The 45996-nt window shown below is 73.4% G+C and carries 41 protein-coding genes; 18 read left to right on the forward strand and 23 right to left on the reverse strand.

From position 1 onward, the window contains the following. Nucleotides 1-575 precede the first annotated feature (575 nt). Together AB0I60_RS12575 and AB0I60_RS12580 are read right to left on the reverse strand one after the other, a co-directional pair. Entirely contained in the window at nt 576-2144 is a 1569-nt protein-coding gene (locus tag AB0I60_RS12575; protein WP_360728590.1) for a multicopper oxidase family protein, read from the reverse strand. Nucleotides 2145-2152: 8 nt separating this feature from the next. Beyond that, complete coding sequence (locus tag AB0I60_RS12580) at nt 2153-2524, reverse strand: hypothetical protein (RefSeq protein WP_360728591.1); 372 nt, start codon at nt 2522-2524, stop codon at nt 2153-2155. A gap of 113 nt (nt 2525-2637) precedes the next feature. Between AB0I60_RS12580 and AB0I60_RS12585 the strand changes: the two genes are divergently transcribed. The 4 genes from AB0I60_RS12585 to AB0I60_RS12600 all read left to right on the forward strand — a co-directional run bounded on the left by AB0I60_RS12585 (nt 2638) and on the right by AB0I60_RS12600 (nt 5179). Next, entirely contained in the window at nt 2638-3534 is an 897-nt protein-coding gene (locus AB0I60_RS12585; protein WP_360728592.1) for a LysR family transcriptional regulator, read from the forward strand. Nucleotides 3535-3825: 291 nt separating this feature from the next. Then, a complete protein-coding gene (locus AB0I60_RS12590; protein WP_360728593.1) occupies nt 3826-4398 on the forward strand; it encodes a DUF6069 family protein in 573 nt (190 codons plus the stop codon). A gap of 79 nt (nt 4399-4477) precedes the next feature. After that, nucleotides 4478-4837: a hypothetical protein gene (locus AB0I60_RS12595; protein WP_360728595.1), complete on the forward strand. Its 360-nt coding sequence runs from the start codon at nt 4478-4480 to the stop codon at nt 4835-4837. A gap of 177 nt (nt 4838-5014) precedes the next feature. Next, nucleotides 5015-5179 (forward strand): hypothetical protein, encoded by a 165-nt coding sequence (locus tag AB0I60_RS12600; RefSeq protein ID WP_360728597.1) that lies wholly within the window; start codon nt 5015-5017, stop codon nt 5177-5179. Between the two features lie 15 nt (nt 5180-5194). Here AB0I60_RS12600 and AB0I60_RS12605 read toward each other — a convergent pair whose 3' ends face one another. The 4 genes from AB0I60_RS12605 to AB0I60_RS12620 all read right to left on the reverse strand — a co-directional run bounded on the left by AB0I60_RS12605 (nt 5195) and on the right by AB0I60_RS12620 (nt 8338). Next, entirely contained in the window at nt 5195-5617 is a 423-nt protein-coding gene (locus tag AB0I60_RS12605; RefSeq protein WP_360728598.1) for a hypothetical protein, read from the reverse strand. Next, entirely contained in the window at nt 5614-6915 is a 1302-nt protein-coding gene (locus AB0I60_RS12610; RefSeq protein WP_360728601.1) for an ATP-binding protein, read from the reverse strand. The genes AB0I60_RS12605 and AB0I60_RS12610 overlap by 4 nt, the downstream gene beginning before the upstream one ends. Further along, nucleotides 6912-7586 carry a response regulator transcription factor gene (locus AB0I60_RS12615; RefSeq protein WP_360728603.1) on the reverse strand — a complete coding sequence of 225 codons (675 nt, stop codon included), beginning with the start codon at nt 7584-7586 and terminating at the stop codon, nt 6912-6914. The genes AB0I60_RS12610 and AB0I60_RS12615 overlap by 4 nt, the downstream gene beginning before the upstream one ends. A 125-nt stretch (nt 7587-7711) precedes the next feature. Further along, nucleotides 7712-8338 (reverse strand): VOC family protein, encoded by a 627-nt coding sequence (locus tag AB0I60_RS12620; protein WP_360728605.1) that lies wholly within the window; start codon nt 8336-8338, stop codon nt 7712-7714. A gap of 220 nt (nt 8339-8558) precedes the next feature. On the opposite strand from AB0I60_RS12620, the gene AB0I60_RS12625 reads away from it, so the two are divergent. Both AB0I60_RS12625 and AB0I60_RS12630 read left to right on the forward strand, forming a co-directional pair. Beyond that, nucleotides 8559-11960 (forward strand): hypothetical protein, encoded by a 3402-nt coding sequence (locus AB0I60_RS12625; RefSeq protein ID WP_360728607.1) that lies wholly within the window; start codon nt 8559-8561, stop codon nt 11958-11960. Nucleotides 11961-12092: 132 nt separating this feature from the next. Beyond that, a complete protein-coding gene (locus AB0I60_RS12630) occupies nt 12093-12557 on the forward strand; it encodes a hypothetical protein (protein WP_360728610.1) in 465 nt (154 codons plus the stop codon). A gap of 82 nt (nt 12558-12639) precedes the next feature. On the opposite strand, the gene AB0I60_RS12635 is transcribed toward AB0I60_RS12630, so the two are convergent. Genes AB0I60_RS12635 through AB0I60_RS12655 form a run of 5 tightly spaced genes read right to left on the reverse strand, consistent with a single transcriptional unit; the run spans nt 12640 to nt 20763 of the window. Next, nucleotides 12640-13623 (reverse strand): aldo/keto reductase, encoded by a 984-nt coding sequence (locus AB0I60_RS12635; RefSeq protein WP_360728612.1) that lies wholly within the window; start codon nt 13621-13623, stop codon nt 12640-12642. Then, the gene (locus AB0I60_RS12640) at nt 13623-15350 is read right to left on the reverse strand and encodes a CocE/NonD family hydrolase (protein ID WP_360728614.1); all 1728 of its coding nucleotides are present in this window, start codon (nt 15348-15350) and stop codon (nt 13623-13625) included. The genes AB0I60_RS12635 and AB0I60_RS12640 overlap by 1 nt, the downstream gene beginning before the upstream one ends. Further along, nucleotides 15343-17913 carry a N,N-dimethylformamidase beta subunit family domain-containing protein gene (locus tag AB0I60_RS12645; protein ID WP_360728617.1) on the reverse strand — a complete coding sequence of 857 codons (2571 nt, stop codon included), beginning with the start codon at nt 17911-17913 and terminating at the stop codon, nt 15343-15345. Before AB0I60_RS12645 ends, AB0I60_RS12640 begins: the two co-directional genes overlap by 8 nt. A gap of 40 nt (nt 17914-17953) precedes the next feature. Then, nucleotides 17954-18868 (reverse strand): helix-turn-helix transcriptional regulator, encoded by a 915-nt coding sequence (locus tag AB0I60_RS12650; RefSeq protein ID WP_360728619.1) that lies wholly within the window; start codon nt 18866-18868, stop codon nt 17954-17956. Between the two features lie 14 nt (nt 18869-18882). Continuing rightward, nucleotides 18883-20763: an ABC transporter ATP-binding protein gene (locus AB0I60_RS12655; protein ID WP_360728621.1), complete on the reverse strand. Its 1881-nt coding sequence runs from the start codon at nt 20761-20763 to the stop codon at nt 18883-18885. Nucleotides 20764-21009: 246 nt separating this feature from the next. On the opposite strand from AB0I60_RS12655, the gene AB0I60_RS12660 reads away from it, so the two are divergent. Genes AB0I60_RS12660 through AB0I60_RS12675 form a run of 4 tightly spaced genes read left to right on the forward strand, consistent with a single transcriptional unit; the run spans nt 21010 to nt 25651 of the window. After that, on the forward strand, nt 21010-22602 hold the full coding sequence (locus tag AB0I60_RS12660) for an ABC transporter substrate-binding protein (RefSeq protein ID WP_360728624.1): 1593 nt from the start codon (nt 21010-21012) through the stop codon (nt 22600-22602). A gap of 4 nt (nt 22603-22606) precedes the next feature. After that, on the forward strand, nt 22607-23551 hold the full coding sequence (locus AB0I60_RS12665; RefSeq protein ID WP_360728627.1) for an ABC transporter permease: 945 nt from the start codon (nt 22607-22609) through the stop codon (nt 23549-23551). After that, a complete protein-coding gene (locus AB0I60_RS12670; RefSeq protein WP_360728629.1) occupies nt 23548-24408 on the forward strand; it encodes an ABC transporter permease in 861 nt (286 codons plus the stop codon). Before AB0I60_RS12665 ends, AB0I60_RS12670 begins: the two co-directional genes overlap by 4 nt. Nucleotides 24409-24424: 16 nt before the next feature. Continuing rightward, nucleotides 24425-25651 (forward strand): multidrug effflux MFS transporter, encoded by a 1227-nt coding sequence (locus AB0I60_RS12675; RefSeq protein WP_360728632.1) that lies wholly within the window; start codon nt 24425-24427, stop codon nt 25649-25651. Between the two features lie 61 nt (nt 25652-25712). Here AB0I60_RS12675 and AB0I60_RS12680 read toward each other — a convergent pair whose 3' ends face one another. Both AB0I60_RS12680 and alr read right to left on the reverse strand, forming a co-directional pair. Beyond that, complete coding sequence (locus AB0I60_RS12680) at nt 25713-26681, reverse strand: D-alanine--D-alanine ligase family protein (protein WP_360728633.1); 969 nt, start codon at nt 26679-26681, stop codon at nt 25713-25715. Continuing rightward, complete coding sequence (alr, locus tag AB0I60_RS12685) at nt 26674-27804, reverse strand: alanine racemase (protein WP_360729682.1); 1131 nt, start codon at nt 27802-27804, stop codon at nt 26674-26676. Before alr ends, AB0I60_RS12680 begins: the two co-directional genes overlap by 8 nt. 238 nt (nt 27805-28042) lie before the next feature. On the opposite strand from alr, the gene AB0I60_RS12690 reads away from it, so the two are divergent. Continuing rightward, entirely contained in the window at nt 28043-30184 is a 2142-nt protein-coding gene (locus tag AB0I60_RS12690) for a tetratricopeptide repeat protein (protein WP_360728636.1), read from the forward strand. 61 nt (nt 30185-30245) lie between these two features. On the opposite strand, the gene AB0I60_RS12695 is transcribed toward AB0I60_RS12690, so the two are convergent. Further along, nucleotides 30246-30791 carry a sigma-70 family RNA polymerase sigma factor gene (locus AB0I60_RS12695; RefSeq protein WP_360728639.1) on the reverse strand — a complete coding sequence of 182 codons (546 nt, stop codon included), beginning with the start codon at nt 30789-30791 and terminating at the stop codon, nt 30246-30248. Between the two features lie 770 nt (nt 30792-31561). Between AB0I60_RS12695 and AB0I60_RS12700 the strand changes: the two genes are divergently transcribed. Beyond that, nucleotides 31562-32221, forward strand: coding sequence for a hypothetical protein (locus AB0I60_RS12700; protein ID WP_360728642.1), 660 nt, complete (start codon nt 31562-31564; stop codon nt 32219-32221). Nucleotides 32222-32230: 9 nt separating this feature from the next. Here AB0I60_RS12700 and AB0I60_RS12705 read toward each other — a convergent pair whose 3' ends face one another. The 6 genes from AB0I60_RS12705 to msrA form a co-directional block, all read right to left on the reverse strand. After that, the gene (locus tag AB0I60_RS12705) at nt 32231-32986 is read right to left on the reverse strand and encodes an ABC transporter permease (RefSeq protein WP_360728645.1); all 756 of its coding nucleotides are present in this window, start codon (nt 32984-32986) and stop codon (nt 32231-32233) included. Between the two features lie 2 nt (nt 32987-32988). After that, nucleotides 32989-33798: an ABC transporter ATP-binding protein gene (locus AB0I60_RS12710; RefSeq protein ID WP_360728648.1), complete on the reverse strand. Its 810-nt coding sequence runs from the start codon at nt 33796-33798 to the stop codon at nt 32989-32991. Nucleotide 33799: 1 nt separating this feature from the next. Next, nucleotides 33800-34786 carry an ABC transporter substrate-binding protein gene (locus AB0I60_RS12715; RefSeq protein ID WP_360728650.1) on the reverse strand — a complete coding sequence of 329 codons (987 nt, stop codon included), beginning with the start codon at nt 34784-34786 and terminating at the stop codon, nt 33800-33802. An 18-nt stretch (nt 34787-34804) separates the two neighbouring features. Beyond that, the gene (locus AB0I60_RS12720; RefSeq protein ID WP_360728653.1) at nt 34805-36127 is read right to left on the reverse strand and encodes an LLM class flavin-dependent oxidoreductase; all 1323 of its coding nucleotides are present in this window, start codon (nt 36125-36127) and stop codon (nt 34805-34807) included. A gap of 226 nt (nt 36128-36353) precedes the next feature. After that, nucleotides 36354-36869 (reverse strand): MOSC domain-containing protein, encoded by a 516-nt coding sequence (locus AB0I60_RS12725; protein ID WP_360728656.1) that lies wholly within the window; start codon nt 36867-36869, stop codon nt 36354-36356. Next, nucleotides 36848-37351 carry a peptide-methionine (S)-S-oxide reductase MsrA gene (gene msrA / locus AB0I60_RS12730; protein ID WP_360728659.1) on the reverse strand — a complete coding sequence of 168 codons (504 nt, stop codon included), beginning with the start codon at nt 37349-37351 and terminating at the stop codon, nt 36848-36850. Before msrA ends, AB0I60_RS12725 begins: the two co-directional genes overlap by 22 nt. A 491-nt stretch (nt 37352-37842) precedes the next feature. On the opposite strand from msrA, the gene AB0I60_RS12735 reads away from it, so the two are divergent. Genes AB0I60_RS12735 through AB0I60_RS12745 form a run of 3 tightly spaced genes read left to right on the forward strand, consistent with a single transcriptional unit; the run spans nt 37843 to nt 41064 of the window. After that, nucleotides 37843-38694, forward strand: a complete 852-nt coding sequence (locus AB0I60_RS12735; RefSeq protein WP_360728662.1) for a 3-hydroxyacyl-CoA dehydrogenase — start codon at nt 37843-37845, stop codon at nt 38692-38694. A gap of 43 nt (nt 38695-38737) precedes the next feature. Next, the gene (locus tag AB0I60_RS12740; protein ID WP_360728665.1) at nt 38738-40507 is read left to right on the forward strand and encodes an oleate hydratase; all 1770 of its coding nucleotides are present in this window, start codon (nt 38738-38740) and stop codon (nt 40505-40507) included. Continuing rightward, nucleotides 40504-41064 (forward strand): hypothetical protein, encoded by a 561-nt coding sequence (locus AB0I60_RS12745; RefSeq protein ID WP_360728668.1) that lies wholly within the window; start codon nt 40504-40506, stop codon nt 41062-41064. Before AB0I60_RS12740 ends, AB0I60_RS12745 begins: the two co-directional genes overlap by 4 nt. Here the strand turns inward: AB0I60_RS12745 and AB0I60_RS12750 are convergent. Beyond that, complete coding sequence (locus AB0I60_RS12750; RefSeq protein ID WP_360728670.1) at nt 41004-41420, reverse strand: DUF3995 domain-containing protein; 417 nt, start codon at nt 41418-41420, stop codon at nt 41004-41006. The two genes, AB0I60_RS12745 and AB0I60_RS12750, sit on opposite strands and share 61 nt — an antisense overlap. A gap of 79 nt (nt 41421-41499) precedes the next feature. Beyond that, the gene (locus tag AB0I60_RS12755) at nt 41500-41976 is read right to left on the reverse strand and encodes a MarR family winged helix-turn-helix transcriptional regulator (RefSeq protein WP_360728672.1); all 477 of its coding nucleotides are present in this window, start codon (nt 41974-41976) and stop codon (nt 41500-41502) included. A gap of 92 nt (nt 41977-42068) precedes the next feature. On the opposite strand from AB0I60_RS12755, the gene AB0I60_RS12760 reads away from it, so the two are divergent. Next, a complete protein-coding gene (locus tag AB0I60_RS12760) occupies nt 42069-43100 on the forward strand; it encodes an LLM class flavin-dependent oxidoreductase (RefSeq protein ID WP_360728675.1) in 1032 nt (343 codons plus the stop codon). Between the two features lie 269 nt (nt 43101-43369). Here the strand turns inward: AB0I60_RS12760 and AB0I60_RS12765 are convergent, their stop codons facing one another. Further along, entirely contained in the window at nt 43370-43915 is a 546-nt protein-coding gene (locus AB0I60_RS12765) for a hypothetical protein (RefSeq protein ID WP_360728677.1), read from the reverse strand. Between the two features lie 168 nt (nt 43916-44083). Between AB0I60_RS12765 and AB0I60_RS12770 the strand changes: the two genes are divergently transcribed. After that, nucleotides 44084-44761, forward strand: a complete 678-nt coding sequence (locus AB0I60_RS12770; RefSeq protein ID WP_360728679.1) for a DUF1990 family protein — start codon at nt 44084-44086, stop codon at nt 44759-44761. 64 nt (nt 44762-44825) lie between these two features. After that, on the forward strand, nt 44826-45875 hold the full coding sequence (locus AB0I60_RS12775) for an NAD-dependent epimerase/dehydratase family protein (RefSeq protein ID WP_360728682.1): 1050 nt from the start codon (nt 44826-44828) through the stop codon (nt 45873-45875). Nucleotides 45876-45996: the final 121 nt, after the last annotated feature.

A 45996-nucleotide genomic window follows, 5' to 3' on the forward strand; every position in this document is an offset into this window, starting at 1 on the left:
CGGGTTGGCGTTGGCGTTGGCGTTCGTGCTCACTCCGGCCAGGCCGCCGGCGGCCCCCGGTTGCGAACGGTGCCGGACCGGATCCGGGTTCCCGGTCCGACCGGGAGGCCGCGCACCCGTCCGGACGCGGTGGCCGCGGACAGGGGTGTGCTCCTCGAAGGCCAACCGGGCCTGCCTCGGTGATCATCCCGGCCTCGTCGTCCGGGATGACCACCGTCGATCGCGCGCCTGGTCGCCGCCGACCCGGACACCGTGCGGGACGTGATCGACGACTTCACGCCCACGGCCTGGCAGCACCGGACCCTGGCCGGACGGGGAGCCGTCCCCGCCGCATCGGCCAAGACGACGAGGCGTTCACCGTGGCGACGGCCGAGATCCGCCCGGCTCGGGTCGGTCTGCCCTGCACCCGGTGGACCCTGCGCACACGCGCCGGTTGCCGGCGACCTACAGGGCAGCCAGACCGGACGGCGCAGACGACTTCGGAGCCACCTGCGCCGGCGCAACGCCACCAGCGCCGGGGCCGACCACGACCTCGAGCGGCCTGACCAACCCGGCGGACCGAAGTGGTCAGCGCATTAGACGGTCTCGAAGTTCGCCATCATGCCCATGTCCTCGTGCTCGGCGTTGTGGCAGTGGAACATGTACCGGCCCCGGTAGCCGTCGAAGCGGGCGATCACCTCCACCGCCTCGCCGGGGCGCAGGTCGACGGTGTCCTTGCGGCCCACGTCGTGCGGGCCGGGGGCGCGGCCTCCCCGGGAGAGCACCCGGAAGTCGACCAGGTGCAGGTGGATCGGGTGGTGCAGGTCGACCACGAACCGCCAGACCTCGACGTCGCCCAGCCGGGGGCGGGCGTCGATCCGGGACGGGGAGTACGGCTCGCCGTCGACGGTCCAGCCGTGCCGGCCGCCGACCCGGCCGGCCCGGAAGGAGAAGTCCCTGGTGACGGTCGCCTGCGCGCGGTCGAGCGGGTCCGGTTCGGACAGGCGGTCCGGGACGTGGCTGTCGTCGGCGGCGCGGCGGGCGACGCGGAAGCGCATCACCAGCGCCGTCGAGCCGGTGCCGAGGCGGTTGACCAGGGTGACCTCGGACCCGACCGGGTAGCGGCCGAAGTCGACCACCACGTCGTAGCGCTCGGCGGGCGCGATCGGCACGTGGTCGTGCACCACGGGCGCGTCCAGCAAGCCCTGGTCCGCGCCGATCTGGGTGAACCCGCCGCCACCGGGCGGCGGCGGGTCGAGCGCGAGGTCGTAGCGGCGGGCGTTGGAGCCGTTGAGCAGCCGCAGCCGGTGCCTGGTCGCGCTCACCTCGGCGACCGGCCACGGTGCGCCGTTGACCAGCACCACGTCGCCCAGCACGCCTTCGACGTAGGGCTCCTCGACGCCGGGCACCGACGTGAGCGTCCGGTCCAGGGACGGGTAGTGCAGCGAGCCGTCCTCGGCGAAGGCCCGGTCGGTGATCAGCAGCGGCAGCTCGCGCTCGCCGCGCGGCAGCGGCAGGGCGTCCTCCTCGTCGTCGCGGACGAGGTGGAAGCCCGCCAGGCCCCGGTAGACGGCCGGGCCGGTGAAGTCCATCCGGTGGTCGTGGTACCAGAGCGCGGCGGCCCGCTGGCGCAGCGGGTACGCGTAGTCGCGGGTGCCGCGCGAGATCACCGCCGCCGGGTCGTGCGCGGTGACGTCGTGCGCGTGCGCCGGGGACGCGCCGACCGGCAGCACCAGGTCGGTGGCGTAGCCGTCGGACTCCGGCGGGGTGCGCCCGCCGTGCAGGTGGACCACGGTCGGCACGGGAAGTTCGTTGCGGTGCGCGACGACCGCCGTCCGGCCGGAGCGGGACTCGATGGTCGGCCCCGGGAAGGTCCCCTGGTAGCCCCAGATCGGCGTGCGCACGCCGGGCAGGATCTCCACGACGGCCTGCCGCTGCACGATCTCGTACCGGTCGGCGTCGGCGTCGCGCGCGACGGGCGCGAGCACGGCGGGGATCGGCAGCGGCACCTGGAACGGGGCGGGCAGCGGGAGTCCGCTGACCAGCTGCTCGCCGGTCACGCCGGCTGCCCCGAGCAGCCGGGGCCCGGCGAGCCCGGCGGCGAGCAGCACGCCCGCCCCGCCGGCCAGGCCGAGGAACCGCCGCCGCGGCAGCGCGGTCGGCACCGGCCGGTTCACCGCCGGCCGCCCGTCCGCCAGACGGCCACCGTGGCGGTCGACGCCAGCACGGCCAACGCGACACCGAGCGGCACGTGCAGGTCCAGCGCCCCGGCCAGCCCGGCGAAGTACTGCCCGGTCTCGCCGACGAGCAGCAGCACGGTCACCCAGAACGGCCACCGCGCGCCGCCGCGCCGCCACAGCAGCGCGGTGGGCACCAGTTGCGCCACGGCCAGGTAGGACACGACGTCCGCGCCGAGGGCGTGCCACGCCAACAGGTCGTACTCGCCGGTCAGGTAGCCGCCCGCGAACACGGGCTGCGCGAACACCGCGACGGCGTGCACGGTGACGAACCCGCGCACCACCCCCTCGACCACGCGTCCCGGCACTCTCGGCTGCACCTCGGTCGTTCCCGCCATCTCACGCCTTCCCCCAGGTCATCGGTGATCGACAGTAGGAGCGGGCCACCTATGCTGTCCAAGACCGAAATCGCCATGAACTGATGACGCAGAGGCTATGGATGGACCTGCTCCAGCTCCGCTACTTCCAGGTCGTGGCCCGGCGGCAGCACCTCAGCCGGGCCGCCGCCGAGCTGCGCATCGCCCAGCCCTCGCTCAGCCGGGCGATCGCCCGGCTGGAGGCCGACCTGGGCGTGCCGCTGTTCGACCGCGCGGGCCGGGGGCTGCGCCTCAACCGGTTCGGCGCGGGGTTCCTGCGCCGGGTCGACCGGGTGCTCAAGGAGGTGGAGGACGCGCGGCGCGAACTGGCCGACGCGGCGGGCCTGGACCACGGGAGCGTCTCCGTCGCGGCGGAGACCCCGCTCACCCTCGTCGGCCTGCTCACCGGCTTCCGCGCCGAGCACCCGGGCGTCGACATCCGGCTGCACCAGTCCTCCGCGCCCGCCATGGCCGAGCAGCTGCGCACCGGGGAGGTGGACCTCTGCTTCGCGTCGCAGCCGTTGACCGGCCCGAACCTGCGCACGTCGGAGCTGCTGCGGGAGGAGGTGCTGCTGGGCGTGCCGCCCGGCCACCGGCTCGCCGGCCGGACCGGCGTGCGCCCGGAGGAGTTCGCGGACGAGCCGTTCGTCACCACGCGCCCCGGCTACTGGCCGCGCGAGATGGCCGACCGGCTGTTCGCGGCAGCCGGCCTGCGCCCGACCTACGTCTGCGAGACCGACGAGCCGGGGTCCACCGGCGAGCTGATCGCGGCGGGCCTGGGCATCGGCCTGGTGCCGGCGTTCTCCCGCCGCGCCACCGCGTACCCGCCGGACTGCTGGGTGGAGCTGGCCGCCCCCGGCTGCCACCGCAGCCTCACCCTGGTGTGGCGCGCGGACACGTACTCCTCGGAGGCGGCACGACGGCTCGCCGCGTTCGCCACCGACCACTTCCGCGACCTGTGACCCCTCGGCCGCGCCCTGCGTCGCAGGCGGGCGAGGCCGGGCACGCCACCCGGCGACCAGCGGCGGCCTCGTGACCCCGCCGCTGGTCGCCGCGCGGCACCGACGCCCCGGTCTGCCTGCGTCACCCGTTCGGTGACGGGTGGGCGCGTGGCCGGCGGGCGTGCCGGGGCGGTCCGCGTGACACTGTCCGGGAGCGCGGCGGGGGCGTCGCCGGAAGGGGTTGGTCGCGATGGCGGTCAGGCGGGCGGACCGGGGTCCGACCGGGGCGGCGCCCACTGCGGGAGGTGCGCGGTGACCGGGCCGGTGGAGGGTTCCGCGTCGGCACCGGGCGGTGCCGGGCGGCTGTGGGCGGGCGGGGTCGCCACGGCCGTCGTGGCCGGGCTGCTGGCGGTGGTCGGCGTGCTGGTCGCGCGCGGGCTGCTGGGCGTCGCCGTGCTCGCGCCCGAGGGCGAGGGCGTGTGGGGCAACGCGAACACCGCGACCTACGCCCTGGGTGCCGCGCTGGCGGCGCTGCTGGCCACCGGGCTGCTCCACTTGCTGCTCGTCAGCACGCCCCGGGCCCGCCAGTTCTTCACCTGGATCGTGCTGCTGCTGACCGCCATCGCCGTGATCCTGCCGCTGGGCATCGGCGGGCTGGGCGGCCCCGGGCTGGCCACCGCGCTGATCAACCTGGTGCTGGGCGTGTCGATCGCCCTCATGCTCAACGGCGTGGCCCGCGCCTTCCCGGACCGGGCCCGCGCCCACACCGGCCCGGCCCGCGCCTACCCCGGGCCCGCCTACCCCGATCCCGCCTACCCCGATCCCGCCTACCCGGAGTCCGCCTACCCGGACCAGGCCCCTCCCGACCGCGACCGGTGGCGGTGACGGCCCGGTCGGGCGGCACGCGACGGCACCGCACGTAAGCTGGGCGCACTTCCCGACGAGGAGCCGAGGAGCCGGACGGGTGCGAGCAGCAGGGCGGACGGGCCGGTTCGGGCTCGTGCTCGCGGCGCTGCTCATGCTGCTCGGCATCGCCTCGGGCACCGCGAGCGGGCAGGCGGGCGGGCACGCCGCGCCCCCGGCCGGCGGGTCGGCCTCCTCCGCGCCGTCGATGCACGACGACCGCCACGACTGGCTGCGCGTGTCGCTCGCGGTGCGGCACTCGCCGGCCGAGGCGCAGCCGGACACCTGGTGGGCCGTGTGCCCGTGGGCCCGGGGCGGACCGCCCGAACGCCGGTGGTCGCTGCCCGCCGGGCCGTGCAGCAGCGCGCGCACGGCCACCGCCCCCGTCCCCTGGTCGAGCCGGGCTCCCCCGGTCGCGTGATGTGGTGCCGGCGCGTCCCGGCAGCGTCCGACCCGGTCCCGCCCACCCCCTCGACGGGGTGGCGCGCGGCGGGTCGCGCTGCCGTCGGCGCGTCCCCCCATCGCGCCGCGCAGCACCGCCGACCCCACGGGTGCGGGCGGGCTCCGGCGCGTCCACGCCTGCCGAGGGACCGAGGAAATGTCTGTTGTCGTGCTCGTGCTGATGATCGCCGCGCTGCTCGCCGCGATCGGCCTCCAAGTGGTCATGCTGGTGAAGGACAAGCCGTTCTACGGCGTGCTCAGCCTCTGCCTCATGACCGGCCCGGGTGCTCTGCTGGGCCTGCTGTACGCGGCGCTGTCGTAGCGGTGCGGGCGGCGGTCAGAGCGGGCACGTGAGCGGCCCGCGACGGTGGCCGCCGCCCGTCAGCGTGACCGGTCCGGGTGACGCCGAGGTGCACACGATCTGCGTGACGGCCAGGTCCGGCAGCGCCGCCACGTCCGCCGGCACGGTGATGGTCGTGCCGTCGAGCGTGATCGGGACGTCGGTCCGGGGGACGCGGCTGGACAGGCCCTCGGCCTGCTCCTCCGCGTTCGGCCCGCCGGCCAGCAGGGCCAGCGCCTGCGCGCCGGTCGGCGGCCGGCCGGTGGCCCGCAGCACCGGCACCGCGGTGTCGTCCCGGACCAGGTAGAGGACGGCTCCGGTGGCCGGGGACCCGCCGATCGGTTCGGTGGGCTGCACCCCGCAGCCCACCACCGGCAGGGCCGCCACGAGCAGGGCCGCCACCCTCAGTAGCGCTCTCACCGGCCACCCCCGGACGGCAGCCGGAGCGTGAACACCGCTCCGCCGCCGGGGCGGTTGGCCGCGACCAGGCTGCCCCCGTGCAGGACGGCGTTCTCCCAGGCGATCGCCAGGCCCAGGCCGCTGCCCTCGGACCGGGCGCGGGAGCTGTCGGCCTTGTAGAACCGGTCGAACACGTGCGGCAGCACCTCCGGGTCCAGGCCCGGTCCCCGGTCGGCCACCTCCACGACGACTTGGCCGCGCTCGCCGCGCACGGTCAGCGTCACCGGCGGGCCGCCGTGCCGAAGCGCGTTGGCGACCAGGTTGGCGACGACGACGTCCAGCCGGCGCGGGTCGACCACGGCGGTGACCGGGTGCAGGTCGGTGACCACGTCCGACCACCCGCGCAGGCGCAGGGTCGCGGTCGCGGCGGCGGCCACGTCCACCTCGTCCGGCGCCAGGGCGGCGGCACCGGAGTCGAACCGGCTGATCTCCATCAGGTCGTCGACCAGGCGGGTCAGGTTCCGGGTCTCCTGGGCGACCAGCCTGGCCGCCGTCCCGGCGTCACCGGGCAGGTGCTCGGCCTCCTCGTCCAGGACGTCGGTGACGGCGGTCATCGCGGCCAGCGGCGTGCGCAGCTCGTGCGAGACGTCGGCGACGAACCGGCGCGCGTCGGCGACCTGGCGTTCGAGCGCTTCCGCCGTGGTGTTGAAGGTGGCGGCGACGCCCGCCAGCTCGTCGGAGCCGCGCACGGCGACGCGGGTGGTCAAGTCGCCCTCGCCCAGCCGCCGGGCGGCCTCGCGCAACTCGCGGACGGGCCGCAGCACGCTGCGCGCGGCCAGCAGCGCCAGCAGCACGGCCACCACCATCGAGCACCCGGCCGCCAGCCACGCGACCAGGGCCAGCTCGCGGATGTCGCGCTGCTCGTCGTCCATCGTGCGCGCCGAGTAGAACTCCACGTCCGACACCCGCATCCCCATCACCAGGCCGGCGCGGCCCCCGACCACGACCCGCTGCCACGACACCTCGCCGGACGCGACCCGCGCCCGCAGCTCCGGGGACACGGCGGACGGGTCCAGGCCGCCCTGCACCGCGCGGCCCCGGTGCAGGATCACGGCGGCGGAGAACCGGTCGGACAGCAGGTCCGCGTTCAGCTCGGTCATCCGGGCCACCTTCTCGGTGAACGCCTCGACCGCCGCCACCTGCGCCTTCTCCAGCAGCACGGTCCGCGCGCGGACGTAGGTCACGCCCGCCACGACGGCGGCCGTCACCCCGCACAGCACGACGAACGCGATCAGCAGCCGGGTGCGCAGGCTCTTCACAGCGGCCCGAACCGGTAGCCGAACCCGCGCACGGTCTGCACGAACCTCGGCGCGGCCGGGTCGTCCTCGACCTTCGCCCGCAGGCGCTGCACGCAGGCGTCCACCAGCCGGGAGTCGCCCAGGTAGCCGTGCTCCCACACCGATTCCAGCAACTGCTGCCGGCTGAACACCCGGCCGGGCGCCCGGGACAGCTCGAGCAGCAGGCGCAGCTCGGTCGGGGCGAGGCCGACCGGCACACCGCCCTTGCTCACGACCAGGCCGGCGCGGTCGACGGTCAGCTCGCCGTGCCGCTCGGCACCGCCCGGCCGGGCCGGCTCGCCACCGCGCCGCAGCACCGCCCGGATGCGCGCCTCCAGCACCCTCGGCTGGACCGGCTTGACCACGTAGTCGTCCGCGCCCGCCTCCAGGCCGGCCACGACGTCCATGTCGTCGCTGCGCGCGGTGAGCATGATGATCGGCAGCGTGCCGCCGGCGCGAATCCGCCGGCACACCTCGAAGCCGTCCACGCCGGGCAGCATGAGGTCCAGCACGACGACGTCGACCCCGGCCAGGCCGGCGAGCCCGTCCTCCCCCGACCCGACCGCCCGCACCTCGTGGCCCTGCCTGGTCAGCGCCAGCCGCAGGCCGTCGCGCACGGCCTGGTCGTCTTCGATCAACAGCACCCGGGACATGCGCCCCACGATCGCAGGGCCGCTCGGGTTTCGCCCATCCACCCCGCCGATGCTGCCGGGGCCACGTCCGCGTCCGGTGCGCGGAATGTCATGGTCCTGTCACAACCGGCAGGGCGGTTGTCCGGTCAGGTCAGTTCGACCGGGCCGGCGGGCCCGTCGATCACCGCGCGCAGGCCGGGCGCGGCGGCCTCGCCGACCGGCAGGTCACCTTCGACGCCGAGGGCCACGAGCCGCCGTCGCGCCTCCGCCGGATCGGGGTGCGCCCCCTCGAACGACACCAACCGCAAGCCGACCTCCGCGTCGGCGGCCGGGTGCGGCGAGCTGCCCCAGTCGATCAGGAACGGGGCGGGACCGCCGAACTCCAGCAGGTCCGGCGGCAGCGCCAACCGCCAGGCCAGGCGCACCCCGTCCGGGCGGGTGCGGGTCATCGCCGTCGCCCGGCCCGGGTCGACGCCGTGGGCGCGCGCCCGGTCGACTGCGGTGTCGAGGTCGTGCACCCGGGCCGCCCAGGCGACCAGGCGGGGCCCGGTCAGCGCGTCCAGCCCGAACGGCCGGGGCCGCTCCGGGTCCGGCTGGTCGGGGTCGGGCCCGATCACCTCCAGGTACGCCCCGCCACCCAGGCCGCCCAGGTAATTGCGGGTACCCATCCCGGCGTGCCGACCGCCGGGGACCAGCGCGACGCCGAACCGGTCGCGCAACTCGCCGATGGAACCCTCCAGGTCCGGTGTCGCGTACACGAGGTGGTCGATCACGTGGCCCCCATCCGTCTGCCGGCAACGTCGATCACCGTAGCGCGGGCCGTTCCCGCAGAAGCGCGGCCACGCCGGTGTCGCGCGGTGGGCGGAGGAGGGCATCTCCGGCCACGTCCGGGTGAGAGCGCGGAGGCGGCGTTTGGTGCCCGGCACCACGGCTAGCCGTCTGGGGATTTCCTTCCTCCACAACGGATTGCGAGGCCGTGGCATGACAACAGCAGTGAGCGCACCGAGCCGGATCGAGGTCGGCGACGTGTTCAGCCAGGACGTGGTGACCGCCACCGGCATAAAGGTGGACCGGACCAGCGCGCGCCCGATCGCCGCGTTCGAGAACCGCTTCCTGGAAGGGGGGAGGGCGTACGCCGAGGGCCGGGCGCACGAGGCACTGGTGATCACGGACCTCGGCGGGGACCGCGCGCTGATGCACGTGCGCCGTGATCCCGAGTCACCGTCGAACTGGTCCAAGACCCGGCTCTTCAAAGACCACAAGCCCTCCGAGGTGGTGGTGATCTCTTCAGGCGACAACAACGGGTGTTACGGGATCTGGGTGTTGTTCGTGGCGAGCGACAAGCTCTACGGCGCGCGGTTGGCCGACAACGGGCTGTCCTGGGGAGATCCTGCGGAGTACGGGTCCGCCATGTCGAACCTGCGAACCTCCACCTTGGCCGGGCAGGACATGGACGGGGAGGTTGAGGCCGCAGCGGAGGCGATCTTCCACGACACGGCGACCAAGCGCCTGACGAGTGTGAAGGTGCAGTCCGACGGCACCCTCACCTCGTACGTGCTCGACGTCCCCGACGGCAACGGCCAGGCCCACATGACCGCCGGGCTCGCCGCGAGCGTGGTCGACGGCGAACTGAAGATCTACGGGGCACGCGACTGGGGCGACTCCGGCCTCGCAGTCGCCGGGCGCGAGGAGGAAGAAGAGGAGGCCAAACCCGACAAGGTGCTGGGGGCCGTGACCCTGATCCCCGACACGCACACCTTCCTCGTGCACTACACGGACGGAAGGCTGCGTGCGTCCGCCTACCGGCCGAATGGCGCGCACGTCCAGTCGGAGTGGGTCGTGTTTCCCGGGTCGAGGCATGTGCGCGACGTTCGAGTGCACATGGGCGGCACGGCGAAAGATCCCCTGTGGGACCTCTACATCACCGGCGAGAGCAACGTGTTGTGGGTGGTCCGCCAGCACCGCACCTCGTTCAACGCCAGCGGGTTGCCCAACTGGCTGCCGGCGGTCCCGGTCGACGCCGACATCGCCACCCACGGCGTCGCCGCCGCGATGGGCGGTGACACCACGGCGGTCTTCCACACCCACACCTCCGGCAACGGCGAACTGTCGATGGAGGTGCAGGACGCCCACTCGGAGCAGTGGCGGGAAGTGCACGTGGCCGTGCACCACACGGACGTCTACGAAGTCACCCGGCACCGCGTGCAGGCCACCGTGCTGGACGGGGACGGCGCTCCGCTGTCCAACACCAAAGTCACCCTGGAGGTCGCGGACCACACCCACTCCGCGTGCGAGATCACGGTCCAGGGCAGGACGACGGCGATCGGCCGGACCCCGACCGAGGTGTGCACCGACGACATGGGCCGGGTCACCTTCACGCTGCCCGCCAACGGCCTGGCCGTCCCGGACCTCAAGATGGTCGCCGGCACCGAACCCCGGGTCGTCCACACCATCCAGCCCGCGCGGGCGGTGTTCAGCTACCTGTCCGGCCAGGGCGTGCTCAACCCCACCAACCCCGACGGCGGACTGCCGAAGTTCGACGCCGACGGCAGCACTTTGCGCAAGCTCAAGCCCGAGCTGAAACCCGACGACGCCGCAGTGGCGACCAAGGCGATCCACGAGGCCGCCGCCCACGGCCTCAAGAAGACCAAGCCCGGGGTGCTCGGTGTGCACATCAAGATGCCGCTCACCCAGGAAGGGCGCTCGCCGGAGCGGTGGAGCTTCCGCGAGTTGCGCGACGCGGACAGCTTCGACCGGGCGCTCGCCGACGCGACCGCTCCGGGAAGTTGGATCGGCGACCTGTGGAACGGTGCCAAGCGCGTGGCCGGAGACGTCGCGCGAGCCGTCAAGAAGGGCGTGGCCGCGGTAACCGACACCGTCATCGACTTCACCAACAAGACGATCACCCTCGCCTTGCAGATCGGCAGCGAACTCGTCAACGGGATCACGTTGGCCTTCAAGACCCTGGAGCACGTCGCCCAGTACGTGACCGGGGTGTTCAAGCGCATCGGCGCCGCGTTGAAGGAGGCCCTCGACTGGCTCAAGGCGCTGTTCTCCTTCGGTGACATCTGGAACACCAAGACCGCCCTGCAGAAGGCCATCGTCGCGTTCCCGGGCACTGTTCAGGACGGCCTCGACCGGGCCCGGACGGCAGCCGACACCTGGCTCGGCGAACAGGACGCGGAACTGGCGAAGGGGTTCAAGAAGCTCCGCGACGAGCTGAAGGGCAAGTCGGTCAAGAACCTCCGGGCACAGGCCGTGCAGCACCTGGCCGCCACTGCCACCGCCGACGACACGCACCAGAACTGGTTGACGGACAAGGTGGCCGCTGCCCGGCCGACCATGCCCGACCCGACCGTCCCGGACGGCGTCGAAGGTCCGTGGAAGGCCATGATCAAGGACCTGGAGAAGGCGATGGGTGACTTCAGGACCTCGGCGAAGAGCTTGAAGGACGCTCTCGGCGACCTCGTCGAGGACCCCACGAAGCTCCGGGCCCACGCGGTCGACGAGCTGCTCACCGCCGTGGAGTCGTTCGTCAAGGGGCTGCTCGCCACCGCACGCGGCCTGCTCAACGGCCTGTTCGGCGTCCTCAAGGCCATGCTCACGGGCGTCGACACCGCCTTCAACAAGGAACTCGACCTCGGCCCGCTGAAAGCGGTGTGGAACTGGATCGCCAAGGCCGGCGGGCAGCAGACCGAGGACAAGTTCACCGTCGCCGGTTTCCTCTGCCTGCTCGCGGCGTTCCCGATCACCATCGCCTACAAGCTGTTGAACAACAACGAACAGCCCTTCCCCAACGGAGAGCTGCCCTTCACCACGAGCAAGAGCGGACCGGCTTCCCCGGGCCTCGACGCCGACAAGATCGTGCTGATCATCGCCGGACTGATCACGATCCACTGGGGGCTCATCGGGTTCTTCCCCATCGCCATGGGTGCGGACGCGCCGTTCGGCTGCGTCCTGGTCAACGCGGCACTGGGCATCCTGATCTTCATCATGGTGCACTTCGGCCACCGCTGGGACAAGATCCCGGCGGACCACGTCACCAAGATGATCGTCTTCGCGGGTCCGCTGATCGCGACGATCAACCTCGTCATCGTCGTCGCCGCGGCGAAGTACCCGGGGGTGGCCGAGGTCAAGTCGTTCCTCGTACCGCTGCTGTCGACCATCGGCGGTGCCATCGCCCTCGGCCTGGTGGCGGGCTACGCCATCGCCGGGAAGCTCACCGGGGCGCTGCCCATCGCGACGGGGGTGCTGAACTGCTTCCCCGGCCTGTTCTCCTTCCTCAAGCTCCCCGAGATCAAGAGCATCCCCTACGTCCCCGCCGTCTCCATCGCGGTCGACACCCTCTGCCGGTTCATCCCCGGCGCATTCGTCGTCGTCGACGCCCGCAAGTAGCCGCACCGTCCGGAGTGGACGGAAGGAGGCCAGTGACAGGACGACGGTCGTGAGTGCCTTTCTCCGCGCTCCCCGGCGCACCAGCATTCGTGGTGCGGAAACGGTTGTTCGACCTGTAGGGAGCGAAGAGGCATGGGCAAGTACGACCACCTGTTTGTCAAGAACATGCTGGAGTGCGCCGACGACCTGGTCAACGAGGGTGCCGCCGCCGGTGGCGAGCGACCGGCCAACATCGGCAACCCGTTCGGGCTGATGCGCGGGATCGACGTCGACCTCAGCACGGTCCACATGGCCTACAGCTGGATCAACCCGACGTCCGAGCAGGTCCACTGGGTCAACGACCACGAGCACGACTACGACGAGGTGCTGATGTGGATGGGGAACAACCCCGACGACATCCACGACCTCGGCGCGGAGCTGTACCTCGACATCGAGGACGAGCGGTACACCGTCACCACGACCGGCGCGGTGTTCATCCCGGCCGGTGTGCGGCACTGCCCGCTCGGGTTCAACCGGGTGGAGCGCTCCTTCTCGTTCATCGCGCTGTCGCTGAACCCGGCCTACGCGTCGGACGAGAACGTGCCGCGCCACTCCTGAGCCGGCACCGCACCGGATCGGGTGCCGGGAGCGGTCGCCGCGAGTGCGGGCCGGGTGGGCGACCACCCGGCCCGCACTCGTGTCAGGGGACGACCGGACCCTGCCCGGCACCCGTGGCGCGCACCGCCGCCGCGATCTCGGCCAAGTCCTCCGGGTCCAGGTACAGCGTCGTGGCGGGCAGCCACCCGTCGACCTGGTCGGGCGTGCGCGCGCCCGCGATCGCCGTCGAGACGCCCGGCACGGACGTCGTCCACGCGATCGCCACCGCGCCCACCGACACCCCGTGGCGCTCGGCCACCGGGCGCAGCGCGTCCTGGAGGGCCAGGTTGCGCTCCAGCGCGGGCGACCGGTACTCGGGGTTGCGCGAGCGCCAGTCGTCGGTGGGCAGGCGCGCGGCGCGCTCGGCGGTGAACGTGCCGGTCAGCAGGCCCGCGCCCATCGGGCTGTAGACCAGCACGCCCGTGCCGTTGCGCTCGCACCACGGGATCACGTCGCCCGCCGCCTCCCGCTTGATCAGCGACAGCGGCGGCTGGAGGGTCTCCACGTGGCCGACCGCCTCGCACCGCTCCAGCAGGTCGACGTCGAAGTTCGACACCCCGACGTGCCGGACCTTGCCCGCCGCGAGCAGTTCCAGCACGGTCCCCCAGGACTCCTCGATCGGCGGGCCGGCCGGGTCCGGGGCGTGGATCTGGTAGAGGTCCAGGTGCTCGACGCCCAGCCGGCGCAGCGACGCGTCGCACTCGCGGCGGATCGACTCCGGCGTGAGGTCCTGGCTCTCGACGCCGGCGTCGTCCCACACCAGCCCGCACTTGGTGAACACCAGCGGGCGGTCGGCGGCCGGCAGGGCAGCCAGCGCCCGGCCCACCACCTCCTCCGCGTGCCCGAAGCCGTAGACGGGCGCGGTGTCGATCCAGTCGACGCCGCCGTCCAGGGCGCGGTGCATCGCCGCGATGGACTCGTCGTCGGACTGCGCGCCCCAGCCCATCACGCCGGGGCCGCCGGTCACCCAGCTGCCGAAGCCGACGGCGCTGATCGCCAACCCGGTGCCGCCCAGTTCTCGTGCCATCAGGACTCCGTTCCGTAGGGCCGGGTCGCCTCCGCCGGTACCACCGGCAGCACGATCCGGGACAGGGCCGGACCGCCGTGGTGCACGGTCTGCATGGCGCTGATCATCGCGGACGAGGTGCCGGGCTGCTCACCGGTGTTCGGGTTGCGGTCGAAGTGCGGGAAGTTGCTGCTGGAGACCTCGACCCGGATGCGGTGGCCCGGCCGGAAGACGGTGCTGGTCGCGCCGAGGTCGATCCGGTACTCCACGACCTCGCCCGGCGTCACCGGCTGCGGCGCACCGCCCCGGTAGCGGGCGCGGACGATCCCGTCGCAGATGTTCTGCGCGTAGCCGCACGGGCCGACGTCGACCAGCTTCGCGGTCCAGTCGGTGTCCACCGCCGTGGTGGCCGCGTGCAGCACCACGGTCACCGGACCGGTGACGTCCAGCGGCTGGGTCAGCGGCTCGCTGGTGTAGACGAGGACGTCCTCGCGCGCCTCGACGGGCCGCTGGTCGTACACGCCGCCCTGGGTGTGCACGGGGCTGCAGCACAGCGCGCCGCCCAACGTGGGCACGGGGTTGCGCGGGTTGTAGACGTAGCTGTCCGGCGGCTGGTCGCCGGGCGCCTCGCGGGACAGCCGCCCGTCGCCGTCGAGCGTGTTGGCCCGGCCGCCGCTGTGCAGGTACCAGTCCTGGTGCTCGGTGCCCGGCAGCGGCCACGAGTCGGCGACCCGCCACCGGTTCGCGCCCATGGTGTAGAGCAGCACCGGGGGGTCCTCGACGTCCGCGTCGCGCAGCCACCGGTCGAACCAGCGCAGTTGCAGGCCCTCCACGTCGAGCGCGCCCGCCGTGGAGCGCCCGCCGAAGCTCATCGAGCCCACCGGGTTGCTGCGGAACAGGCCCTCGTGCGGCCACGGCCCGACCAGCAGCCGCTGCCGGTCCGGGACCGGGCTCCGCGCCGCCATCCCGGCGTAGTTGGCCAGGGTGCCGCCCAGGAACGTGTCGTACCAGCCGCCCATGTTGAACGCGGCCACGGTCATGTCGGAGTACGCGCGGGAGACGTCCAGCCGCTCCCAGTACTCGTCGTACTCGGGGTGGCGCAGCCACTCCTGGTAGTACGGGGCCACCTTGTCCAGGTACGGGTGGTCGGCCAGCGGCAGCACCCGCGCGGTGTCCGGGAAGCCGTCCGAGGCGTCGATCAGCGCCTCCCGCACCGACGCCGGCACGGACGGGTCGCGCCCGGCGTTGTGCGCGGCCAGCGACAGCGTCCAGCCCAGGCTGAACCCGAGCTGGAACGCGCCGCCCCGGTACACCCAGCCGTGGTGGTAGCTCGACGCGGTGACGTTGGGCGCGATCGCCTTGAGCGCCGGGTGCCCCGACATCGCGGCCTGCCACTGGGTCACGCCGTCGTAGGACCCGCCGAACATGCCGGCGGTGCCGTCGCACCACGGCTGGGACGCGGCCCAGTCGACGGTGTCGTAGCCGTCCTCGCGCTCGTGCACGAACGGCGTGAACTCGCCTTCCGACGCGCCCCGGCCCCGGGTGTCCTGCATGACGACGGCGTACCCCTCGGACGCCGCGCGCAACGCGAACGTGCCGTACATGCCCAGGCCGGTCCGGTCGTAGGGGGTGCGGAAGATCAACGCGGGGCAGCGCTGCCCCACCGGTCGGTACACGTCGGCGCGCAGGACGGTGCCGTCGCGCAGGGGGACCGCGACGGCGCGGTCTACTGTGAGTGACTCAATCATTGTCCGCCAGCCAGTGGTCGAGGACGTTGCGGGTGAGGGTGGACAGCCCGTTGTCGTAGCCGTTCGCGGACAGCCCACTGCTGAAGGAGATCGAGCCGGTGGCGAACACCGAGCCGCCTCCGCGCGTCGTGAAGTGCACGATGTCCGAGCGGACGTCGGGGTTCTCCGTCGCGCCCATTCCGGGGTGCGTGCCGCTGAGCTCCTCGACGGCGAACTGGTAGCCGTCGCCGAGCCCCTCGGACGTGGCCAGCACGACGGCGTCGGGCGGGCTGCCCAGCGCCGGGTCGTACCGGTCGATCTCGTTGCCGGCCGCTCCCCCGTTGTCCAGCGACACGTCGCCGAACACCTGGGGCACGTCGTCCAGCAGGGGCTTCGCCCCGTCGCGGTGGGCGTCCGGGCCGACCCGGTACCAGCCGGACGGGCCACCGCCCTGGGCGCTGAAGCCGACGCCGAAGACCTTCTGCGGCGCGCGGTTGCGGCCGGCCCACAGGCCGCCGCGCTCGCCGGTGGTGGCGTGGTGGTACTCGCCGGGTTTGGCCTGCCAGCTCCGGGTGCCGTTCTCGCCCCTGCGCAGCTCCATCACGTGCGGCAGCTCCGGGTGGAAGGAGACCACCCAGTAGTAGCCGTTGCCGCCGAGGTAGGCGAGGTTGCCGCCGCCGTCGACGTACTGCTCGATCGCGTCGATCATCGGCTCGGAGGCGTACTCGGGGTGCGAGCCGGTCAGCACGCCCCGGTAGCGGCGCAGCAGGTCGACGCCCTCGGCGTGCAGGTCGTGGTCGGTGATGACGTCGAACGAGTAGCCCAGCGCGGTCAGCCAGTCGAGGATGTAGAGGTCCGAGGCCAGCATGAACGGTGACAGGTGGATGCGGAAGCCGGGCGCGAGGGTGAGGATCGGCCGCCGCCACGAGGTGTAGCAGACGCCGCTGCCGTCGGTGTGCCGCGCGTAGGCGGAGTGGCCGAGGTCGTAGCGGTGCTCCAGGAACACCGTGCCGGGCGGCACGACGGGCACGTAGCCGAGCCCGCGCTCGTTGGAGTAGGCCAGGTAGGTGGCGGTGGGCAGCATCAGGGCGAGCCGCCCGGTGGCCACGCCGGCGGGCGGGCGCACCACGAACGGGATGGACTGCTCGCACGTGCCGTCGACCGCCCTGACCCGCAGCGCGTAGACGCCGCTGTGCAGGTCGGCGGGCACGGTGAACTCGTGGCTGGGCGTCCAGTCGGCGTCGGCCAGCGCGTCGTCGTGGAAGTGGATCGCGGCGTACCCGGCCGGGTCGACCGCGTAGTGCTCGACCCGGCCGGTGAAGTGCCGCCCGGTCACGCCGCGCACCGGCAGGTTGACCAGCCGCCCGTCCAGGCCGGGCCGCCCGACGCACGGCACGACCAGGCTCGCGGCGGTCCGCCCCGGCGCGAAGTCCCAGCGCAGCGGGGCGTCGTGGTCCTCGGACACGGCGGCCAGCAGCCCGGCCCGGGTCAGCGGGTGCGGCCAGAAGCCGGGGCGCTCGACCTTGCCGTTGTAGTGCCCGGTGTCCGGGGTGCGGGTGCCGAACAGCAGGTCGCCGTGGTCGGCCGGGGTGAACGCCCCGGTGGCGCGCTGCTCGACCACCTGCGGCCGGTCGTCCACCACGATCGGGCTGACCCGGCTGTTGGTGCTGGTCACCAGCGGCCGGGTGGCCAGCACGGCCCGGCCGGTCGCCGGGTCGTAGCTCGCGGCCAGGCCGTGCCACTGGTGCAGGGCGAGCGGGGTCTCGGCGCGGACGGCGGTCTCCTGGGTGCCGTCGCCCAGCCACAGCGTCGGGCGGCCCACCTCGTCCAGGCCGAGGGCGAAGCCGCGCGCGCCGTCGTTCCAGCGCGCCACGACGGCCTGCGGCCCGCCTGTCACGTGCGTCGGGTGGACGTAGGCGGCGACGGCGAACCCGCCCTCGCCGGTGGTCGCCCCGTGCGGGTCGCGGACCGCGATGTGCGAGCCGGTCCGGGTGCGCTGGGTGTGGCCCCGGTGGCGGCCGAGCCAGGCGTCGGGCACCTGCTCCACCCGCACGCCGGGCCCGGCCGGGTCGTCCACGGTGTGCCGCAGCCGGATCAGCTCCGTGGTGTACTCGGCGACGTCCTCGGCGCTGACCATGAACGTGACGGCCTCGCCGGGCGCGGCGCTGACCCGGTCCGCGTAGCCGAGCAGGACCGGCTCGTCCTGCCGCAGCTCGGGGCCGTCGACCGCGTCGGTCGGGGGGTCGCCCCAGCCGAAGACCTCGTGCAGCTCGCGCCGCAGGCACGCCTCGCGCGCCTGGTCCGGCCCGGTGAACACGCGCCGGTCGGCGAGCCGGTAGGTCTCGCCCCGGCGGGCGGGCGGCCGGACCAGCCGCCACTGCCCGCCGGTCGTCTCGTGCACGCACACCCGCTCGGCCGGCGGGCGGCCGTCGAGGAACCGCGCCAGGCGGCTGAGCGGCTCCTGGTGGACGGCCTGGGGATCGCGGATCCAGGCGGTCACCAGCTCTTCGGTGAGCAGCGGGCGGAGCTGCTCGGCAAGGCGCTCGGCGAACCGCGCCCGGATGGCCACAACTGAGGAGTCCATGCTGCGACGTTAGGCAGCGGTCCGCCGCGCGGGCAGCCCGTCAGGTCGGCGGCCGTGTCACTGAGCGGAGGTGGTCCGCGCCGCTGACCCGCCGGCGGAACTCGCCGGGGCTGCACCCGCACTCCCGCTTGAAGAACCGGCCGAAGTAGGACGGGTTGTCGAACGACAGCCGGTCCGACACCTGGGCCACGGTCAGGTCGGTGTGCGTCAGCAGCCGCTTGGCCTCGACCGCCAGGGCGGCCCGGATGATCTCCGCCGGGCGCTTGCCGGTGGTCCGCTTCACCACGTCGGCCAGGTGCTTGGGGGTGACGCCGATCCGGCTCGCGTAGCCGCGCACGGACTGCTCGTGCGGCAGTTCCTCGCTGACCAGCCGGAGGTAGCGCCGGGCCAGCGCGGTGCCCCGGTCCTCCTCCACGTCGCGGCTGCCCGCGTCGTGGTGCAGCCGGCGCATCTCCACCAGCAGGACGTGCAGGTACGCCTGCAACACCGACAGGTCCGCGCCGCCGGGCCGCCGGTACTCCCGCTCCAGCGCCGTGATCAGCGCGGTGACCGGGCCGATCTGGTCGGCGGCCAGGTGCAGGGCGTGCCCGGTGCCCAGCGGGTCGAGCGCCAGCGACTGGCGCGGCGAGACCCGGTCGCCGTACTGGGGCACCAGGAACTCCTCCTGGAACACCACCACGTGGCCTTCCAGCGGCTCGTGGCGCTCCCAGAACTGCACCTGGCCCGGTGCGATGAAGTACAGCGTCACCGGGGCCACCTGGTAGGGCACGAAGTCGATCACGTGCGTGCCCGCGCCGCCGGTCACGCAGACCAGCTCGTAGAACTCGTGGCGGTGCGGGTAGGGCGCGTCCGACCAGGGCGACAGGTCGGCGAACGACCCGATGGCGAACCCCGGCGGGCCGTCGGCGATCAGGGGGTCGTCGAAGCGGTGGATGGGCAGGGGGACGGCCTGCACGAAACCTCCCGATGTCACTCGTACGAGCCCGCCGGACGCGCGGCCTGGTACGCGGGTGGGGTGATGCCCGGGTTGGCGGCCAGCAGGCTGCGGGTGTACTCGTGGCCCGGCGCGGACGCGATCTCCTGCGGCGTGGCCACCTCGACCAGCTTCCCGTCCTTCATCACCCCGACCCGGTCGGCGACCGACAGGATCAGGCTGAGGTTGTGGGTGATGAACAGGAAGCCCAGGTCGTGCTCGCGGCGCAACTCCAGCAGCAGGTTCATCACCTGGCCCTGCACCGAGACGTCCAGCGCCGAGGTGGGCTCGTCGGCCACGATCAGCCGGGGTTCCGGGGCGAGCGCGCGGGCGATGGCCACCCGCTGCCGCTGCCCGCCGGAGATCTGCGACGGGATGCGGTCGATCACCGACTTGGGCAGGCCGACCTCGTCGAGCAGCCGCTCCACCCGCTTGCGCAGCGCCGGGCCGCGCAGGGTGGTCAGCTCGCGCAGCGGCTCGGCGACGATCCGGCCGACGGTGTGCCGGGGGTCCAGCGAGCTCTGCGGGTCCTGGAACACGAGCTGCACGGTCCGGCGGAACGCGCGGACCTCGCCCTCCAGGCCGCGCGGGGTGTGCACCTGCCCGGCCACGGCGACCGTGCCCGAGGTGGGGTGGTCCAGCGCCGCGACGATCTGGCCGAGCGTGGTCTTGCCGCTGCCGGACTCGCCGACCAGGCCGAAGAACTCGCCCGGCCGGACGCTCAGGCTCACCCCGTCGACGGCGGCCACCCGCTCGCGCCGGCGCAGGCCCAGCAGCCCGCCGGAGCGCCCGCTGCGGGTCACGAACTCGCGCCGCACGTCCTTGATCTCCAGCAGCGGTTCGGCGACCTCGGGCGCGGCGGCGGCGACGGCCCCGGCCACGGCGGGCGGCGGCAGGTCCACCGGGCCCGACCCGGGGTTCCAGCACGCGACCTCGACCGGCCCGACGGCCACCTGCGGCGGCTCCTCGGTGCGGCACCGGTCCACGGTGTGCGCGCAGCGCGGCGCGAACCGGCAGCCGGGCAGCACCGCCCCGGCCTCCGGCACCGACCCGGTGATGGCGGGCAGCCCGTCCACCCGGCGCACGCCGACCTGCGGCACGCACTCGACCAGCGCGCGGGTGTAGCGGTGGCGCGGCGAGGTGAGCACCTCGGCCGCCGGCCCGGCCTCGACCAGGCGGCCCGCGTAGAGCACGGCGATCCGGTCGGCGATCTCCGCCGCCACGCCCATGTCGTGGGTGATGAACACGCACGCCATGCGGTGCTCCTGCTGCACGGTGCGGAACAGCCGCAGGATCTCGGCCTGCGTGGTGACGTCGAGCGCGGTGGTGGGCTCGTCGGCCAGCAGCAGGTCCGGACCGGCCATGAGCGCCATGGCGATCATCACCCGCTGCTGCATCCCGCCGGAGAGCTGGTGCGGGTAGAGGTTGGCGACCCGCTCCGGGTCGCTGAACCCCACCTCCCGCAGCAGGTCCAGCGCACGAGCCAGCGCACGGGCGCGCGCGTCACCGCGTGCGCCGGCGGGCTCGTGGGCCTCCACGAGCTGCGCGCCGATCCGCTGCGCCGGGTTGAGCGAGTCCAACGCCTCCTGGAACACCATGCCGATCCGGCGTCCCCGGAAGGAGCGCATCTGCGCGGCGCTGAGCGCGTTGAGGTCGACGTCGTCCAGCCTTACCTCGCCGGTCGTGCGCACCGGTGCCACGAACTCCAGCAGCCGGATGACCGACAGCACGGTCACCGTCTTGCCGCTGCCCGACTCGCCGACGACGCACAGGGTCTGCCCGGAGTCGAGGCTGAGGCGCAGTTCGTGGACCAGTTCGGTGTCCACCTCGCCGGTGGGCACCGCGACCGAGAGGCGGTCGATCTCCAGTAGCGACATGGGTGTCATCCCTTCCGCCGGCCGGTTCGGCCTGAGAATCCGGTGATTCTGTACGTGGATGACCCCGTCGTACAAGGATTTCCCGAAACTGTGCAGCCAGGGACAAACGTCCGTCCACAGTGGTGGACGGGTACCGGCCCAGTTCGCCTCAGTGACATAAAAGCCGACATCGGCGTCTGTGCGCTCCTCCCGGGCCGGGCTACGTTCTCGGCCACCGACCTGCGGAATCAGGCGCGAGGAGCCGCAATGGAGCGCACCGAATCACGTCGTCTCAGGCACAGGACCGCCGCCCTCGCAGTGGTCGGGCTGGTACTCACCGCCTGCGCCACTCCCAAGGGCAGCACGACCGGCGACGCGGGCCCACCCGTGCGCGGGGGGAACCTGACCGTCCGGCTGGCCCAGGACCCGGGCTCGCTGGACACGGTCAAGAACTCCAACGCCGGGACCACCTACATCGGGCACGAGGTGTTCGAGCAGCTGGTCACGATCGACGCGAACTACCAACCGCAGCCCGTGCTCGCGGAATCGTACAAGAAGGCCGACGACGGGCTCGGCTACGCGTTCACGCTCCGCAAGGGGCTCGTGTTCGCTGACGGCACACCCTTGCGGGCGGCAGACGCCGTCGCGTCGCTGCGCTACTGGGTCGACAACGGCAGCTACGCGGGGTCGCTCAAACCCGTGCTCAAGGACATCACCGCCCCGGACGAGAGCACGGTCTCGGTGGCGCTGAACGCGCCGTTCAACCTGGTGGCGCTGATGGCCACCAGCCACGGCACGGGCATCCGCAAGGAGTCCGACATCGCCGCCGCCGGGCCCACCGGCATCCCCCGGGAGAAGTCGGTCGGCTCCGGGCCGTACAAGGTCAAGTCGTGGACGCCCGGCCAGGAGATCGTCCTGGAGCGCAACGACAAGTACCAGGCGCCCGGGGGCAAGTCCAGCGGGTACGCCGGGGCCAAGAACGCCTACCTGGACACCATCACCTACAAGGTCGTGGGCGACTCCGACGCGGTGCTCAACGGCCTCCAGACGGGCCTGCTGGACGTCGCCGAGCCGTCGCACGACCAGTACGACCAGATCAAGCGCAGCGACACGCTCAAGATCGGGGTGGAGGGCGCGGCGAACATCCAGTACGTGGCGCTCAACCACAACCCCGGTTCGATCTTCGCCAAGCCGCAGGCGCGCGACGCGATGAACCTGATCGTGGACAAGGCCGCGATCATGGCGTCGCAGGGCGCACCGGAGCTGGTGTCGGCGAGCAACGGCGCGTTCGCCACGCAGACCAACAAGGGCATGTACTCCGAGGCCGGCAAGGGCAAGTGGGACCAGCACGACCCGGAGCGCGCCAAGCAGCTGTTCGCCGAGGCGGGGCTGCAACCCGGCCAGACCGTCCGGATGATCACCACCGACGAGTTCCCGCAGTTCAAGGACGCGCTGGTGCTCATCCAGAGCCAGTTGCAGAAGATCGGGATCACCGCGTCCATCGACAGCTACGACTTCGCCACGCTGATGGGGCGCAAGAACAACGAGCCCAACAGCTGGGACGTGCTGGCGCTGATGGACGACGCCAACCCGCCCGTCCCGTCGTACAGCGACAACGTGCAGGGCATGGACAACATGGGCTACCCGCGCGACCGGCTCGCGCCGCTGCTGTCGGACTACAACGCGGCCGACACGCCCGACGAGCAGAAGCAGGCGATCGACAGGATCCAGGAGTTCACGTCGCAGAACCTGCCGACGATCACGCTCTACAACGCCAAGTCCTATGTGGCCTTCAGCTCGAAGGTGCGCGGTTACGAGGGGTGGGGCATGGAGTTCGCCGACGTCTGGCTGGCGGGGTAACCCGGTGGCGGCAGTCGTCCTGCGCCGGTTGCGCGATCTGCTGGTCGTCCTGTTCGTGGTCGGCACCGTGCTGTTCTTCCTGCTGCGCTCCATCCCGGGCGACCCGGCCCTGGTGCTGCTGGGCACCAAGGCGTCGCCCGAGCAGCTCGACCGGCTGCGCCGGGAGCTCGGGCTGTCCGGACCGCTGCACGAGCAGTACCTCCAGTGGCTGGGCAACGTGCTCAGCGGCGACTTCGGCACGTCGATCAAGTACCAGCTCCCGGTGCCGCAGATGATCGCCGACCACATCGCGCCCACCCTCACCCTGGCCGTGCTCGGCACGGTGATCAGCTTCCTGCTCACCGTGCTGATCGTCACCTGGGTGACGGTGTCGCCGCACAGCCGGGTGGCCCGGCTGGTCAACCGGGTCGCCCAGTTCGGTTTGGCCCTGCCCGAGTTCTGGCTCGCGCTGGTCGCGGTCTTCCTGTTCGCCCTCACCCTGGGCTGGTTCCCGACCAGCGGCTACACCCCGCTGTTCGACGACCCGGCCACCGCCGTCGCCCAGTTGGCGCTGCCGGTCGCGGTGCTGGTGGTGGGGCAGACCGCGTTCCTCACCATCACCATGGAGGAGAGCGTGCTGGGCGAGCTGTCGCAGCTCTACCTGCGCACCGCGCGGGCCAAGGGCGTCGGCGAGCGGCGGATCGTGCTGCGGCACGTGCTGCCCAACTCGATGCTGCCGGTGCTCACCACCGTGGGGCTGAACTTCGCGTCGCTGATCGGCGGCGTGGTGGTGATCGAGAGCATCTTCGTCATCCCGGGCCTGGGCACCATGCTGCTCGGCGCGGTCTACGCCCGGGACTTCCCGCTCATCCAGGGAGGGGTCATGTTCATCGCGTTCCTGTTCGTCGTGGTGAACCTGCTGGTCGACCTCGCCTACGCGCTGGTCGACCCGAAGGTGCGGGTGTCATGACGACGGTCCTGCCGAGGGCGCGGGCGTTCGCCCGCCGCAACACCGCGCTGCTGGTCGCGGGCGGCCTGCTGGTCGCGCTCACGCTGCTGGTGCTGGTGCTGCCGCTGTTCCTGCCCGACCCGAACGCGCCCGACCCGGTGCGGCGGCTGCTGCCGCCGTCCGGGGAGCACCCGATGGGCACCGACAAGTACGGCCGGGACCTGTTCGCCCGCTGGGCGTCGGCGGGCCGGGTGTCGATCGGGATGACCCTGCTGATCACGGTCTGCGCGGTCACCCTGGGCACGTTCATCGGCCTGGTGGCCGGGTACTTCGGCCGGGCGGGCACGGCGATCATGCGGGTCGTGGACGCGTGGATGGCGTTCCCGTCGATCATCCTGGCGATCGTGTTCGCGGTCGTGGTCGGGCCGGGGATGCTCAGCGAGCTGCTGGCCGTGACGATCATCTTCACGCCGTACACGGCCCGGATCATCCGCAGCCGCGTGCTCGGCCTGACCACCCGCACCTACGTGAAGGCGGCGCGGGTGTCCGGGATGGGGGCGTGGAAGACGCTGGCCGTGCACGTGCTGCCCAACACCCTGCCGCTGGCGGTGGTGCAGTGCGTGCTGCTGGCGGCGGGCGCGATGCTGATCGACGGGTCGTTGAGCTTCCTCGGCCTCGGCATCTCGCCACCCACCGCCACCTGGGGGAACATGGTCGCGGACGGGCGCACCTACCTCCAGGACCACCCCACCATGGTGCTGTTCCCGGGTCTGACCATCGCGCTGTTCGTGTTCCTGCTCAACCTCGCCGGCACCAGCCTGCGGGCGTTCGTCGACCCGAGGGCGCGGCTGCTGCTCGCGCAGCGGCGCCGCCGGTGAGCGGGCAGGCCGGCGGGTGCGCGTGACCGGCCCGCCGCGCACCCGCCGGCTCCTGCTGCTGCTCGGGGCCCTGTCCACGTTCGGCCCGCTGTCCATCGACCTGTACCTGCCGGCGCTGCCCGCGCTGGCCCGCCAGTTGGCGGCCACCGACGACGCCGCGCAGTGGAGCATCTCGGCGTGCATGATCGGGCTGGCACTGGGCCAGCTCTTCATGGGTCCGCTCAGCGACCGGATCGGCCGCAAGCGGCCGTTGTTCATCGGCGTGGCCACCTACACGGTGGCGTCGCTGCTGTGCGCGACCGCGCCGTCGATCACGGTGCTGATCGTGCTGCGCCTGGTGCAGGGCCTGGCGGGGTCGGCCGGGATGGTCGCGGTCGAGGCGATGGTCCGGGACTTGTACGAGGGCCGGCAGATGGCGCGCATCCTGTCGCTGCTGATGCTGGTCGGCGGGTGCGCGCCGATCGTCGCCCCGGTGCTGGGCGGCCAGCTCCTGCACTTCACCGACTGGCGCGGGCTGTTCGTGCTGCTGGCGGTGATCTCGGCGGTGCTGCTGCTGGCGGTCCTGGCGCTGCCGGAGACGCTGCGGCCGGAGCTGCGGCACGCGGGCGGCCTGCGCCGCGTGCGGGCGGGGTTCTCCGCGGTGGTCCGGGACCGGATGTTCGTCGGCTGCACGCTGGGCGCGAGCATCGGCAGCATCGCGCTGTTCATCTACATCTCGATCAGCTCGTTCGTGCTCGAAGGCGGGTACGGCGTGAGCCCGCAGGTGTTCTCGCTGATCTTCGCGGTGAACTCGGTGGGCCTGGTGCTGGGCGGGTGGTTCAACTCGCTGCTGCTGCGCCGGTTCACGCCGGAGCGGCTGCTGGTGGCCGAGGCGCTGGTCGCCCTCGTGGCGAGCGTGGCGAGCCTGGTGGCGGCCCTGCTGCACGCGCCGCTCGCGGTGTTCCTGCCGGTGCTGTTCCTCACCATCCTCAGCGGCGGCCTGGCCTCGCCGAACGCGACGGCGCTCGCGCTGACCCGCCACCCGGCCAACGCGGGCACCGCCGCCGCGCTGCTGGGCAGCACGGGGTTCCTGTTCGGCGCGCTGTTCGCGCCACTGGCGTCGTTGGGCGGGGCGAGCGCGATCGCGATGACGTGCGGCATCACGATCGCCCGCATCGGCTCGTGGCTGGCCTACGCCTTCGTCGCCCGCCCGACCCGGGCGGCACCGGACCCGGCCCCGCGCACGGCGTGCGCGGGCGACTGAGCACCGGGCCGGCCCCCGGGTCGGCGCGCACGGTCACGGCAGGGCGGTCACGGCGGGGCGGTCACGGCCGCAGGGCGGTCTCGACCAGGATGTCGAGCAGGCGCCCGTAGCCGATGCCGGCCGCCTGCCACATCCTCGGGTACTGCGAAGCGCCGGTGAAGCCGGGCATCGTGTTCACCTCGTTGACCACCGGCTCGCCGTCGTGGTCGAGCAGGAAGTCCACCCGCAGCAGGCCCCGGCAGCCCAGCGACCGGAACACCCGCACGGCCAGCTCGCGCAGCCGGGCCTCGACCGGTCCGGGCAGCGCCGCCGGGACCGTGAAGACGGCTCCCCCGTCGGCGTACTTGGCACCGAAGTCGAAGAACCCGGGTCCCCGGACGCCGATCTCCAGCGCGGGGCTGACGGCGAGGCTCCCGTCCGGGTGCTCCAGCACGCCCAGGTCGATCTCCCGCCCCGGCACGGCTCGTTCGACCAGCACCTTCCGGTCGACCGCCCGCGCGGTGCGCACCGCCGCCGGCAACCCGGACCAGTCGTCCACCCTGGACACCCCGACGCTGGAGCCGGCACGGGCGGGTTTGACGAACACCGGCAGCCCCAGGCGTTCCCGCTCGCTCCGGCGCACCGACTGCTCCCCGTGCAGCACCACCGAATCGGCCACCCGGACGCCCTCGGCGGCCAACAGCCGCTTGGCGCAGTCCTTGTCCATCCCCACGGCACTCGCCAACACCCCGTTGCCGACGTACCGGATGCCGTGCGCCTCCAGCGCCGCCTGCACCGTCCCGTCCTCGCCGAACGGGCCGTGCAGCACCGGGAACACCACGTCGACCGCCCGCAGCGCCTCCAGCGCCGCGAACACGCCGAGCCCGTCCCGGGTCCCGATGTGCCACCGCCCGTCCCGCGCGATCCTGACCGGCACGACCTCGTACCGCGCCGGGTCGAGCGCGGAGAGCACCCCCTCGGCCGACCGGCAGGACACCTCGTGCTCTCCGCTGCGCCCGCCGAACAGCACGGCCACCGTCACCTCAGCCACGCCGCGCACCCCCGACGTAGCGCCTCGGCACCCGGCCGCCGATCCTGGTCAGCACCTCGTGCGGGCTGGTGCCCGCCCACCGCGCCCAGTCCGAGACCGTGGGCTCGCCCCGGTCGCCCGGCCCGAACAGCACCACCTCGTCCCCGATGCCGGCGGGGGCGTCACCGAGGTCGACCACGAACTGGTCCATGGCGACCGCCCCGGCCACCGGACGCCGTCCCCCGGCCACCCACACCTCGGCGCGGTCGCCCACGGCCCTGGGCACGCCGTCCGCGAACCCCAGCGGCACCAGCCCGAGCGCGCCGCGCGCCGACGTCGTGTACCGGTGCCCGTAGGACACCCCCGTCCCGGAGGGCACCAGCTTGGCGTTGACCAGCCTGGCGCGCAGCGTCAACGCCGGTCGCAGGCCGAACGCCCGGTCCTCGACCGGTTCGACGCCGTAGACCGCGATGCCCGCGCGCACCAGGTCGTAGTGCGTGCCGGGGTGGCCCAGCGCCGCCGCCGAGTTGGCCAGGTGCAGCAGCTCGGGGTCGAGGCCGGCCGCGCGGGCCAGCCCGACCAGCTCGTCGAACAGCCGGACCTGCTCGCCGACGCCGGGGTGCGCCGACCGGTCCGCGTGCGCCAGGTGCGACCAGATCCCCCGGACCCGCACCGCGCCCCGGCGCTCCGCCTCGCGCGCGGCCACGACCAGCTCCCACCAGTCCTCGGGCCGGGCCCCGTTGCGGGACAGGCCCGTGTCGGCCTTGAGGTGGACCGCCGCCGGCTGCGCGAGCCGGGCCGCGTCCCGGGCCACCGACCGCAGGTGCACCGGCGTGGACACCGAGAGGTCGACGTCGGCCCCGATCACCGCGCGGAAGTCCTGGGCGGGCGAGGTCAGCCAGCACAGGACGGGCGCGACCAGCCCGGCGTCGCGCAGCTCCAGCGCCTCCGCGCAGGACGTCACGCCCAACCAGGTCGCCCCGTTGGCCAGCGCGGTCCGGGCGGTGCGCACGCTGCCGTGCGCGAACCCGTCCGCCTTGACCACCGCCATCACCAGCGCGTCGGTGCGGGCGGCGACCAGCCGCACGTTGGACGCCACGGCGTCCAGGTCGACGCACGCCTCGGCGGTGACGGCGGCGGGCACGGCGTCGTGGCACGGGTGCGCCGCCCCGCCGACCTCAAGCTCCACGGCTCCCGGCACGGTGCTCCTCCTCCCGGCCGATCCCTTCGGCCGCACCGCCCACGCTGCCCGCGAGATGTGCGCGGACCGTCCGCGCCGCGTCACGGCCCGGTGACGCCGCCCCGGTCGGTGAACCGCCCGGCCGGCCCGGTGCGTTGTCGGGGTCGAACGCCGAGCCGGGAGGACAGGGGGACCAGCGGACATGTCCGGGAGACTCGCCGAACTGCTGCGCCAGCACCGGGCCAGGGCCGGGTTGACGCAGTCCGAGTTGGCCGCCGCGTCGAAGGTGAGCCTGCGGGCCATCAGCGACATCGAGCGGGCGCACGCGGTCCGGCCCCAGCAGCGCACGGTCGACGCGCTGGCCGGCGCGCTGGCGCTGCACGGCGAGGCGCTCGACCGGTTCCGGCGCAGCGCGCGGCCCCGGCGCACCGGCCGGGCCGCCCGCGACCGCCGGGGCGGCCCCGACGACGGGCTGGTCGGCCGCGAGCGCGACTCGGCCCGGCTGGGCGCGCTGCTCACCGGCGGTGCAGTCGTCGTGCTGCACGGCCCGCGCGGCGTCGGCAAGTCGACCCTGGCGCGGCACGCGGCACGCCTGTGGCGGGACCGCTTCCCGGACGGGCAGGTGTTCCTGGACCTGTGCGGGTCCGAGGCCGACCCGGCCCCGCCGGCCGTGGTGTTCGGGGCGCTGCTGGACGCGCTCGGCACGCCGCCGCGCGGCAGGCCCCGGGGCACCGCCGAGCTGGCCCGGCTGTGCCGGCTGCGGCTGCGCGACCGGCGGGTGCTGCTGGTGTTCGAGGACGCGGCCGACGAGGACCAGGTCCGGCCGCTGCTGGTGCACGGCCCGGGTTCGGCGGTGCTGGTGACCAGCCGGCCGGAACCCGCGACGGAGGGCGTCCTGGTCGAACCGCTGGAGCAGCGGGCGGCGAGCACGTTGTTCTCCGCGATCGTGGGCGCGCGCCGGGTCGAGGCGGAGCCGGTGGCGGCCCAGCACGTCGTGCGCGCGTGCGGGGGCCTGCCGGGCGCGCTGCGGGTGCTCGGGCTGTGCCTGGCCCGCAGCCCGCGCTGGACGCTGGCCGACGTCGCCCGCAAGCTCGACCGCGAGCACGGCCGGCACGGCCCGTTCACCCTGGCCTACCACCGGCTGGGCGGGGAGGCGGCGCTCGTGCTGCGCCGGCTGGCGCTGTCCCCCGTCGCGCAGGCGACCGTCGAGACGGCCGTCCAGGCGACCGGGCTGTCCCCGGCCGCCGCCGAGAACGCGCTCGACGACCTGGTCGAGGCGGGGTTCCTGGAGGCCGACCGCCGGCTGCACGACCTGGTCCGGGTGTTCGCGCGCCGCAGGCTCGACGCCGAGGAGGCGCCGGCGGACACCCGGCCGGCGGAGGTCCGCGTGGTGCGCTCGCTGCTCGCCGCGCCGCAGGGGCAGCGGACCCGCGCGCTGCGGGCGGGCATCGACCTCGGGCTGTGCGAGGACGTGTCGGACGCGGTGGGCCGGCAGCCGCACCACGCGTGGACCGCCGTGTACGCGCTGGGCGTGCACGCCGCGCGGCTGTCCGGCGACCGGCGCGCGGAGGCGGCCCAGCTCAACCGGATGGGCCGGGCGTGCGCGCTGGAGGGCCGCCTGGACACCGCGATCGAGCTGCACGACCAGGCCCGGCGGGTCGCGTCGGAGGTCGGCGCGCGGGAGGAGGAGTGCTCGGCGCTGCTGCAACGCGGTGTCGCCGAGCACCGCTCCGGCCGGTCCGCCCGCGCGCTGTCGTGCGTGGAGACCGCGCTGCGGCTGCCGGACCCCGCGCCCGACGAAGGCCACGACCACCTGGTCCGGTCGCTGCGCGGCCGGCTGCTCGACGCGGTCGGCCGGCACGCCGAAGCCGTCGAGGTGCACCACCGCGCGGTCACCTGGCTGCGCGGCGACCTGGGCTGCGACACGCCGACCCTGGCCCTGGTGACCGCGCGGTGGGGCAACAGCCTGGCCGCGCTGGGCCGGTGGCGGGAGGCGTGCGGCGCGTTCCGCGAATCCGAGCGCCTGTTCCAGGCGGCCGGGATGCCGTTCGACGCGGCGCGGGCCGGGGTGCGGATCGCGTCGGCGCTGCTGCGGCTGTCCCGGGAGCCCGAGGCCCAGCAGCGGTTGGAGGACGTGGACGCGGTGCTGCGCGAGGGCTTGTGGCCGAACCCGGCGAGCGCGCTGCACGCGCTGGGCGAACTGGCCGGGGCCGGCGGGAAGCTGTGGGCGAACCGGTTCCGCGAGCACGCCGCCACCGCCTACGAGCACGGCGGCGACCTCGCGTCGGCAGGTCTGCTCCGCGAGACCGCGACCGGCGAGGTCCCGAAGGCCGCGCGGGGGTGAACGCGGGCCAGGTCGTCCTCCGGGCGGTCCGGTGGGACCGGTCCGGTGGGACCGGTCCGGGTTACCAGTCGGTGGCGGTGATCCCCCGGCCCGCCAGCGCCTCGGTCACCGCGATGGTGGCGTTGTGCACGCGGGACTTCACCGTGCCGACCGGCACCCCGATCGCCGCCGCCGCCCGCTGCCGGGTGCGGTCCAGGTGGTAGACCTGCCGCAGCGCCTGGCGGTGGGTCGGGGTCAGCCCGTCCAGCGCCTGGTCCACGACGCAGCGCCGCACCACCTGCTCGGCGAAGTCGGCCGGGCCGGGCAGCAGGTCCAGGTCGTCGTCACCGAACGCGACCGGCCGGACCCGGTCCCGCCGACCCCAGTCGATGACCAGGTTGCGGGCGACCCGGAACAGCCACGGGCGGACGGAGTTGCGCTGCGCGGCGAGCGGGCCCGCGTTGCGCCAGGCCCGCAGCAGGCACTCCTGGACGACGTCCTCGGCCCGGTGGGGGTCGTTGGGCAGCAGGCTGCGGACGTAGCGGAGAAGCGATGCGGCGTGCTGGTCGTAGAGCGCCGCCACGAAGTCGCCGCCCGCGCGCGTGTCGTCGTGCGTGCTCTGGGACATCGCGGCCTCCCGGCGTAGCGGACCGGACCAGTGCACCCAGCGGCACCGCCGGGGGCCACGCGGAAGGACCGGCAGAACCGGTTCTGCCGGTTCCGCCGGTCCGCGCGGGGTTGCCGGCGTGCTCAGCGCGGGGTTGCCGGCGTGCTCAGCGCGGGGAGTGCGTCATGCGCGGCCGTCGGGCGGGTCGCACGTCCTGATCCCCTCCTCGCTCCGGGCTCCCGAGCGGGGCCACCACCCAGCGGACCACCGCACCGGCACCCGGACCAGGCAGTCCGACCGGCAGAACTGCCCACAACCGGCAGTTCCGACCCACCGGCGCAGAAGGCGGTCGGCGCGGGCGGTGTGGGATCGGCGCGGCCAGCCGGGTCGGCGTGGGTGGCGTGGGCGGCCTGCCTGGGCCGGCGCGGGTGGTGCGGTCGGTCTGCCCGGGCCGGCGCGGGTGGCGTGAAGGGGGCGGTTCGGTAGGCGAGGTGTGGGTGGGGTCAAGGGGTGGCCGGCGGACCGTCTCCTCGATCCGCCGACCACCCGGGGTGCGGTGCCCTGCCACCGCGCCCGGCGGACCGGGCCGGCGCTCGGTGCCGCCGGACGGTGGGGGGCTCCGGCGGTCCGGCGCGGCAGCTCCGATCCGCCATCGAGTCCACCAGCACCCGCGCGTTCGGACCAGGCAGGACTACCGGCAGAACCAGCCGCGCCCGTCCGCGCCGGAGGCGGTTCCGGTCCACACCGGACGCGCGGATACCCTTCGGCGCACCGCATCCGAGGGGGACGTCGTGTCGGACAGCTTCATGGTCGCAGCCCGCATCCCGATGACCCGGGACGCGTTCGAGCGCTGGCTCGACACGGCCACGCCCGACCTCGCCGTGATCGCCGACCCCGGCGCCGTGTTCGACGGCTGGTTCTGGGACGGCCGCCGGGTCACCGACGAGTGGGACGACGTCGAGGACACCACGCCGCGCGGGTTCTTCGCCGAGCGGATCGACGCGGGGTGCGCCGGCGAGCCGGAGATCACCGTGCTGCTGCACCGGGAAGGGGCGCTGGAGGCGTACCTGTTCCACGTCGGCTACGACCAGCCGGCCGTGCACACCGCCATGCTGCTGCTCGCCGGCGCGGGCGCGCTCAGGTCCGGGCCGGGCGAGGACGCGGTGCTGTTCTGGGCGGAGACCAGCGGTTCGCTGTTCGCCCCCGACGACGAGGGCTGGCTGTCGGTGCTGGCGGTCGGTCCCGGCGGCGCGCGGTTCGTCGCCGAGCACGACCTGACCGGGCCGGTGGCGGGCCTGGCGGTGGCGCAGGAGCGCTTCTTCGCCCTGGTCGAGCGGCAGGCCGAGGACGAGGAGGGGTGGGACTGGGACTCCGGCGACCCGTTCCGCACCGACACGCCCCGAGACCCGTCCTTCGTCGACCCCGCCGTGCTGAGCGACCCGGCCGGGTGACCGGCCCGCTCAGCCGACGTCGACCCGCCACGACGTGAAACGGCGTTCCAGCGCGACCAGTGCCTGGTTGAACGCCAGCCCGATGGCCGAGATCGTGACGATCCCCGCGTACATCTGCGGCAGCGCGAAGTTGAACTGGGCCGAGCTGACCAGGAACCCCAGGCCCGCCTTGGCACCGACCATCTCGGCGGCCACCAGCACCAGGATCGACACCGCGCCCGCGATCCGGATGCCGGTGAACACCGCCGGCACCGACGCGGGCAGCACGACCTTCTGGAACAGCCGGTGCGGTGGCAGGTCCATCGAGCGGGCCAGCCGCAGCAGGGCCGGGTCGACGTCGCGCACCGCGCTGACCGTGTTGAGCAGGATGGGCCACGTGCAGGCGTAGCAGACGATCGCCACCTTGGACGTCTCGCCGATCCCCAGCAGCAGCACGAAGACCGGCAGGAGTGCCAGCGCGGCGGTGTTGCGGAACAGCTCCAGCAGCGGGTTGAGCAGCACGGCCAGCGGCCGGTACCAGCCGATCAGCAGGCCCAGCGGCACCCCGATCAGCACCGCGAGGCCGAACCCGGACAGCGACCGGGTCAGGCTGGCCCGGACGTCGCCCGCCAGCCGCCCGTCGAGCAGCAGTTCCCACCACGCCACCGCGACCTCGGAGAACGGCGGCAGGAACGTCCGGTCCACCGCCCCGAGCACGGGCGCGACCTGCCACAGCAGGAGCAGCGCCAGCACGGCCACCGACCTGCGCGCCACCGCGACCAGCACCGTCACACCTCCGCCGGGTCGGGCGCGGCGCAGACCTCGTCGCGCAGCAGGGACCAGACCACGTGCCGGTGGTGCGCGAACGCCGGGCTGGACCGGGCGTCCGGCACGTCGGCCCGCTCGCCGAGGTCGACCGGCACCACCCGCTTCACCCGGCCCGGCCGGGCGGTGAGCACCGCGACCCGCCCGCCCAGGTACACCGCCTCGTCGATGCCGTGCGTGACGAACACGACGGTCTTGCCGGTGCGCCGCCAGATCCGCAGCAGCTCGTCCTGCATCGACTCGCGGGTCTGGGCGTCGAGCGCGGCGAACGGCTCGTCCATCAGCAGCACGCCCGGGTCGTGGGCGAGGCTGCGGGCGATGGCCACCCGCTGCCGCATCCCGCCGGAGAGCTGGTGCGGGTGCCGGTCCTCGAACCCGCCCAGCCCCACCAGCTCCAGGTACTCGCGGGCGATGCCGGCCCGGTCCCGGCGCGGCACGCCGACCGCCTCCAGGGCGAACTCCACGTTGCCGCGCGCGGTGCGCCAGGGCAGCAGCGCGTACTGCTGGAACACCGTGCCCCGGTCGGGCCCGGGGCCGGTGATCGGCTCGCCGTCGACCAGGATGCGGCCCGAGGTGGGCGGGGTGAGGCCGCCGAGCAGGTCGAGCAGCGTCGACTTGCCGCAGCCGCTGGGACCCACCACGGTCAGGAACTCCCCCGCCGCCACGTCGAGGTCGACGTCCCGCACGGCGGTGACCTCCGACCACCGCCGGGTGCGCCGGTCCCGCACCCGGAACCGCTTCGTCACGCCGTGCAGGCCCAGCCGCGCGGTCACGTCACGACCCCGCGCCGTTGAACTCGTTGGTGTAGCAGTCGGACAGCACGACCCGGCCCCGGTCCACGTCGCCCCGGTCGGCCAGCCAGTCCAGCCACAGCGCCATCTCCCGCTCCTGGATCCACCCACCGGGCCGGGCCACCCCGGTGGACTTCCAGTACCGCAGCGCGGCCGGGTCCTCGTTGCGCCCCCGCCGCGCCATGATGTCGGTGAACCGCGCCACGACCTCGTCGCGCGGCCGGGCGCGGGTCCACTCGATGGCCCGCCCGACACCGGTGGTGAAGGTCCGCACGGTGCCCGGGTTGCGCTCGATGAACTGCCGGGTGAACACGTACGTGCCGGCGGTGAACGGGCCCAGCAGCCCGAAGTCGGTGAACAGCGGCCGGATGCCGCCCGCCGCCACGGCCCTCTCCCGGGCGATCCCGCCGAGCACCGCCACGTCGACCTGCCGCTGTCGCAGCGCCTGCTCGGTGCTCACCGGCGGCACCACGACCACCTCCACCGACGCCGCCTCGTCGCGGGAGAAACCGTTGCGTTGCAGGTAGATCCCGAGCATGGCTTCGGCGTGCGCGCCGAGGCTGTTCATGCCGACCTTGCGGCCGACCAGGTCGCGCGGCTCCCGGACCGGCGAGTCGTCGGGCACGTAGAAACCGTTGTAGGTCACCTGGTCGATGCCGTAGTACCCGATGACGGACCTGATCGGCGCACCCGCGCCGGCGAGCTTGACCACGGTGCCGTTGAACGCGCCGCCGAAGTCGACGTCACCGGTCGCGGTCGCCTGCACGTCCTGCGGCCCGCTGGTGGTGTTGCCGACCCACTCCAGCGCCACGTCGCCCAGGAAGCCGAGGTCGGCGGCCAGCTCCGGTTGCAGCACCAGGCCCGACCACCCCTGGTAGCGCAGCGACTTCGCCTCGCCCGTGCCGCCCGACGTGCCGCAGCCGACCGTCGCGGCGGCGAGCAGCGCGAGCAGTTCCCTCCTGGTGGCCATGGTGTCCTCCCCGGGGCGTCAGACGGACGAGTACCTGTTGCGCGGCTCGGGCAGCCCGTAGTGCTCGCGCAGGGTGCGGCCGGTGTACTCGGCGCGGAACAGCCCGCGGCGGCGCAGCAGCGGCACCACGTGGTCGACGAACTCGTCCAGGCCGGACGGCAGCAGCGCCGGCATCACGTTGAACCCGTCCGCCGCGCCGCCCCGGAACCAGGACTCCACGAAGTCCGCCACCACTTCGGGCGTGCCGACGACGACCTTGTGCCCGCGCCCGCCGCCGAGCCGGCGCAGCAGTTGGCGCAGCGTCGGCGACTCCCGCGCGACGAGGTCGCGGATCAGCCGGAACCGGCTGCGCGCCCCGTCCACCCGGTCGGCGGGCGGCAGCGGCGGCACCGGCCCGTCCAGCGGGTGGCCGGTCAGGTCGAAGGCGAGCAGCTCGCTGAGCCGGCCCACCGCCCGGGACGGCACGATCAGGTCGTCCAGCTCGTCGGAGAGCCGCCGGGCCTCCTGCCCGGTCGAGCCGAGCACCGGCACGACCCCCGGCAGCACCAGCACGTGGTCGGGGTCGCGCCCGCTGTTCGCCACCCGGGTCTTGAGGTCGCGGTAGAACGCCTGCGCGTCCTCGATCGTCTGCTGCGCGGTGAACACGGCCTCCGCGTGGGCGGCGGCGAACGCCATGCCGTCGTCGGACGACCCGGCCTGCACCAGCAGCGGGCGGCCCTGCGGGCAGCGCACGGCGTTGAGCGGCCCGCGCACCTGGAAGAACCGGTCGCGGTGGTTGATCTCGTGCACCTTGCGCGGGTCGGCGAACACCCCGGAACCGGGGTCGAGGACCAGCGCGCCGGGCTCCCAGCTGTCCCACAGGGCGGTCACCACGTCCAGGAACTCGGCGGCCCGCTCGTACCGCTCGCGGTGGCCGGCGTTGACGTCGCGGTTGAAGTTCTGCGCGGACCGGTCCGACGCCGTGGTGACGATGTTCCAGCCGGCCCGCCCGCCGCTGATGTGGTCCAGCGAGGAGAACCAGCGCGCCAGGTTGAACGGCTCGGTGAACCCGGTGGAGGCGGTCGCGATCAGTCCGACGTGGTCGGTCACGCCGGCCAGCGCCGTGAGCAGGGTGAGCGGTTCGAACGCCCCGGCCGCGCTGTGCCGGACGTCGCCCCACAGCTGCACGCCGTCGGCCAGGAACACCGAGTCGAACCGGCCGCGCTCGGCGGTGGCGGCGAGGCGCTGGAAGTGCCGCACGTCCGCCACCAGCCCGGGTTCGGTGCGGGGGTGCCGCCACGCGGCCTCGTGGTGGCCGACGCCCATCAGGAAAGCGTTGAGGTGCAACTGCCTCTGGGACATGGAATCTCCACCGTCGCGGCCGGGAGGGAACCCACCTCCAGCATGTTGACCCGGCTCCGGGCCGGTCAACCGCGCGACAGGGGAACCGGCTGCGCCTTCCAGGCGACGACCGGAGCGCAAACCGTTGGCACCACCGGGGAATCCCCCACGCCACCCGCGTTCGGCACCACGCGCCCCTCACGTTGCCGGCGGTCCGGCCCCGCGCGTGCCCCGGAGCCGGCGGGCGTCAAGCGACGGCGACCGGACCGACGCGGAGCACGCCGTCGTCCAGGGGCACGCAGCGCACGCCGCCGCGCCCGCGCATCGCCCGGAACGCGCCCGGCGCGATCAGGACGTCCATCCACGCGCACGGGTTCGCCGGCCGGTGCGCCTCGAAGCGCACCGGGCCGTCGCCCGTGTCGAGGCTGACCACGTCGTGCCGCGCGAGCCCGTCGACGTCGACCCCGCGCAGCACGATGTTGCGCCGCACGAGCAGCGGGCTGGGCGTGGTGGGCAGGCCGAGGCCGGCGGCGACCTCCTCCAGCGACTCGACGGCGAACACGGTCACGGCGGACAGCCGGTGGGCCGGGTGGTTGAAGTACCGGTCGCCCACCAGGCCCAGGCCCGCGCGGACCGCGACGCAGTCGCGCGAGACCGGCTCCGGGTCGGGGCGCGGCCCGTCGGCGGGCCGCCCCTCGCAGGCGTGCGCGGCGGCCACGTGCAGCGCTACGACCTGCCCGGTCAGCGCTCCCCGAGCTGCCATTCCGGCCGCACGTAGTGGCAGGTGTACCCGTTCGGGTACCGCTCCAGGTAGTCCTGGTGCTCCGGCTCGGCCTCCCAGAAGTCGCCGGCCGGGGTCACCTCGGTGACGACCCGGCCGGGCCACCTGCCGGACGCGTCGACGTCGGCGATGGTGGCCTCGGCGACCTTCTTCTGGTCGTCGCCGTCGTAGAAGATCGCGGACCGGTAGCTGGTGCCGAGGTCGTTGCCCTGGCGGTCGCGGGTCGTCGGGTCGTGGATCTGGAAGAAGAACTCCAGCACCTGGCGGTAGCTGAGCAGCTCCGGGTCGAACACGATCTCGATGCCCTCGGCGTGGCTGCCGTGGTTGCGGTACGTGGCGTTGGGCACGTCACCACCGGTGTAACCCACCCGGGTGGAGATCACCCCCGGGTGGCGGCGGAACAGGTCTTGCATCCCCCAGAAGCAGCCGCCCGCGAGGACGGCCCTCTCGGTCACCGTGGCCATGCTGTCGCTCCACTCCTCGGCTGGTCGGTACGCACTAGGTCGAACGTTCGCACGCCCCGCCATCATCCCGTCGCCGATGTGATCCACGACCAGCGGGTACCGGAACCCGGCGGCGCGCGCAGGCCACCCGCTGTAGGACCCGGAGCGCCCCGCGCGGCGATCTTCACCCGATGGTGCCGGGAGCCGTAACGCGCAGGTAGCGGGCGTGCCGGGGCGGTTCGCGGTGGAGTTGCGGCGGTCGGGTCGCCGGGTACGTTCACCGTCAGCGCACCTACCACGGAGGTGACGCGCCGGGCACCCGGGCCACCTGCCCGGGCCGGCGGACCGGCGGACCGCCGGCCCGGCGGGCTGCCCACGGCTGCCGCTCGCCGGGCCGAGGCGTCGCGGACGCGGTCGGCGACCCGGCGGTCCCCGTGCTGCGGACCGCCGGCGACGGTCGAACGCGGTTCTCCCTGCTCCCCGGCGCACTGCCCGCGCGAAAGGTGGACGAAGTGAGCGACATCAAGAACGTCACCGTGCTCGGAACCGGCGTGCTGGGGTCCCAGATCGCCTTCCAGACCGCCTACAGCGGCTTCGACGTCACCGCCTACGACATCGGCGAAGACGTGCTGGAGCAGGCCCGGGGCCGGTTCGCGGCGCTCGTGGAGACCTACCGGAAGGAGGTCCCGGGAGCCGGGGACGGCCGGGCCGCCGAGGCGCTCACCCGGATCTCCACCACCGCCGACCTCGCCGAGGCGGCGCGCGACGCCGACCTGGTGATCGAGGCGGTGCCGGAGCAGCCGTCCATCAAGGAGAACGTCTACCGGCGGCTGGGTGCCCTCGCGCCGGAGCGCGCGGTGTTCGCCACCAACTCCTCCACGCTGCTGCCCAGCGACCTCAAGGACTTCACCGGGCGGCCGGACCGGTTCCTCGCGCTGCACTTCGCCAACCGGGTGTGGAAGTTCAACACCGCCGAGGTGATGGGCACCCCGGACACCGACCCGGCCGTGGTCGAACGGGTGCTGGAGTTCGCCGCCGACATCGGCATGGTGCCGATCCCGGTGCGCAAGGAGAAGGCCGGGTACGTGCTGAACTCGCTGCTCGTCCCGTTCCTCAACGCCGCCGCCGAACTCGCCGCCGGCGGGTACGCGGACCCGCACGACGTCGACAACGTCTGGCGGATCGCCACCGGGGCACCGATGGGGCCCTTCCAGATCTACGACATCGTCGGCCTGAACACCCCGTACAACATCCTCTCGCACGGGGACGAGAAGGCACGCGCGCTCGCCGCGTGGATGAAGGAGAACTACATCGACAAGGGCAAGCTCGGCGTCGCGACCGGCGAGGGCTTCTACAAGTACTGACGCGGGTGGTCGGGACCGTTCGGGCACACGGGAAGGGCAGTGCATGTACTACAGCAACGGGAACTACGAAGCGTTCGCCCGACCGCGCAAGCCCGAGGGGGTCGACGACAAGTCCGCGTGGTTCGTCGGCGCGGGGCTTGCCTCACTGGCCGGTGCGGCGTTCCTGATCCGCGACGGGCAGATGCCCGGCTCCCGGATCACCGTCCTGGAGCGGCTCGACCTGCCCGGCGGGGCGCTCGACGGCATCAAGGAACCCAAGCGGGGCTTCGTGATCCGGGGCGGCCGGGAGATGGAGAACCACTTCGAGTGCCTGTGGGACCTGTTCCGCTCGATCCCCTCGCTGGAGGTCGAGGGCGCGAGCGTGCTGGACGAGTTCTACTGGCTCAACAAGGAGGACCCGAACCGCTCGTTGCAGCGCGCCACCGTGCGGCAGGGCCAGGACGCGCACACCGACGGCCTGTTCACGCTGAACGACAAGGCGCAGAAGGAGATCATCCGGATCTTCCTGGCCACCCGGGAGGAGGTGGAGGGCAAGCGCATCGACGAGGTGTTCGGCGAGGACTTCCTCAAGAGCAACTTCTGGCTGTACTGGCGGACGATGTTCGCATTCGAGGAGTGGCACAGCGCGCTGGAGATGAAGCTGTACCTGCACCGCTTCATCCACCACATCGGCGGCCTGCCGGACTTCTCCGCGCTGAAGTTCACCAAGTACAACCAGTACGAGTCGCTGGTGCTGCCGCTGTACAAGTGGCTGCTCGGCCAGGGCGTGGTGTTCCACTTCAGCACCGAGGTCACCGACGTCGACTTCGACATCACCCCGGAGCGCAAGCAGGCGACCCGGCTGCACTGGGTGCGCGACGGCGCGGAGGGCGGCGTCGACCTCGGCGTGGACGACCTGCTGTTCATGACCATCGGGTCGCTGACCGAGAACTCCTCCAACGGCGACCACCACACGCCCGCCCAACTGGACGAGGGACCCGCGCCCGCGTGGGACCTGTGGCGGCGGATCGCGGCCCGGGACCCGTCGTTCGGGCGGCCGGACGTGTTCGGCTCGCACATCCCGCAGACCAAGTGGGAGTCGGCCACCGTCACCACCCTGGACCGGCGCATCCCGGACTACATCCAGAAGATCTGCAAGCGCGACCCGTTCAGCGGGCGCGTGGTGACCGGCGGCATCGTCACCGCGAAGGACTCCCGCTGGCTGATGAGCTGGACGGTGAACCGCCAGCCGCACTTCAAGCTGCAAAAACCCACCGAGATCGTGGTGTGGGTGTACTCGCTGTTCGTGGACGTGCCGGGCGACTTCGTGCCCAAGTCGATGCAGGAGTGCACCGGCGAGGAGATCACCCGCGAGTGGCTCTACCACCTGGGCGTGCCGGTCGAGGACATCCCGGAGCTGGCCGCGACCGGTGCCAAGACCGTGCCGGTGATGATGCCCTACGTCACGTCGTTCTTCATGCCGCGCCGGGCGGGCGACCGGCCGCAGGTGGTGCCGGAGGGCGCGGTGAACTTCGCGTTCATCGGCCAGTTCGCGGAGACCAGCCGGGACTGCATCTTCACCACGGAGTACTCCGTGCGCACGCCCATGGAGGCCGTGTACACGTTGCTGGGCATCGATCGCGGCGTGCCGGAGGTGTTCGGGTCGACCTACGACGTGCGCGCGCTGCTGGCGGCGACCAGCAGGCTGCGCGACGGCAAGGAGCTGCGCCTGCACGGCCCCTCCGTGCTGCGGCGGTGGCTGCGCGGCAAGCTCGACACCACCGAGGTGGGCGAACTGCTGGTCGAGTTCGGCCTGGTGCCGGAGAAGCCGTGACCAGCCGGGCGAGGACCCCCGTGGTGGTCGCCGCCGCGCTCGCGGGCGCGGCGGCGGCCACCGCGCTGCTGCTGCCGCGCCGGGACGGCGACCCCCTGGCCTACCCGGGCAGCGCGCCGGACGTGCCGTTCGACCAGGCCCGGCGGCTGGCGGCGGTGACACCGCCGGCGTGCGCCCGCGGCAGCGTCCGCTACCACGTCGGCGGGGGTGCCGAGGTGGCGCTCGACTTCGCCGCCGACGACGGGTGCGTGAACGGGTTCCTGGCCGCGCTGGGCGCCACCGGGCGGCCGGCGGTGTGGCAGTCCGGGGTGTGCGGCGGGGTGCCGCCGGTCACGCCGCCGGCCGGGTCCGGTGCCCGGTGGGAGTTCCCGGTCGGGCACCGGGTCGAGACGTGGCGCGTCGAGGTCGACGCCGGGGCGCGGCGCAGGCGGGTGACCGTCGTGGTGAACCGGTCGGTGTTCCCGCAGCGGGTGTACGCCCGGTCGTGGCCCGCCGGTCAGGCCAGGGCCGCCACCAGCCCGGTCGCGGCGGCCAGGGCGAGGCACAGCGGCGAGTAGACCCGCAGGTCGAGGCGGGCGAACGGGGTGTCCTTCCGCGCCGACGCGACCAGCCCGCCCGCACCGCGCAGCAGCAGCACGGCGGCGACCCCGCCCGTGCCCGCGACCGTCAGCCAGGCCGGGCCGGGGGTGCCGACCAGGCCGGCGCGCGCGACCACCAGGTACCCGGCGACCAGCAGCAGGCCGGCGACCGCGAAGGTGAGCCCGGGGGACGGCAGGCGCTCCGGCGGGACGCCCACGACCCGGCTCGCGAACTCCTCGCGGGACCGCAGCGGCCACGGCGAGAACGCCCACACCACGTGCAACCCCCCGACCGCCACCAGGACCAGAGCTGTGACCAGGGCCAACAACGCCATCAGGAACCTCCCGCACACCCTGTCCGTACGGTGCCGTACGGACAGGGCGCACGCTAACCCACGCTTCCTGAGAACTCGATCAGGCACGCCCCTCGTCCCGATCGGCCCCGAGCCGTCGCAGCACCCGCGCGAAGGCGCGGCCGAGGACGTCCGACTCCTCCTCCGACAGCACGTCGAACAGGTACCGCCGCACGGTCTCGACGTGACCGGGCGCGGCGGCCCCGATCGCCGCCCGGCCGGCCGGGGTCAGCCGGACCATGGAGCCGCGCGCGTCCTCGGGGCACTCCTCGCGGGCGACCAGGCCGCGCTTCTCCATGCGGCCGATCTGGTGGGACAGGCGGCTGCGCTCCCAGCCGACCTTCGCGCCGAGCTCGCGCGCCCGGATGAGGCCGTCGGGCGCTTCGGAGAGCGGGACCAGCACCGAGTAGTCCGCGAGCGACAGCCCCGAGTCGCGGACCAACTGGCGCTCCAGGGCACCGTGCAACTCGCGGTGCACGTCCAGGTAGGCGTGCCACACCCGTGCTTCGCGGTCGTCGAGCCATCGGGGTTCGTCCACCGGGCCACGGTAGCAAGTTGTTGACGTGTCATCCATCAGTTGTTGACACGTCACCATCCTGCCGCTACTTTGATGATGTGTCCACAAACGGTATGCAACTCGGGCTCCTCAGCTTCGCCGACCGCCACCCGGACCCGGTGACCGGCGAGCAGGTCTCGGTGGCGGACGCGCTGGCCCAGCAGCTGGAGCGGATCAAGCTCGCCGACGAGCTGGGCCTCGGCTTCTACGGCCTGGGTGAGCACCACCTGGAGAACTACGCCAGCTCCAACCCCGCGACCGTCCTGGCCGCCGCCGCGAGCATCACCGACCGCATCACGCTCGGCAGCGCGGTCACCGTGCTCAGCACCGAGGACCCGGTCCGGGTGTACCAGCAGTTCACCACGCTCGACCAGCTCAGCCGGGGCCGCGCGGAACTGCTCGCCGGTCGAGGCTCGTTCACCGAGTCGTTCCCGCTGTTCGGCGCGCGGCTGGAGGACTACGACGAGTTGTTCGACGAGAAGCTGGCGCTGCTGATCCAACTCGACCGGGAGAACCCGATCACGTGGTCGGGCAACTTCCGCTCGCCGCTGGAGAACGCCCACGTCTACCCGCGCCCGTACCGCGACCGGCTGCGGATCTCGATCGGCACGGGCGGCAACCCGGAGTCGTCGGTGCGCGCGGGCCTGCTGGGCCTGCCGATCGTGTACGCGGTCATCGGCGGCGAGCCGGAGCGCTTCGCCCCGCTGGTGGACCTGTACCGCAGGGCCGGCGAGGCGGGCGGTCACGCGCCGGAGGACCTGCACGTGACGATGAGCGCCATCGGCCTGATCGCGCGCAACTCCCAGGACGCGAAGGACGCGTACTACCCGTACTGGCTGGAAACCATGAAGTACGGCGCCCGCGCCCGGGGTTGGTCGGTCCCGTCCCGCGCCGACTACGACGAGTGGACGCGCGACGCCCGGTCGATCTTCGCCGGCAGCCCGGCCGAGGTCACCGAACGCCTGATCACCGTGGGCAAGCTGACGGGCGCGGACCGGTACGCCATGCACATGGACTGGTCGGGCGTCCCGCACCAGCGCGTGATGGAGGCGATCGAACTGCTGGGCACCGAGGTGCTGCCCGCCGTACGAGCCGAACTGGGCTGAAACCGAGTCCTCGTCGACGCTTCTGCCGTGACGGATCGCCTCGGCGGACGCGCCCGTTCACGTTTCCACTCCGGCGCGTCAGCGGGCAGGGAGAGCCCTGACTGGTTGTGGCGGATGGAGAACTGGCGCAACGCGCGTTCTCCGCAATGAGGACACGCCTCACTCAGCCGGATGTCCGGCCGCTCGTAGGCAGCCCGAAACCTCACTCCACCGCCGCGCCGACTCAGCCGGCACAAGATGCCACATCTTCCAGACCTGACGCACGTCCCTCACGCGGTCCGCGCTTCGGCGACCACGACCACCGCCTGCACCAGTTCCCGCATCTCCGCGCGGACGGCCTCGTCGTCCCGCTGTGCGGGCAACACCTCGTACCAAGCCTCGAGCGGAAACAACAGCCGCCCGATCTCCCACGGCTGCCCGCACTCCTCCCACATCCCGTAGAGGCGGGCCACACCGACTTCGGGCAACATGCTCCCGGAGATCACCCTCCGGGCCAGCTGCCCGGCCACGACCCAGGCGGGCTGAGCGGGGTCGATGGGCTCATACCCCAGCTCGGTCAGCATGTCCAACACCAACGGCACCGCGTCCGCGTAGATCAGCGCGGCAGGCGGCGCACAAGCCAGCGCAACGATCCCGGGCCGATCGACGCCGGCGGCAAGCAGGTCACAAGCCAGCCACACCGCGTCCGCAGGCCACATGTCCTGGTCCAGCAGCGCGGAGTCGAGCCGGCCGAGGCGCGCGCGCAACTCGTCGGGAAGGTCTACCGCCCGAGGAGGTGTGACGACGGACCGGGACACGTCGACCTGCTCTTCCATGCCGCCCCCACGCTCACAACCCGGCCACCGCACCCTCTTGATCCAACGGTACCGCCGCCTCCACGCGATTCACCCCCACCACCCGGATAATCGCCGCCCGCACTCGACGGCGTGAAGTCGGCTTGTCGGGGTAGTCCTGGGTCTGTCCGGCGGTGAGGAGGTGTCGTCGTGCGCGCGAGGTGGTCCGGCCAGGCCGACGTGGAGGCCCTGTTGCGCGCGCTTCGCCGGCGGGGGCTCAACTACGACCCCCGGGAGGTGAGGCCGCCCGCCTGGGTGTTCGACGTGCACCGCTACCCCGTGGGAGTGGAAGCGTCGGGGGCTCCCGAGGACGGCGGAGTGTGGTGGCGGGCCCGTGAGCTGGTCGCCGACTACGAGTTCACGCCGCCCGAGATCATCCGCGCGTTCTACGAGACGGGTTCCGAACTGCTCGGCCGGAACCTGGTCCTCCAGGCTCGGCTGCCCGGCCTCCGGTTCCTGATGGGGGTGCGGGTCACCGACGTCAGTGACGAGACCTCCCCCGACCGCACCGCGTGGGGGTGGAGCTACGAGACGCTCGAAGGCCACCTGGAGCGCGGTCGGGTCGACTACTCGTTGGTCAAGCACCACGCCACCGGCGAGGTGGAGTTCACCGCCCGCAGCTACTCCCAGCTGCACCCCCGTGCGCCGTGGTGGATGCGGTGGGGGTGGCGGCTGTTCGGGAGGCGCGTGCAGTTGCGGTTCTACCGGCGGGCCGGGCAGCGGTTGCGGGGGCTCGTCGGGGACGGTCGCCCGAGGGTGGCGGTGGTGCCGACCGCCTCGCCGCGCGACGACCGCTGGAGCGTGAGCGTGCTCGACCCGATCCGGTGAGGTTGCGCCGTCGCTGCGAGGGAATACCGAGCGTTGAGCCAACCGGATGGACGGAGCACCTCTTGTGAAGATCGTCGTCACCGGGGCATCGGGCAATGTCGGCCTCGGTGTGCTCAGGGCATTTGCGGCCGACAGCGAGGACCACAGCGTCGTCGGCATCTGCCGCCGCCCTCCCGATCCCGTCGCTCCGTTCGACGCGGTCACCTGGCACGCGTGCGACCTCGGTTCGGACGACGCGCCCGACGTGCTGGACGAGGCGATGGCCGACGCGGACGCCGTGGTGCACCTCGCCTGGATGTTCCAGCCGATCAGGCAGGGTCAGCGGCTGCACCGCACCAACTACAAGGGCACGGTGGCGGTGCTGGAAGCGGCACGGCGGGCAAGGGTGCCGCACGTCGTGCACGGGTCCTCGATCGCCGCCTACGCGCCCGCCGGGGAGCACCCGGTGGATGAAACGTGGCCCACGACCGGCGTCCCGGGTTCGGTCTACGGCTGCGGCAAGGTCGAAGTCGAGGCGATGCTGCGCCGGTTCGCCGCGCAGAACCCGGACATCGCCGTCGCGGTCATCCGGCCGACCCTGGTCGCCCAGCGCGCCGCGTCCGCGAGTTTTCTGGCGCTGTTCTTCGATCCCGTGGTGCCGCAGTGGTCGATCCGCCTGCTCCGCGACGGAAAAGTGCCCCTCCTGCCGCTCCCCCACGGCCTGGAGGTGCAGTTGGTCCACGCCGACGACGTCGGTGACGCGGTGCTGCGCATCGTGCAGCGCCGTGCCACGGGAGCGTTCAACCTCGCCGCCGACACCCTCGACGCGGCCGGGCTCGCCGCTCTGGTGCAAGCACGAGCGGTGGAGCTGCCGGGGATCGTGATGCGCTCCGCCGTGGGGGTGCTGTGGCGACTGCGCCTGGTCGGCCTGTCGCCGGGGTGGTTCGACGTCGGCACCCGGTCCCCGCTGGTCGACACCTCCCGAGCCCGCGCGGAACTGGGCTGGGCACCCCGCAAGAACAGCACCGACTGCGCCCGCGAACAACTCGCCGGACTCGCCGATGCCGCTCCCGGCCCCAGCGCGGCGTTGCGGCGCGACCGGCTCAAGGACGCCGGCACCGCCCGGCTCACCTGACCGCCGGGGCCGATCGGGCTCGCCGGGGGTGGCGGGGGGGGGGGGGGGGCGACGAGGGCTGGGCCCACCGCCCCGACTCCAGCGACATGGACAGCGGCGCGCGCGGCGCCCGCGACCCCAC

Origin of the sequence: Actinosynnema sp. NPDC050436 (genome assembly GCF_040655415.1) — a bacterium.
Classification (GTDB): Bacteria; Actinomycetota; Actinomycetes; order Mycobacteriales; family Pseudonocardiaceae; genus Actinosynnema.

Bases quoted from the DNA above. Each gene is read 5' to 3' on its own strand.
- AB0I60_RS12695 (WP_360728639.1), bottom strand. From the start codon at position 30,791: ATGTCCCAGAGCACGCACGACGACACGCGCGCGGGCGGCGACTTCGTG.
- AB0I60_RS12750 (WP_360728670.1), bottom strand. From the start codon at position 41,420: ATGGCGTTGTTGGCCCTGGTCACAGCTCTGGTCCTGGTGGCGGTCGGG.
- AB0I60_RS12720 (WP_360728653.1), bottom strand. From the start codon at position 36,127: ATGTCCCAGAGGCAGTTGCACCTCAACGCTTTCCTGATGGGCGTCGGC.
- AB0I60_RS12655 (WP_360728621.1), bottom strand. From the start codon at position 20,763: ATGTCGCTACTGGAGATCGACCGCCTCTCGGTCGCGGTGCCCACCGGC.
- AB0I60_RS12615 (WP_360728603.1), bottom strand. From the start codon at position 7,586: ATGTCCCGGGTGCTGTTGATCGAAGACGACCAGGCCGTGCGCGACGGC.
- AB0I60_RS12690 (WP_360728636.1), top strand. From the start codon at position 28,043: ATGTCCGGGAGACTCGCCGAACTGCTGCGCCAGCACCGGGCCAGGGCC.
- AB0I60_RS12630 (WP_360728610.1), top strand. From the start codon at position 12,093: ATGGGCAAGTACGACCACCTGTTTGTCAAGAACATGCTGGAGTGCGCC.
- msrA (WP_360728659.1), bottom strand. From the start codon at position 37,351: ATGGCCACGGTGACCGAGAGGGCCGTCCTCGCGGGCGGCTGCTTCTGG.
- AB0I60_RS12660 (WP_360728624.1), top strand. From the start codon at position 21,010: ATGGAGCGCACCGAATCACGTCGTCTCAGGCACAGGACCGCCGCCCTC.
- AB0I60_RS12670 (WP_360728629.1), top strand. From the start codon at position 23,548: ATGACGACGGTCCTGCCGAGGGCGCGGGCGTTCGCCCGCCGCAACACC.
- AB0I60_RS12765 (WP_360728677.1), bottom strand. From the start codon at position 43,915: ATGGAAGAGCAGGTCGACGTGTCCCGGTCCGTCGTCACACCTCCTCGG.
- AB0I60_RS12635 (WP_360728612.1), bottom strand. From the start codon at position 13,623: ATGGCACGAGAACTGGGCGGCACCGGGTTGGCGATCAGCGCCGTCGGC.
- AB0I60_RS12740 (WP_360728665.1), top strand. From the start codon at position 38,738: ATGTACTACAGCAACGGGAACTACGAAGCGTTCGCCCGACCGCGCAAG.
- AB0I60_RS12760 (WP_360728675.1), top strand. From the start codon at position 42,069: ATGCAACTCGGGCTCCTCAGCTTCGCCGACCGCCACCCGGACCCGGTG.
- AB0I60_RS12715 (WP_360728650.1), bottom strand. From the start codon at position 34,786: ATGGCCACCAGGAGGGAACTGCTCGCGCTGCTCGCCGCCGCGACGGTC.
- AB0I60_RS12640 (WP_360728614.1), bottom strand. From the start codon at position 15,350: ATGATTGAGTCACTCACAGTAGACCGCGCCGTCGCGGTCCCCCTGCGC.
- AB0I60_RS12600 (WP_360728597.1), top strand. From the start codon at position 5,015: ATGTCTGTTGTCGTGCTCGTGCTGATGATCGCCGCGCTGCTCGCCGCG.
- AB0I60_RS12585 (WP_360728592.1), top strand. From the start codon at position 2,638: ATGACGCAGAGGCTATGGATGGACCTGCTCCAGCTCCGCTACTTCCAG.
- AB0I60_RS12725 (WP_360728656.1), bottom strand. From the start codon at position 36,869: ATGGCAGCTCGGGGAGCGCTGACCGGGCAGGTCGTAGCGCTGCACGTG.
- AB0I60_RS12645 (WP_360728617.1), bottom strand. From the start codon at position 17,913: ATGGACTCCTCAGTTGTGGCCATCCGGGCGCGGTTCGCCGAGCGCCTT.